This window comes from Serratia sp. J2 (assembly GCF_046269175.1).
Taxonomy (GTDB): Bacteria; Pseudomonadota; Gammaproteobacteria; order Enterobacterales; family Enterobacteriaceae; genus Chania; species Chania fonticola_C.
Map to the genome: position 1 here is coordinate 286,881 of NZ_JBKABN010000004.1, position 57,025 is coordinate 343,905.

General features: G+C 52.9%; 52 protein-coding genes, 2 tRNA genes and 4 pseudogenes (1 of these 58 running past the window's edge). 19 read left to right on the plus strand and 39 right to left on the minus strand.

Translation table 11 applies throughout. From position 1 onward, the window contains the following. On the minus strand, nt 1–223 hold the 5' end (the start) of the coding sequence (locus tag ACKWMY_RS06595; RefSeq protein ID WP_409486057.1) for a glycosyltransferase family 2 protein. Its footprint begins 944 nt before the window's first position; 223 of the gene's 1,167 nt are visible here — the first part of the coding sequence; its start codon is at nt 221–223; the stop codon falls past the left edge of the window. A 548-nt stretch (nt 224–771) separates the two neighbouring features. Here ACKWMY_RS06595 and ACKWMY_RS06600 point away from each other — a divergent pair. After that, a pseudogene (locus ACKWMY_RS06600) lies at nt 772–1,504 on the plus strand (transposase); the annotation flags it as partial. 235 nt (nt 1,505–1,739) lie between these two features. Here the strand turns inward: ACKWMY_RS06600 and murJ are convergent. From murJ to rimJ, 4 genes are all read right to left on the minus strand, one after another. Then, a complete protein-coding gene (gene murJ / locus ACKWMY_RS06605) occupies nt 1,740–3,275 on the minus strand; it encodes a murein biosynthesis integral membrane protein MurJ (protein ID WP_074028779.1) in 1,536 nt (511 codons plus the stop codon). A gap of 119 nt (nt 3,276–3,394) precedes the next feature. Next, nucleotides 3,395–4,312 carry a Gfo/Idh/MocA family protein gene (locus ACKWMY_RS06610; RefSeq protein WP_261160091.1) on the minus strand — a complete coding sequence of 306 codons (918 nt, stop codon included), beginning with the start codon at nt 4,310–4,312 and terminating at the stop codon, nt 3,395–3,397. Further along, complete coding sequence (locus tag ACKWMY_RS06615; protein ID WP_074028705.1) at nt 4,305–4,949, minus strand: YceH family protein; 645 nt, start codon at nt 4,947–4,949, stop codon at nt 4,305–4,307. Before ACKWMY_RS06615 ends, ACKWMY_RS06610 begins: the two co-directional genes overlap by 8 nt. Before the next feature lie 10 nt (nt 4,950–4,959). Continuing rightward, a complete protein-coding gene (rimJ, locus tag ACKWMY_RS06620) occupies nt 4,960–5,544 on the minus strand; it encodes a ribosomal protein S5-alanine N-acetyltransferase (protein ID WP_021181129.1) in 585 nt (194 codons plus the stop codon). A gap of 334 nt (nt 5,545–5,878) precedes the next feature. Between rimJ and mdtH the strand changes: the two genes are divergently transcribed. From mdtH to ACKWMY_RS06640, 4 genes are all read left to right on the plus strand, one after another. Then, entirely contained in the window at nt 5,879–7,084 is a 1,206-nt protein-coding gene (gene mdtH, locus ACKWMY_RS06625; protein ID WP_409486058.1) for a multidrug efflux MFS transporter MdtH, read from the plus strand. A 169-nt stretch (nt 7,085–7,253) separates the two neighbouring features. Further along, nucleotides 7,254–7,901 carry a glutaredoxin 2 gene (grxB, locus tag ACKWMY_RS06630; RefSeq protein WP_024530480.1) on the plus strand — a complete coding sequence of 216 codons (648 nt, stop codon included), beginning with the start codon at nt 7,254–7,256 and terminating at the stop codon, nt 7,899–7,901. Nucleotides 7,902–7,932: 31 nt separating this feature from the next. Next, on the plus strand, nt 7,933–9,573 hold the full coding sequence (locus ACKWMY_RS06635; RefSeq protein WP_409486059.1) for an ABC1 kinase family protein: 1,641 nt from the start codon (nt 7,933–7,935) through the stop codon (nt 9,571–9,573). A gap of 144 nt (nt 9,574–9,717) precedes the next feature. After that, entirely contained in the window at nt 9,718–10,281 is a 564-nt protein-coding gene (locus ACKWMY_RS06640) for a lipoprotein (protein WP_024530478.1), read from the plus strand. Between the two features lie 37 nt (nt 10,282–10,318). Here ACKWMY_RS06640 and ACKWMY_RS06645 read toward each other — a convergent pair whose 3' ends face one another. From ACKWMY_RS06645 to ghrA, 3 genes are all read right to left on the minus strand, one after another. Continuing rightward, nucleotides 10,319–10,897 (minus strand): molecular chaperone, encoded by a 579-nt coding sequence (locus tag ACKWMY_RS06645; protein WP_024530477.1) that lies wholly within the window; start codon nt 10,895–10,897, stop codon nt 10,319–10,321. 38 nt (nt 10,898–10,935) lie between these two features. Beyond that, nucleotides 10,936–11,673, minus strand: a complete 738-nt coding sequence (locus ACKWMY_RS06650; RefSeq protein ID WP_409486060.1) for a phosphatase — start codon at nt 11,671–11,673, stop codon at nt 10,936–10,938. Nucleotides 11,674–11,778: 105 nt separating this feature from the next. Continuing rightward, nucleotides 11,779–12,720 (minus strand): glyoxylate/hydroxypyruvate reductase GhrA, encoded by a 942-nt coding sequence (gene ghrA / locus ACKWMY_RS06655; protein WP_199063660.1) that lies wholly within the window; start codon nt 12,718–12,720, stop codon nt 11,779–11,781. A 225-nt stretch (nt 12,721–12,945) separates the two neighbouring features. Here ghrA and ACKWMY_RS06660 point away from each other — a divergent pair. Next, nucleotides 12,946–13,035, plus strand: a tRNA-Ser gene (locus tag ACKWMY_RS06660). A gap of 457 nt (nt 13,036–13,492) precedes the next feature. On the opposite strand, the gene ACKWMY_RS06665 is transcribed toward ACKWMY_RS06660, so the two are convergent. The 4 genes from ACKWMY_RS06665 to lsrR form a co-directional block, all read right to left on the minus strand. Next, nucleotides 13,493–14,503: an AI-2E family transporter gene (locus ACKWMY_RS06665; protein ID WP_024528863.1), complete on the minus strand. Its 1,011-nt coding sequence runs from the start codon at nt 14,501–14,503 to the stop codon at nt 13,493–13,495. A gap of 131 nt (nt 14,504–14,634) precedes the next feature. Then, the gene (locus tag ACKWMY_RS06670) at nt 14,635–14,985 is read right to left on the minus strand and encodes a cupin domain-containing protein (protein WP_074028683.1); all 351 of its coding nucleotides are present in this window, start codon (nt 14,983–14,985) and stop codon (nt 14,635–14,637) included. Between the two features lie 11 nt (nt 14,986–14,996). After that, nucleotides 14,997–16,589, minus strand: a complete 1,593-nt coding sequence (lsrK, locus tag ACKWMY_RS06675; RefSeq protein ID WP_024528861.1) for an autoinducer-2 kinase — start codon at nt 16,587–16,589, stop codon at nt 14,997–14,999. Nucleotides 16,590–16,641: 52 nt separating this feature from the next. Continuing rightward, the gene (gene lsrR / locus ACKWMY_RS06680; protein ID WP_161629484.1) at nt 16,642–17,607 is read right to left on the minus strand and encodes a transcriptional regulator LsrR; all 966 of its coding nucleotides are present in this window, start codon (nt 17,605–17,607) and stop codon (nt 16,642–16,644) included. Between the two features lie 249 nt (nt 17,608–17,856). Between lsrR and lsrA the strand changes: the two genes are divergently transcribed. From lsrA to ACKWMY_RS06715, 7 genes are all read left to right on the plus strand, one after another. Then, the gene (lsrA, locus tag ACKWMY_RS06685; RefSeq protein ID WP_409486061.1) at nt 17,857–19,425 is read left to right on the plus strand and encodes an autoinducer 2 ABC transporter ATP-binding protein LsrA; all 1,569 of its coding nucleotides are present in this window, start codon (nt 17,857–17,859) and stop codon (nt 19,423–19,425) included. Then, nucleotides 19,419–20,468: an autoinducer 2 ABC transporter permease LsrC gene (gene lsrC, locus ACKWMY_RS06690; RefSeq protein ID WP_261160784.1), complete on the plus strand. Its 1,050-nt coding sequence runs from the start codon at nt 19,419–19,421 to the stop codon at nt 20,466–20,468. Before lsrA ends, lsrC begins: the two co-directional genes overlap by 7 nt. Next, the gene (lsrD, locus tag ACKWMY_RS06695; RefSeq protein ID WP_143182195.1) at nt 20,465–21,466 is read left to right on the plus strand and encodes an autoinducer 2 ABC transporter permease LsrD; all 1,002 of its coding nucleotides are present in this window, start codon (nt 20,465–20,467) and stop codon (nt 21,464–21,466) included. Before lsrC ends, lsrD begins: the two co-directional genes overlap by 4 nt. A gap of 42 nt (nt 21,467–21,508) precedes the next feature. Further along, complete coding sequence (gene lsrB / locus ACKWMY_RS06700; RefSeq protein WP_024528856.1) at nt 21,509–22,531, plus strand: autoinducer 2 ABC transporter substrate-binding protein LsrB; 1,023 nt, start codon at nt 21,509–21,511, stop codon at nt 22,529–22,531. A 34-nt stretch (nt 22,532–22,565) separates the two neighbouring features. Next, nucleotides 22,566–23,441 (plus strand): 3-hydroxy-5-phosphonooxypentane-2,4-dione thiolase, encoded by an 876-nt coding sequence (gene lsrF / locus ACKWMY_RS06705; protein WP_024528855.1) that lies wholly within the window; start codon nt 22,566–22,568, stop codon nt 23,439–23,441. 55 nt (nt 23,442–23,496) lie between these two features. Continuing rightward, nucleotides 23,497–23,787 (plus strand): (4S)-4-hydroxy-5-phosphonooxypentane-2,3-dione isomerase, encoded by a 291-nt coding sequence (gene lsrG / locus ACKWMY_RS06710; RefSeq protein ID WP_024528854.1) that lies wholly within the window; start codon nt 23,497–23,499, stop codon nt 23,785–23,787. A gap of 220 nt (nt 23,788–24,007) precedes the next feature. Further along, a tRNA-Ser gene (locus ACKWMY_RS06715) sits at nt 24,008–24,097 on the plus strand. A 267-nt stretch (nt 24,098–24,364) separates the two neighbouring features. Here ACKWMY_RS06715 and ACKWMY_RS06720 read toward each other — a convergent pair. The 14 genes from ACKWMY_RS06720 to ACKWMY_RS06785 all read right to left on the minus strand — a co-directional run bounded on the left by ACKWMY_RS06720 (nt 24,365) and on the right by ACKWMY_RS06785 (nt 32,035). Beyond that, nucleotides 24,365–25,222: a DUF4942 domain-containing protein gene (locus tag ACKWMY_RS06720; protein WP_409486062.1), complete on the minus strand. Its 858-nt coding sequence runs from the start codon at nt 25,220–25,222 to the stop codon at nt 24,365–24,367. A gap of 76 nt (nt 25,223–25,298) precedes the next feature. Continuing rightward, a complete protein-coding gene (locus tag ACKWMY_RS06725; RefSeq protein ID WP_409486063.1) occupies nt 25,299–25,685 on the minus strand; it encodes a type IV toxin-antitoxin system YeeU family antitoxin in 387 nt (128 codons plus the stop codon). Between the two features lie 83 nt (nt 25,686–25,768). Continuing rightward, nucleotides 25,769–26,104 (minus strand): TA system toxin CbtA family protein, encoded by a 336-nt coding sequence (locus ACKWMY_RS06730; RefSeq protein ID WP_409486064.1) that lies wholly within the window; start codon nt 26,102–26,104, stop codon nt 25,769–25,771. A 12-nt stretch (nt 26,105–26,116) separates the two neighbouring features. After that, nucleotides 26,117–26,599, minus strand: a complete 483-nt coding sequence (locus tag ACKWMY_RS06735; RefSeq protein ID WP_409486065.1) for a hypothetical protein — start codon at nt 26,597–26,599, stop codon at nt 26,117–26,119. 56 nt (nt 26,600–26,655) lie between these two features. After that, the gene (locus tag ACKWMY_RS06740; RefSeq protein ID WP_409486066.1) at nt 26,656–26,976 is read right to left on the minus strand and encodes a DUF5983 family protein; all 321 of its coding nucleotides are present in this window, start codon (nt 26,974–26,976) and stop codon (nt 26,656–26,658) included. A 13-nt stretch (nt 26,977–26,989) separates the two neighbouring features. Beyond that, the gene (locus tag ACKWMY_RS06745) at nt 26,990–27,787 is read right to left on the minus strand and encodes a hypothetical protein (RefSeq protein WP_409486067.1); all 798 of its coding nucleotides are present in this window, start codon (nt 27,785–27,787) and stop codon (nt 26,990–26,992) included. Between the two features lie 23 nt (nt 27,788–27,810). Next, on the minus strand, nt 27,811–28,299 hold the full coding sequence (radC, locus tag ACKWMY_RS06750) for a RadC family protein (protein WP_409486068.1): 489 nt from the start codon (nt 28,297–28,299) through the stop codon (nt 27,811–27,813). Nucleotides 28,300–28,313: 14 nt separating this feature from the next. After that, the gene (locus ACKWMY_RS06755) at nt 28,314–28,766 is read right to left on the minus strand and encodes an antirestriction protein (protein WP_409486069.1); all 453 of its coding nucleotides are present in this window, start codon (nt 28,764–28,766) and stop codon (nt 28,314–28,316) included. A 115-nt stretch (nt 28,767–28,881) separates the two neighbouring features. Continuing rightward, a complete protein-coding gene (locus ACKWMY_RS06760; RefSeq protein ID WP_409486070.1) occupies nt 28,882–29,130 on the minus strand; it encodes a hypothetical protein in 249 nt (82 codons plus the stop codon). Beyond that, nucleotides 29,130–29,951, minus strand: coding sequence for a DUF932 domain-containing protein (locus ACKWMY_RS06765; protein WP_409486071.1), 822 nt, complete (start codon nt 29,949–29,951; stop codon nt 29,130–29,132). The genes ACKWMY_RS06760 and ACKWMY_RS06765 overlap by 1 nt, the downstream gene beginning before the upstream one ends. A gap of 168 nt (nt 29,952–30,119) precedes the next feature. Next, nucleotides 30,120–30,359: a hypothetical protein gene (locus tag ACKWMY_RS06770; protein ID WP_409486072.1), complete on the minus strand. Its 240-nt coding sequence runs from the start codon at nt 30,357–30,359 to the stop codon at nt 30,120–30,122. Between the two features lie 2 nt (nt 30,360–30,361). After that, nucleotides 30,362–30,580, minus strand: a complete 219-nt coding sequence (locus ACKWMY_RS06775) for a hypothetical protein (RefSeq protein WP_409486073.1) — start codon at nt 30,578–30,580, stop codon at nt 30,362–30,364. Between the two features lie 89 nt (nt 30,581–30,669). Beyond that, the gene (locus tag ACKWMY_RS06780) at nt 30,670–31,557 is read right to left on the minus strand and encodes a GTPase family protein (RefSeq protein WP_409486074.1); all 888 of its coding nucleotides are present in this window, start codon (nt 31,555–31,557) and stop codon (nt 30,670–30,672) included. 85 nt (nt 31,558–31,642) lie between these two features. Continuing rightward, on the minus strand, nt 31,643–32,035 hold the full coding sequence (locus ACKWMY_RS06785; RefSeq protein WP_409486075.1) for a hypothetical protein: 393 nt from the start codon (nt 32,033–32,035) through the stop codon (nt 31,643–31,645). A 1,173-nt stretch (nt 32,036–33,208) separates the two neighbouring features. Between ACKWMY_RS06785 and ACKWMY_RS06790 the strand changes: the two genes are divergently transcribed. Further along, nucleotides 33,209–33,664 (plus strand): hypothetical protein, encoded by a 456-nt coding sequence (locus ACKWMY_RS06790; RefSeq protein ID WP_409486076.1) that lies wholly within the window; start codon nt 33,209–33,211, stop codon nt 33,662–33,664. Nucleotides 33,665–33,796: 132 nt separating this feature from the next. Continuing rightward, nucleotides 33,797–34,741: a hypothetical protein gene (locus ACKWMY_RS06795; protein WP_409486077.1), complete on the plus strand. Its 945-nt coding sequence runs from the start codon at nt 33,797–33,799 to the stop codon at nt 34,739–34,741. A 703-nt stretch (nt 34,742–35,444) separates the two neighbouring features. On the opposite strand, the gene ACKWMY_RS06800 is transcribed toward ACKWMY_RS06795, so the two are convergent. Both ACKWMY_RS06800 and ACKWMY_RS06805 read right to left on the minus strand, forming a co-directional pair. Continuing rightward, nucleotides 35,445–36,029, minus strand: coding sequence for an inovirus Gp2 family protein (locus ACKWMY_RS06800; protein WP_409486078.1), 585 nt, complete (start codon nt 36,027–36,029; stop codon nt 35,445–35,447). 510 nt (nt 36,030–36,539) lie between these two features. Continuing rightward, entirely contained in the window at nt 36,540–37,976 is a 1,437-nt protein-coding gene (locus ACKWMY_RS06805; protein ID WP_409486079.1) for a YfjI family protein, read from the minus strand. 291 nt (nt 37,977–38,267) lie between these two features. On the opposite strand from ACKWMY_RS06805, the pseudogene ACKWMY_RS06810 reads away from it, so the two are divergent. Beyond that, nucleotides 38,268–38,603, plus strand: a pseudogene (locus ACKWMY_RS06810) (transposase); the annotation flags it as partial. 1 nt (nt 38,604) lies between these two features. Here ACKWMY_RS06810 and ACKWMY_RS06815 read toward each other — a convergent pair. Then, nucleotides 38,605–38,769, minus strand: a pseudogene (locus tag ACKWMY_RS06815) (group II intron reverse transcriptase/maturase); the annotation flags it as partial. A gap of 691 nt (nt 38,770–39,460) precedes the next feature. Here ACKWMY_RS06815 and ACKWMY_RS06820 point away from each other — a divergent pair. Then, nucleotides 39,461–40,417: a ComEC/Rec2 family competence protein gene (locus ACKWMY_RS06820; protein ID WP_409486080.1), complete on the plus strand. Its 957-nt coding sequence runs from the start codon at nt 39,461–39,463 to the stop codon at nt 40,415–40,417. A 14-nt stretch (nt 40,418–40,431) separates the two neighbouring features. On the opposite strand, the gene ACKWMY_RS06825 is transcribed toward ACKWMY_RS06820, so the two are convergent. Further along, a complete protein-coding gene (locus ACKWMY_RS06825; protein WP_409486081.1) occupies nt 40,432–40,923 on the minus strand; it encodes a hypothetical protein in 492 nt (163 codons plus the stop codon). 139 nt (nt 40,924–41,062) lie between these two features. Here ACKWMY_RS06825 and ACKWMY_RS06830 point away from each other — a divergent pair. Beyond that, nucleotides 41,063–41,272: pseudogene (locus tag ACKWMY_RS06830) on the plus strand (AAA family ATPase); the annotation flags it as partial. Between the two features lie 59 nt (nt 41,273–41,331). Then, a complete protein-coding gene (locus tag ACKWMY_RS06835; RefSeq protein ID WP_409486082.1) occupies nt 41,332–41,766 on the plus strand; it encodes a hypothetical protein in 435 nt (144 codons plus the stop codon). A 392-nt stretch (nt 41,767–42,158) separates the two neighbouring features. Here the strand turns inward: ACKWMY_RS06835 and ACKWMY_RS06840 are convergent, their stop codons facing one another. From ACKWMY_RS06840 to ACKWMY_RS06880, 9 genes are all read right to left on the minus strand, one after another. After that, nucleotides 42,159–42,539: a hypothetical protein gene (locus ACKWMY_RS06840; protein ID WP_409486083.1), complete on the minus strand. Its 381-nt coding sequence runs from the start codon at nt 42,537–42,539 to the stop codon at nt 42,159–42,161. 17 nt (nt 42,540–42,556) lie between these two features. Then, nucleotides 42,557–47,449: an RHS repeat-associated core domain-containing protein gene (locus ACKWMY_RS06845; RefSeq protein WP_409486084.1), complete on the minus strand. Its 4,893-nt coding sequence runs from the start codon at nt 47,447–47,449 to the stop codon at nt 42,557–42,559. Between the two features lie 10 nt (nt 47,450–47,459). Then, on the minus strand, nt 47,460–48,248 hold the full coding sequence (locus ACKWMY_RS06850) for a DUF4123 domain-containing protein (RefSeq protein WP_409486085.1): 789 nt from the start codon (nt 48,246–48,248) through the stop codon (nt 47,460–47,462). After that, nucleotides 48,245–50,539: a type VI secretion system tip protein TssI/VgrG gene (tssI, locus tag ACKWMY_RS06855; RefSeq protein ID WP_409486086.1), complete on the minus strand. Its 2,295-nt coding sequence runs from the start codon at nt 50,537–50,539 to the stop codon at nt 48,245–48,247. Before tssI ends, ACKWMY_RS06850 begins: the two co-directional genes overlap by 4 nt. 20 nt (nt 50,540–50,559) lie before the next feature. Continuing rightward, the gene (locus ACKWMY_RS06860) at nt 50,560–52,305 is read right to left on the minus strand and encodes a type VI secretion system baseplate subunit TssF (RefSeq protein ID WP_409486087.1); all 1,746 of its coding nucleotides are present in this window, start codon (nt 52,303–52,305) and stop codon (nt 50,560–50,562) included. An 18-nt stretch (nt 52,306–52,323) separates the two neighbouring features. After that, nucleotides 52,324–53,352: a type VI secretion system baseplate subunit TssG gene (gene tssG / locus ACKWMY_RS06865; RefSeq protein ID WP_409486088.1), complete on the minus strand. Its 1,029-nt coding sequence runs from the start codon at nt 53,350–53,352 to the stop codon at nt 52,324–52,326. After that, on the minus strand, nt 53,349–55,091 hold the full coding sequence (gene tssF / locus ACKWMY_RS06870; RefSeq protein WP_409486089.1) for a type VI secretion system baseplate subunit TssF: 1,743 nt from the start codon (nt 55,089–55,091) through the stop codon (nt 53,349–53,351). The genes tssG and tssF overlap by 4 nt, the downstream gene beginning before the upstream one ends. Nucleotides 55,092–55,115: 24 nt before the next feature. Next, the gene (gene tssC, locus ACKWMY_RS06875; RefSeq protein WP_409486090.1) at nt 55,116–56,576 is read right to left on the minus strand and encodes a type VI secretion system contractile sheath large subunit; all 1,461 of its coding nucleotides are present in this window, start codon (nt 56,574–56,576) and stop codon (nt 55,116–55,118) included. A 64-nt stretch (nt 56,577–56,640) separates the two neighbouring features. After that, nucleotides 56,641–56,904, minus strand: a complete 264-nt coding sequence (locus ACKWMY_RS06880) for a PAAR domain-containing protein (protein WP_409486091.1) — start codon at nt 56,902–56,904, stop codon at nt 56,641–56,643. Between the last annotated feature and the right edge of the window lie 121 nt (nt 56,905–57,025).

The following is a 57,025-nucleotide window of genomic DNA, read 5'->3' on the forward strand; positions in this document are numbered from 1 at the left end:
TTGGTTTTGAAAAACTATCTTCCCATTCAGTATGAAATATTTTAACTCCATCAGCTAAATATCCATTTAATATTTTAAGCGTATTATCTGTTGATCCTGTATCAACAACGATTATTTCTTGAAAAAGTGGAAGTAAGCTGTCGATGCAGCGAGCAATACAGCGCTCTTCATTTTTGACAATAATCGCCGCTGCTACTGTCACGTTGCTTTCAAAGTCATTCATTCAAGCCTCCCTTTATTGATTCCTATCGCCTTCCGTAGATGATATCTATTATCATTATCAATAACGCTGTGTGAAATACACATAAAAGCGCATTTTAAGGTCAAAAACGTGATGCGCTTCATGTTATTACGTTTTTTTTCTAACAATGAACACATCATTAACAGCTATTCTGACTTATAAAACTACTATCCTCCTAACGTCGAGCTCGCTATCCTTCATAAGCACATACCCAATTGAATATTGGTCAAAATACGCTATTTTAAGCAAAGCGATTTAGATCCCGACGTGAGTAATATTCGCAGTTATTAGCTTATTTAACCCCCTGTTCTCCATTGAAAATTTAATGGTATTCAAAAGTCTGGTTTCTACATGATCAACATAGTGTATGTGAAAGGATAATCCGTGCGTATTAACTAGGTATAAATAGGGTTACCGCCAACATTTTTTCAGCAATGGCAAGTGACATTAGTAACAATTTACATAAGCCTCAGGTCGCGTTAGCGCCCTCAGATTGCTGACAAAGTCAGTGAAAAAACGGACTGACTGCCATGCTTAAAGAACCCTCTCCCCAGCAATACCAGATTAAAACCATCCCCCATGATCAACTGGTTCTCGAAGACCATCTGGTGCGCAAAATTGATGCCGCCATCGATTTTGAATTTATCCGCGATGCCGTTGCTCACCTCTATTGCCCCTATAATGGCAGGCCCGCTATCGACCCCGTCGTCTGATTAAAATGATGCTGTTGGGCTACCTCTTCGGTGTTCCTTCCGAACGCCGTCTGGTCAAGGAAATCCAGACCATAGGGCAGGCTCTCAATGGCAGCATGGCAAACGGACGTGTGCTTTACACCGACAGTACTCATCTGAAAGCCGATGCCAACCCGTGCAAGGCCGTGAATGAACTGCGCCCTGAAGGTGTCAGTGAATACTTCACACAGTTGAATGATGCCGTGGAGGCCGACAGGAAGCAACGCGAAAAAAATCGCTGCCCGCCGTAAGAAAAGTCCCCAAAAATGACACGGTTAAAAACACCAAAATCAGCACCACCGCCCCGAAAAGCAGCTTCATGCACCGGGACAACAAGCCGAAGGGCTTCTTCAATCTGGACCATTCACGGTGGACGACAAGCACGGCATCATCTTGGATACAGGGCAACGTGCATGGCAGCCAGCCGTTCATCGGCAGGCTGGCGCGGCAGGTGGAGCGGTTCAGTCGTGATACGGTCACCGTGGGTGTGGATGCGGGTTATTTTACCTCGGTGGTGTGCCATCTGACGGAAGATGGCGCTGTTGGAGCTTCTTTATCGTCTTTATATGTGGCTGAACGAGGTTCAGGAGGAGCAGAAGGCTTCTATAGACGGGAAGCCAGGTCAACTGATGTGGTTATGGAAAAATATTGCGATCGCGACCTGCGGTCGCTAAAAAAGAAGAACCCCACCTGAAAAAGTGGGGTTAGTCAGCAGTCTGAGGTCGCATTAGCGACCTTTTTGTTATCTAGTGATTAGCGGTTGGAAGTCAATCTACCCGCCGAGCAAAGTCTCTAGGGCGGAAACCAAGGATCCCCAACACCGCGAAGTAGGCCACAATCCCCGCAGCCACCACGACCGACAGACGCAGTAAACGAGCCAGCATATTGCCCTGATCCCATTCTGGCATCAGCCACATCACGCCAAGCAGTACCGCCGCCATCACCAGCACGGCAACCACCAGCTTGAACAGGAACATCGCCCAGCCGGGTTGCGGTTGGAAAATATCCTGCTTGCGCAGTTGCCAATACAGCAGAGAAGCATTCAGACAGGCTCCCAGACCAATCGATAACGAAAGCCCGGCATGCTTCAGTGGACCAATAAATATCAGGTTCATCACCTGAGTCAGGATCAGCGTAATGATGGCAATCTTGACCGGCGTTTTGATGTCCTGGCGCGAGTAGAAACCCGGTGCCAACACTTTCACCACGATCAGGCCCATCAAACCAACCGAATAGGCCACCAGCGCACGCTGGGTCATCGCCGCATCAAAGGCGGAGAACTTGCCGTACTGGAACAGCGAGACGGTTAGCGGCTTGGCCAGGATGCCTAACGCAATGGCACTCGGCAAAGCCAGCACAAAGCACAGACGCAGGCCCCAATCCATCAGGCGGTTATATTGGTCATGGTTACCGCTGGAGAAGCTCTTCGCCAAGGACGGTAGCAGGATGGTTCCCAATGCCACACCCAATACCCCAGACGGGAATTCCATCAGGCGGTCGGCATAATACATCCACGAAACCGAGCCGGAGACCAGGAACGAAGCGAAGATGGTGTTGATGATCAGCGAGATCTGGCTGACCGAAACCCCCAGTATCGCTGGCCCCATCTGGCGCATCACCCGCCATACGCCTGCGTCATTCAGCTTCAGGCGCGGCAATACCAGCATCCCAATTTTCTTGAGATGTGGCAATTGATAACCCAGTTGCAGCACGCCCCCAACAACCACCGCCCAGGCCAAAGCCAGCACCGGCGGATTGAAGTACGGTGCGGCAAACAGCGCAAAGCCGATCATGCTGACGTTCAACAGCGTTGGCGCAAAGGCCGGAATGGAGAAACGGTTCCAGGTGTTAAGGATCGCCCCCACCAGCGAGGCCAGCGAAATCAACAGGATATATGGGAAGGTGATACGTAACAGTGACGAGGTCAGGGCAAACTTATCCGGCGTATCGGCAAACCCCGGCGCCGTAATAAAAATCACCCAAGGCGCGGCCAGCATGCCAAGTACGGTCACTACCGCCAGTACCAGCGTCAACAGGCCGGAAACGTAGGCGACAAAGGTGCGCGTCGCCTCTTCCCCCTGCTGGCTTTTGTATTCCGCCAGGATCGGCACAAACGCCTGGGAGAAAGCCCCCTCAGCAAAGATGCGCCGTAAAAGGTTTGGCAGTTTGAACGCCACAAAGAAAGCATCCGTAGCCATCCCTGCCCCAAAAACGCGTGCCACAATGGCATCACGCGCAAAGCCCAGCACCCGTGAAAACATGGTCATCGAGCTAACGGCTGCCAGTGATTTAAGTAGATTCATGTGGTTATTCTGATGAGTACGACGGGTAAATATCAACGCCTGCATCGGCAGGCGTCAGTTGAGTGGCGTTAGTCTACGGCTCCGCGCCGCTAATAGCTACCGCCATATGTTACATAGGGTTAACTGGCATCACGCAGCATTTTCTCGATCAATCGCTGGGCGTAAATGGCCTGTTCTCCGGCGGTTTCCGGCACGGTCTGGTTGCTGATGGACTGAATAAAATGGTGCACCGCACCGGCAAAACCGCGTTGTTCCAGCGTGGTTTGCCAGCCTGGGGCTGGTTTCTCGAGCACGCCTTGCGGGTCTTCCCGCAGCCATTGGCGCATATCGTTCAGCTGATAGACCGCACCGTTGGTAACCGCCTGCACGCTCTCCCGCTGGCTGCCAGCACGCCGGTGCATACTGGTCGTAACGATAGTGTCACCGCAGGCAAAGTGGTGTTCCGCGTAAAGCATCTCGCCCGCTTCGTTAGCGCGTAACTGGCCACTCTGCAAGCTGGCGCTCCCGCCACCCAACCACAGCGCGGTATCCACCACGTGCAGATAATCATCCAGCAGGGTAAAACGCAGATCCTTTGGCCCTACGCTATCGGCGCGGTGTTTATCCATACGGATCGAGGCCGGTAGCTGCATTTGTTGTTTCAGCTGGCGATACAACGGCGCAAAACGGCGGTTGAAGCCCACCATCAGTGCCACCCCCTGCTTTGCGGCCAGCTCGATCAGTTGCTCCCCCTGCTCCAACGTTTCCGCCAGCGGTTTATCCACATAGACGTGTACGCCCTGCGCCAACAGTTCTCCCACTACCTGAAAATGGCTAGCCGTGCTGCTGTGCACGAACACCGCATCACACTGTTGTGCCAGGCTATCAAGACGAGAGAAATAAGGCATACGATAGCTATCGCATACCGGCTGGGCTTTTTGCTGATTCGGTGAAAAGCCGCCTATAAGCTGCCAGTCCACCGCCTGAGAAAGAATTGGCAGATAAGCCTTTTGCGCGATACCGCCTAAACCCACGACTCCGATACGAAGTTTACTCATGTGAACCCCGCGCCAACAGCAGCTGCACCTGTTGTTTCAATTCAGCGACTTCGGCCTCCAGACGCACCACGCGTTCAGTCAATTCACCCGCATTGGCCTCCTCGGCTTCAGCCGGAGCCGCATCAATCTGGCCGCTGAACAGGTGCATAAAGCGGCTCTCACGCTTGCCTGGCTCACGCGGTAAACGCACCACGAACGGCCCATCCTCACGAGTTGTCAACTGTTGCAACACTTCTTCTACTTCGCTGACGTCGCTGAATTCATGCATCCGGTTGGTACGGGTACGCAGTTCACCCGGCGTCTGTGCGCCACGTAATAGCAAGGTCGCAATCACCGCCACTTCGGCCGGTGACAGTTTCAGTTGGCCGAACTCGGAGTTGCAAAAACGCTGCTCATACTTGACTACCCGATTACCAAAACCACTTAAGGTGCGCAGGAAGTGCCTTCTTAACAGCAAATCAAGCTGCTGTTGAACTTCGCTTTCCGACAGGTCCATCACCGGCTCGCGGTTGGTTTTTTGATTACAGGCCAGCGTAATAGCATTGAGGGAAAGGGGATATTGGTCAGGCGTGGTCACCTGCTTTTCCATCATGCAACCGATCACTCGGGCTTCTTTGGCATTTAATTCATATTTCATTGTTACGGCCTCAGCGTGGCGGTTGCCACTCTTTATTGGTCAATGCGGTCAGCACATGATCCTGCCACTGTCCGTCGATCAGCAGGTAATCCTTGGCATAGCCTTCGCGTTCAAAGCCGAGCCGGGTCAGCAACGCACCGCTGCGTTGGTTATGCGGCATATAGTTGGCCATAATGCGATGCATCCGCTGTTGACGCTGCATATAGCGGATGGCCGTTTGCAACGCTTCGTACATCAGCCCCTGCCCTTGCCACTTTTCACCCAGGGAATATCCCAGGAAGCAGGCATGGAACGAGCCGCGCAGCACATTGCTGAAATTGGCGACGCCGCACACATGGAGTTCTTCCGGATCGAGCAGGATAAAATAGTAGGCACTGCCCTGCTTTTGCATTTCCGTGATCATACCCAGGCGGGCTTGCCAGCCAGAGGGGTAACAGTGACTATCATCGCGCACCGGCTCCCAGGGCTTCAGGAACGCCCGGTTTTCGGCATAGTATTCGGCCAGGCGGTAGGCATCGCGTTCGTGAACTAAACGGACAACCAGCCGGTCGGTGGTAAGGCGTATTTTCGGTGATGCAGAGCGATAGCCAAACATCATTTCCCCCGCGGTCAGAACGGTTCGATAAGAAGTATTGATTGGGTCAACATCTACAGGGTCAGGCATTATCTCACATGACTCATGGCAGACTGTCGGCGTAAAACCGCGTATTCCCCCGGTAATATAACCGTAGCCCGCCCAGCAGGTAAGCCCCTGAGCGCTCAGTAAATAGCCAGTTAGCTGTTTTGCCCATTTTTAAGTGTAGTTTTGCCACTCAGGTAACGTATTGACGATTAAAAAATATTATCTATCACCCCCCTATCAGACATTACGTATTGGGTAGAGAATAACCGGGTAGTCTTTCTCTCCTTTTAACTGCTCGTGGTGAAGCATGTCTCTGGTATCGCAAGCTCGGAGCTTGGGTAAGTATTTTTTATTGTTTGATAACCTGTTGGTGGTTTTAGGCTTTTTCGTCGTCTTCCCACTTATTTCTATTCGCTTTGTCGATCAACTTGGCTGGGCGGCCGTGGTCGTGGGGCTGGCACTGGGATTACGCCAGCTCATTCAGCAGGGATTGGGGATCTTTGGTGGAGCGATTGCCGACCGTTTTGGCGCCAAACCGATGATCGTCACCGGCATGTTGCTGCGTGCGGCAGGCTTTGCCACCATGGCGATGGCCGATCAACCTTGGATACTGTGGTTTTCCTGCGCGCTGTCGGCCATTGGCGGCACCCTGTTCGATCCGCCCCGTACCGCGCTGGTGATAAAACTGACCCGTCCACATGAACGCAGCCGTTTTTATTCGCTGCTGATGATGCAAGACAGCGCCGGTGCCGTTATCGGTGCGTTAATCGGCAGCTGGCTGCTGCAGTACGACTTCCATTTCGTCTGCTGGGTGGGCGCGAGTATTTTTGTGCTGGCCGCAGGTTGGAACGCCTGGCTGTTACCCAATTACCGGATCTCTACCATTCGGGCACCGATGAAAGAAGGCATGATGCGCGTACTGCGCGATCGCCGCTTCCTGACCTATGTGTTGACGTTGACCGGCTATTACATGTTATCGGTGCAGGTGATGTTGATGCTGCCAATCGTGGTCAACGAGATCGCCGGTTCGCCGTCGGCGGTCAAATGGATGTACGCCATCGAAGCTGCGCTATCGCTCTCATTGCTATACCCACTGGCCCGTTGGAGCGAAAAGCACTTCCGACTGGAACAACGCTTGATGGCCGGCTTGCTGCTGATGACCCTCAGCCTGCTGCCTGTCGGCTTTGCCACCAGCCTGCAAGCGGTGTTTACTCTGATCTGCTGCTTCTACCTGGGATCGATCATCGCCGAACCGGCACGTGAGACCCTGAGCGCCTCACTGGCCGATTCACGGGCACGCGGCAGCTATATGGGTTTTAGCCGCCTGGGATTGGCACTCGGTGGCGCATTGGGTTATACCGGCGGTGGCTGGATGTATGACACCGGCAATGCGATGGGTATGCCGGAGTTGCCCTGGTTCCTGCTGGGGCTGGTAGGCTTTATCACGCTGTTTGCCTTGTACTGGCAATTTAATCCGCGTACCACAGCCCCCGCGATCCTCCGTGGTGGCTGATTTTTGCCCGGAAGCATCCCTTGCGCCCAGTCTCTGGCGACCAAACCTGCCAAAGTTGCTATCCTGATAGTACAAAAAACGGCGCAGAAAGGCTTATGATGGCGCATCATCCCACGACAACCTGCGCAGCGGCCCAGACTGGCTGCCAACCCCGACAACAGGAGCATGCATGAAACTGTTTATTTACGATCACTGCCCATTCTGCGTAAAGGCCCGCATGATTTTCGGCCTCAAGGATTTGCCGGTACGTTTAGTGACCCTGTTAAGCGATGACGAAATCACCCCCATCAGTATGATCGGCAAGAAAATGGCGCCAATCCTGCAAAAAGACGACGGTAGCTATCTACCCGAAAGCATGGATATCGTGCATTACGTCGATAACCTGGACGGCAAACCGCTACTGACGGGGAAAACCAATCCAGCCATCACCGCGTGGTTGCAACACACTGCCACCTACGTCAACAAACTGCTGTTACCGCGCTTTGCCAATGCCGATTTCGAAGAGTTCGCCACTGACAACGCACGCCGCTATTTCAGCGACAAAAAACAGGCGGCCAGCGGTGATTTTGCCGTGTTACTGGCCGACAGCGCCGATCTGATCGCCCAGTTGGAACAGGATCTGGCCACGCTTTCCCCGCTGATCCAGTCATCGGAAGCGGTCAACGGCACTCTCAGTGAAGATGATATCCATCTGTTCCCGCTGTTACGCTCGCTATCGATCGTGGCCGGTGTCGCCCTGCCGGACAACGTGGAGGCTTACCGCAACCGCATGGCGCAGCGCGTTGATATTCCGTTGCTGTTCGATATGGAGCAATGATCCACAACGGCGATAAGGGAGTCACGCGCAGATGCTAAAAATGTTTTTTGTCACCGCTCGTGACCGCGCCAGGCTGCAAGAAATCTCATCCGTACTGATCCGCTACGGTTTGCAGGATGTCATCAGGCTGCTGGGGTTAGGCAAAATGCTTGGCGGCCTGAGCAGCGGCGGCGTGGAGGCCGATAATCAGACATTGCCAGAACGCCTGCGCGCGGCCCTGGAAGCCCTGGGGCCAACCTTCGTTAAATTCGGCCAGATCCTGGCCACCCGCACCGACCTGCTGGAGCAGCGCTGGACCGACGAGTTGGAGCGCCTGCATAGCCAGGCGACAACCCTACCTTGGGAAAAGCTGGCCGCGCAGATCACCGCCGATCTGGGCGGTGACCCTCAGCAGGTATTTGCCCAATTCGATCCGATCCCGCTAGCCGCTGCCTCTATGGCACAAATCTACCGCGCCCGCCTGCACAGTGGCGAGCAGGTGGTGGTGAAAGTGTTGCGCCCTGGATTAGCCAAAACCATTCATGCCGATCTACGCCTGTTGGCCTATCTGGCCGAAACCGTGGAACAACAAAGCCCGGCGCTCGCGCGTTATCGCCCACACCAGATGGTGCAAACGCTGGCCACCGCGCTCAATCACGAGCTGGATCTGACGCATGAAGGTAATAATTGCGATCGGGTTGCGGAAAACTTTGCCAAACAGCCCGAAGTGGTGATCCCGAAAATTTATTGGCAGCACTCGTCAAAACGCTTGCTGGTACAACAATATCTGCCCGGCATCGCCCCCGAAAATCCGCAGCAATTAGCCGCTGCCGGATTCGACGGCCCGTTGCTGGCACAGCGTGGTGCGCAGGCCTTTATGGCCATGGTGCTGGAGCATCGGCTGTATCACGCCGATCCTCATCCCGGTAACGTGATGGCTTTGGGCGACAACCACGTAGGGTTTATCGATTTTGGCATGGTTGGCCAACTGTCGGAACGGCGGCGTAACCAGCTTCTGCTGTTGCTACAGGCCATTGCGGAGCGCCAGAGCGACGGCATCGTCAATACGCTGATCGCCTGGTCTGACAGCCAGGAACTGGATCTGACCGATCTGGAACAGGCTGCGCAAAACTTTCTCGATAAGCAGGCTTCGAGCACTCTGACGCTAGGCAAGGCACTCACCGACCTGTTAGTGATGGCCCGTGAGCATCAACTGCCATTGCCACCCGATCTGGTGCTGTTATTCAAGGCGCTGATCACCGCAGATGGCGTGTTACACCGCCTGGATCCCGCCTTTGATATTGTTGCCACCCTGAAACCGATGCTGCGCCAGGTGATGCTCCAGCGCTATACACCCGAAGCGCTGCGCCGTCGTGCTTTATTGCTGGGTGGTGAGGCGCTGGATGCCGGAGAGGAACTGCCGCAGGCCATTCGCTTGCTGATGCGCCGGTTAAAGCAAGGCAAGATCGATGCTGAAATCAACGTCAAGAACCTTAACCAACTGAGCAAAGCTCTGGAACGCGCAGCGGTCACGCTGGCCATTGCTATCGTCACGGCGGCATTCGCACTGGGCCTGGCTCCTTATCTCATGCGCTCCACCAGCCAGCTTTGGGGCATTCCTCTGTTCCCCGCGCTCGGCGGGCTAACCTGTCTGGGAGGCGTGGTGCTGTTGGTATGGCGGCTGCGGCGATAGGTAATTTCAGCCTTATCCGACTAGGTAAAAAACCCTTTGCGCCGTGTCATCTGTTATCCTGCAAGCTGAAATTTTTCTTTGCTGGCAGTCGCCTTTGGTTTGCAACAGTCAAAGTCTGCCACATTTTTGTTTTACGAGGTTTGAATGAAGAAGATCCTGATGGGCGTGGCCGCCCTGGTCGTTGCCGGTACGCTTATCGGCTGTAACCAGCTTACCCAATACAGCGTCAGCGAGCAGGAAGTGAATAATTACCTGCAAAAACATAACGACTACCAAAAGCAGATCGGCGTTCCGGGGTTGGTTGATGCCAATATCGTGCTAACCCAGTTGCAGAGCCAGATTGGTCGTACAGAACCTAATAAGGTAACGCTTTCCGGCAATGCCAAGGTCAACATCACCTCGATCCTCGGCCCACAGGCCGCCGATTTGCAGCTAACGTTGAAGGCGCAACCGGTCTACGACCGCGAAAAGGGAGCGATCTTCCTCAAGGACATGGAGTTGGTCGATTACCAGGTGCAGCCGGAGAAGATGGATACGGTGATGAAAGCTCTATCGCCTTACCTGAATCAGTCGTTGAAATCGTATTTCGATCAGAAACCAGTATATGTTCTCGACGCGGATAAGAGCAAAACGGAAGCCATGGCACTCAAGCTGGCTAAAGGGTTGGAAGTGAAGCCCGGTCAGTTGGTGATCCCGTTCACCGATTAATTCTTTTGGGCGCAGTCTAGGCTGCGCCCTCTCACATTTACTCTTCTTCGTCCTTCCCTTCTTCATCCTGCTCATACTCTGCTAGCTCATCACACATGGCGGCGATGGCATGGCGAGCGATCTCTGCCAGAGTACGGTAAAAACCGCTGGTTGCGTGTGCTTCAACCTTCCCCAGGAAGCGGCCACACCAAGGCAGCAAGAACTCGTTAAACAGCGTGATTTGTGCCTGGACTTCATCTTCCTGCGACTGATCCTCCAACCAGGAGGCGGCCAGCAGCAGCGAACCGAAATGATCGGCTGGCGCTTCGCCTAATGGCATCCCACGCTGTTGGAGAAATACCCGCACGTCCGCTTCGCTGGCACCTTCAACGTAGGACGAGCGCAGTGGTGAGACGCTGCACTCGCTGCCGACAAACAGGGCGTTAAAATCGGCGGCCAACTGCGGATCGGTACAATGCTGTTGCAAACGAGTCAGCAGTTCGTCCTGCTCGAGCGGCCAGTGCTGTTGCAGTTTACCCTCTTTGATCAAGGTAAACAGCGGCTCCAATAACGGATCCTGCGGCTGGCGGTAAAACAGCGTACCTAACACCCGGCAGACAACGGAAAACTCATTCATGATAACACCTTATAAAACTAAAATTTGCCGTGACGATGTCACAGATCGGCTAATTCCGCAATTGCCGGTCTGCCACGCTGCTCAAGAAAGTTCAGGATCCGGCGCGGTGACACATTTAAAATGCGCTCCTGCGGGAAATTCACTTCCTCAATGATACGCTCGCAATGTTCAAAACCACCGAGAGCAAAAGCCACGTGCGAGTCAGAGCCTAATGCCAGCCAGCCGCCAGAGTCACGCACTGCGGCAGCTATTGCACGGCAATTTGATTCACTGCCCTTACGGGAATGAATAAACGAAGAGTTATTCAGCTCCAGCGCTACCTGATATTTGGCTGCCGCTGCGGCAATCGCCGGGATATCGACCGGATATTTGGGGTTGCCCGGATGGCTGATGATATGGACATCACCCTGAGCCATGGCGGCAATCATCGCCTCGGTGTTGGCGGCCCGATCCTGAGGTGCAAATACCGGCTCATGGAACCCGGCAATGATCAGATCGATTTCGTTGAGCATGGGACCGGTGCAGTCAATATCACCGGCCAGGTTTTTGATATTGGCCTCAATGCCGCGCAAAATGCCAATGCCATCCACCAGGCGTGGCCACACACGCATGTTCATAAAGTGCCAGTAGTGTGGCGCATCGGCCATATCCGGCCCGTGGTCGGTAATGGCGAACAGTTTTATACCTTTGTGTTTCGCTTCGGCGATATAGTCGTGCAGGGTGCTATAGGCATGGGTACTGGCTACGGTATGCATATGTAAATCAACGGGGTACATTCTTTCTCCTTCTTAGGCGCTCGCCAGAGTCAGCGGATGGCGGCCAATCCTTGTTCATGATAGCAGTTAACGCGGCTATCGACATGTTAGCGGGTTGTGAAAGCATCAATAGCCACGCTGAATATCAACCAGGCCTGAAGGCTGTTCACCCGCCTCGAGCCGCAGGAGATTGGCGCTAACCTGATCTATGGCCTGTTCCGGCAAGGTAACTGCAGCAATATGCGGGGTAATAGTGACACGAGGATGACGCCAGAAAGCATGAGCGGACGGCAAAGGTTCATTGACGAATACGTCAAGCATGGCGGCCGCCAGTTGCCCTTGTGCCAACATCGCCAGCAGATCGTCTTCCACCAGATGGGCACCGCGAGCAATGTTGATCAGGTAAGCGCCCGGTACCAAACGGCTAAACAGCTGGCGGTTGAGGATACCCGCCGTTTCAGGCGTATTAGGCAACAGGTTGATCAGCAACCGCGTGCCATCAAGAAACGCCGCTAACTGAGGTTGCCCAGCAAAACTCTGTACTTGCTCAATCTGCTTGGGGCTGCGGCTCCAGCAACGGACGTTAAAACCGAACGCCACCAGCTTTTGCGCCACGCTTTTCCCCAACACCCCGGCGCCCAGGATGCCGATGGTAAAATCACTCTGTTGATGAGGCTCAAGCGGCAACCAGTTCTGCTGTTGTTGCTGCAACTGATATTCATCAAAACGACGGAAATAGCGTAACACACCGGCCAACGCGTATTCATCCATCTGCTGCGCCATACCGGTATCTTCCAGCCGGATTAGCGGCACTCCCGCCGGTAGGACTCCTGGATGCTGGCGTTCCTGCTCAAGAATGGCGTCTACTCCAGCCCCAAGAGCAAAGATACCTTTCAGATCGCGGCGGTTGGCCAGCATTTCATAAGGTGGCCGCCATACTAGCGCGTAGTCCGCCGGGCGATCGTCCCCCGGCTGCCATGCCCGGATATTCGCCTGTGGTAAGCGCTTCGCCATTCCTGCCAGCCAATCTTGCGCATCAAAAAACGGGTGATAGAAAATAATATTCACTGCCGGTTCCCTTCTTGGGTGGATTTTTAGCTATCCTTTCGCGCTTTGCCACACGATGCAAGAATAAACTGGCAGGGAGAAGGCGGAATTATCGTGCGACAAATCAGCAGATTGCTGGAAGTTTGGCTAAACGCACGCGGTTATGGCACAAGGCTATTGACGCTGGGATCAGATTCTCCTACATTAGCGCCCGTCGACAGCGTAAACCGTTGCCGATGACAAAACGGTGAGGTGTCTGAGTGGCTGAAGGAGCACGCCTGGAAAGTGTGTATACGCGTAAGTGTATCGAGGGTTCGAACCCCTCCCTCACCGCCATATTTAAAGAAGAAGTCTGAACTCACGTTCAGACTTTTTTTTTGCATATTCCCCGCACTGGGAGGGGTGAGAATCCTCGACAGGGTTCGACAAAATGGCTCGCAGCGCAGAGACATTTTGGACGGCCGACGGGCCGCCCGTGGGGTGAGCTTGCGAATCAAGCCCGACCTTACCGCCATATTTAAAGAAGAAGCCTGAACTCACGTTCAGACTGTTTTTGCATCTTCCCCGCACTGGGAGGGGTGAGAATCCTCGACAGGGTTCGACAAAATGGCTCGCAGCGCAGAGACATTTTGGACGGCCGACGGGCCGCCCGTAGGGTGAGCTTGCGAATCAAGCCCGACCTCACCGCCATATTTAAAGAAGAAGTCTGAACCCACGTTCAGACTTCTTTTTGCATATATCCCGCACTGGGAGGAGTGAGAAACCTCGACTGGTTCGAAAAAATGGCACGTCCTCAAATCAGCTTAGCTTCTCTAAGTTCACTTTTCAGGTAAGCATAATAGATAGGAGCGGCAACCACACCAGCCAGACCGAATGCCGCCTCAAAGACCAACATCGCCAGCAAGATCTCCCAAGAGTTAGCCCTGATTTTAGTGCCAACAATACGGGCATTGAGGAAATACTCAAACTTGTGGATGACGATCAGGTAGAGCAGCGCAATCAGCGCAACTCCGAGTGAAACCGACAGGCCAGAGATGAAAACAATGGTGTTGGAGATCAGATTGCCGATCACCGGCAACAAGCCAAAGATAAAGGTAAACACCACCAGCGTTTTCGCCAACGGGATATGGATCCCACATAGCGGTAGCACACCAAGGATAAAGATAGCCGAGAAGAAGGTATTGATTGCCGATATTTTAACTTGCGCAAACACAATATTGCGGAACGCCTGTGATAGCAGCGAAATCCTTTTCATCAACTCACTTTTCAGTAATGGCCGCTCCTCGCTGCTATCAATGTTATACAGTGAGACTATGGCACCGAGCACCATCCCAATCAGCATGGTCACCAGGCCATGCAGTACGCTCTTGCCCATCGTCTGTAACAAAGCGATGTGCTGTTGCAGTCGGCTCAGGATCTCGTTCTTCAGCTCTTCTACACTCAACGGCAGATAGCCCGGCAGATATTTTGCCACCTCTTGCTGGACATCCTGCAGGATGAACGCAATACGGGTGTTGATGCCAGAGATATTCTTCATATCCTGCATCAGATAGCCGACGAGACTCCCCACAATGGTGATCAACAGGCCGACCACCAAGGTACTGATCACCGCGACAACCAGCCATCTGGCCCGATGGCCGCCAATCACCTTCTGAAAATGTGGCGTAAGGATATTCACGATCTCGTAAACCAGAAAACCCGCCATAAAGCAGGTAAGAAGATGCAACGGCAACAGCAGCAGGATCCCCCCCATCACAAAGATGAAACTGATTATCCTGGCCTGTTTAACATTCATTATCTGCATTGTTACTCGCTTGTCCTTGAGAGGATAGGATTTTTAAGTACCTGTTTTAGTATTATGTTTTATTTAACATGCCAAACAGAACACGACAACTTAAATCACCTAGCTTCAAGGCGGGAGCTCAGGCTTGCTCCCTAATAGCTCTCAGGCTCTGCGGGATGGCTATCCCCTAAAATATGCGGCGATTTCACGAATACCCCTTTCCACGGTACCGAGCCAGTATTGACCAGAAAATGTGCCTCGCCCGGATCACACTGCAACACATCTCCTTCACGCAGTATGTGCATCTCGCCTTCCAGATACAGACACACCTCTCCACTGAGAGTATAAAAGACTTCGCAAACCTCCTTGTGGCGGTGATTTCTGAATGACTGGCCTGGCTGCAACACCACGACGCCCATATCGCACATCGGCCCACGGATCAGATATTTTGGGCCATTGTCGCCGAAGCGATAGTCATGCGCCATTTCATTGGTCTTGATCATGATACCCTCCTTTAAAGGCCAGGAGCCTTCCACATTGACGTCGTTAATCCGTGATCAACCAAACCAAGTTGATCCAGATACACCTCCAGCCATTTTTGACGTGCCTGTTGATAAACTTCACTGTTTTCTGGATTCGGGATATGTTCCCTATCCCAACGCACCAAGCTCTCCCCCGCATCCGCCAACGACGAATAGACCCCTACCCCCACGCCAGCCGCAATAGCACATCCCAGCGCGGTCGCTTCCTTAACCACCGGGACTCGTACGGTCAGTCCTGTGACATCGGCCAGGATCTGGCTCCAGAGCGTGCCTTTTGAACCACCGCCGGCAAACACCAGCGAATCGGCTTTGACACCTGAAAACTCGGCGATTTGTTGTAGATTACAGGCCGACACTATGGCCGCGTTCTCTTCAAGGGCGCGGAACAACGTAGCTTTATTGCACTTTTCCGGATCGATCGACAGGTTGATAAATGAGGGAGCGGCGTGATACCAGTTCTTAAAGCGCATGACATCGGAGAAGATGGGCATAACGCCATGAGCACCTGATGGGACCCGCCTGGCCATATCTTCCAGCAAGGCATAGGTATCCACGCCCAGACGTTCACCAATCAGCTTTTCCTCGGCGCAGAAGGCATCACGGAACCAGCGCATCGTCAGCCCGGTAAAGAAGCTGATGGATTCAGCCTGAACCATGCCCGGGATCACATGCGGGTTAATGCGCACATTCATATTGGGATCGGTGACAGGCTCAGGGAGGTTCACCACCTGCTGCCAGAACGTTCCCCCTAATACGGCGGTCTGCGCTGGTCTGACGATACCTAGACCCACGCATCCCAATTGAACATCACCGCCCCCGACAATCACCGGTGTACCAGCCCGCAAACCTGACAGTGCGGCAGCGTTGTCCGTCACCGCCCCCAGTGGTGTTCCCGTCTCTTTTACCGGTGAAAGAATGTCCGAACGCAGGCCCGCCATTTCCAACAGGCCTTTTCTCCAGTCTCGCGTGACCAGGTCAAGCAACCCGGTAGTCCCGGCATTTGATGGGTCAACCGCAAGTTCACCGCTGAGCATATAAGCCAGCCAGTCACTGATCATGGTGACCGCGGCGGCCTGGCGATAGATGTCAGGACGGTAGTGCGCCAACCACAGCAGCCGGGGCATGGCGCTCAGCGCCAGCGTCTGCCCTGAACAACGGTATACCTCATCTTCAAAAGTATGGTGGTGGATCTCTTTTAACTCGCTGACCTCACGCGTTGCGCGTGCATCTACGTTGGCGCAGGCCCAGATCGGCTGTCCCTCCGCATCATAGATCACAATCCCTTCACGCATTGAACACGCAGCCACGGACGCAATCGCCTCCGGCGCAATGGCCGCCATCTTTAACGCCTGATGGATGCATTGGCAGGTGAGGTGCCAGTTTTTGGCAAGATCGAATTCCATGGAGCCCGGTACATCAGGGACCGCCAAATGTTGCCATTCGGCTTGCCCTACTGAGACTTGATTGCCTTCCAAATCAAAAATTACCGCTCTGATGCTGCCGGTACCGGCATCCAGAGCCATCAGGTATTGGCCTGATGTGGCAGGAGTACAGAGTCGAGCCATGAGTTTGTCCTCGGCTGGTGTTTGAGACAGTCTGTTACATCGCTATTAACCTTTACTTTCCAATAAGCTTGAGCATTTCTGCCGCCGTGTCCTGATCGGTAACTAACGCGTTGATATAGCCGCCCTTCAATGCCGCCACGATCGCTTCGGCTTTTGGTACTCCCCCCGCAACCCCGACAACGGTAGGTATGGTGGCAAGCGCGCTCAAGCTCAGCCCTATCAATTCTTGATGAATTTGCATGTCGGGAATGATTGCGCCGCTGGCATCAAAAAAGTAACCGAGAATATCGCCAACGGCGCCTTTGCGGCCAATCATCAGTTGCTCGCCTTCGGTGATATAGCCAGCGCGTAAAATGGTGGCGGCATCTTTTTGATTCACCGCCCCGATCCCTACTACGGCGACATCGGCAGCCTGGGCTGCCAGCAGCACGTCCCTGACACTATTTTCATCCCGCAGGGTACGGGCAATATCGGCAGAGGAAGCGCGCAACGGAGCTGGGATCATGCTGACGCTGCAGGCGGCATCCAACTGACCAATCCCGGTCATATAAGGCCCTACGCCACCGGAAAGCGTGACCAGGCGAATTTGCTGCGAAGAAATGAAGCCACTCAGTCTTTTCAGGGTGCTCATGGTCGCTTCGCCAAACCCCGCCGCCAGCAACTGTTGTGTCTCCAGGGACTCCATCAGCATGTGTGCCGCACCAATCCCCAACCTCGCGCTGTCATCAGCCTCGGCCAACGCGGGCAATACGCGAATGTTTTTCAGGTCAAAGTGTTTTTTCAATGCATCTTCATACTGTAGGCAACCTTCAAAGCGGGAGTTAATCTGCACCCGAATGATCCCAGACTGATGCCCTTTCTCCAGCAAACGCGAAACTTTAAGGCGCGTCAGCCCAAGCCGGGCGCTGATCTCGCTTTGCGTCAGCCCATCGTGATAGTAAAACCAGGCGATGCGGGCCACCTGCTCCTCCTCACACATGCCATGTTCGGTTATCAATGCACTGTCATTTATCGTCATAAATCCGCTTCTCTTTGAACATTTTTAAAACTTGAACACAATTGTTCCGCTATCGCTCAACAATAGCTGTGAGTCATGCCACAAATATACACCAAATTTGAACATCGGTTTTATTAGCACACAATTATTCAAAAAACGTGATCGCAGTGATGGTTTTATCGCCAAACCATGACTAAGGTTATGAACAATTAGTTTTCTAAAAAATATTTGTTCAACTCAGTCACTCGTCTTCGAGTGAACGGAGGCAAGATGCAAACCGGTGAATACTCAGATCCACCTCTGCTCTGTGTACAAAATATCAATAAGCACTATTCCGGTGTTGAGGTGCTGAAAGGCATCGACTTTACCCTGCATGCCGGGGAGGTACATGCCCTGCTCGGCGGTAATGGCGCAGGGAAGTCCACGCTGATGAAGATCATTGCTGGCGTAGTACCACCGGACGGCGGCACTATCGAGATCAATGGCCAGCGCTGTGCCAGCCTGACCCCGGTAAAAGCGCATCAACTGGGGATCTATCTGGTGCCGCAGGAACCGCTGTTGTTCCCCAGCCTGTCGGTTAAAGAGAATATTCTGTTTGGCCTGCCTGCCAAGCGGGCTGCGGTTGAAAAAATGCAGCAGTTACTCGAACTGTTGGGATGCAAACTTGAACCCAACAGCATGGCAGGGTCGCTGGATGTGGCTGACCGCCAAATCGTTGAGATCATGCGGGGATTAATGCGTGATTCCCAGATCCTGATCCTGGATGAACCCACGGCGTCGCTGACGCCTGCCGAGACGGACCGATTATTTGCCCGCCTGCATGAACTGCTTGGCAAAGGTGTCGGTATCGTCTTTATTTCCCATAAGCTGCCGGAAATACGCCAGATTGCTGACCGCGTTAGCGTAATGCGTGACGGCAAAATCGCCCTAACGGGGAAAACCGCCTCGCTGACCACGGATGAGATTATTCAGGCAATCACCCCTGCAGCCCGTAATGTGGATCTCTCCGCCAGCCAGAAACTGTGGCTCGAGCTGCCTGGCAATCGGCCAGCCAACCCTCAGGGCAAAGCCGTATTGCAGTTGAGGGAGCTCACTGGTGAAGGCTTCCGGCAGGTAACACTCAACGTCCACGCAGGAGAAATCCTGGGTCTGGCTGGTCTGGTCGGCTCCGGGCGTACCGAGTTGGCTGAAACGCTGTATGGATTGCGCCCAGCCAGTGCGGGCAGCATCATGCTCAATGGTGAAGAGATCGCTGAACTGAGCACTCGCCAGCGGTTGCAACGTGGGCTGATCTATTTACCAGAAGACCGGCAGTCTTCCGGGCTGTACCTGGATGCATCGTTATCTTGGAACGTCTGTGCCCTGACCCACAATACCGGCGGGTTCTGGGCCCATCCACAGCGTGATAACGCCACGCTTGAACGTTATCGCCGGGCACTGAATATCAAATTCAACCACCCTGAACAACCGGCACGCACCCTGTCCGGCGGTAATCAACAAAAAATACTGATCGCCAAATGCCTGGAAGCAGCGCCACAGCTGCTGATTGTCGATGAACCGACCCGTGGCGTCGACGTCGGTGCACGCAACGATATCTATCAGCTCATTCGGAGCATTGCCCAGCAGCATGTCGCGATCCTGTTCATCTCATCCGATCTCGAAGAGATAGCCATGATGTCCGACCGCGTCTGCATCATGCATCAGGGCGAGGTGGCAAGCAGCGCACTGTGTGGCAAAGAGATTACTGTGGATACCATTATGCATATGGCCTTTGGCGAACAACACGTTGCATCTCCCTCCTCCTATCAACCTCATACCAACGGGGAGACCTCATGCTAAAGATGATACAAAACAACCGAGAGCTGACGGCATTGCTGGCCATCATCGCTCTGTTTGCGCTACTGGGGAGTATTGATAGCAGCTATTTCAGTTTTCAGACGCTGACCATGATCTTCAGCAGTTCGCAAATCCTGATGTTGCTGGCCATCGGTGCGGCGCTGGTCATGCTGACCCGTAACATTGATGTCTCGGTCGGTTCCATCACCGGGATGTGTGCGGTGCTGCTTGGGATAACGCTCAATGCCGGATACAGCTTGCCCGTTGCCTTTAGTGTCACGCTGCTACTCGGTTTGCTGGCGGGCTTTTTTAATGGGGTGCTGGTCGCCTGGTTTAAAATTCCTGCCATAGTCGCCACCCTGGGCACCCTTGGTCTATATCGAGGCATCATGCTGCTATGGACCGGAGGTAAATGGATTGAGGGGTTGCCAAGTTCACTCAAGCAACTTTCTTCACCGGTGCTGCTGGGCATCTCACCAATTGGCTGGCTAACCTTACTGCTGGTGGCGTTAATCGCCTGGTTACTGTTGAAAACCTCATTTGGCCGCAGCTTCTATGCGACCGGTGACAACCTGCAGGGTGCTCGTCAACTAGGGATCCGCACCGAGGCTATCCGCATCATCGCTTTCTCGCTTAATGGGCTAATGGCGGCGCTCGCCGGGATCGTGTTTGCTGCACAGATTGGCTTTATTCCCAACCAGACCGGCACCGGCCTGGAAATGAAGGCCATTGCCGCCTGCGTGCTGGGAGGTATCAGCCTGCTTGGTGGTTCTGGCACGGTGGTGGGGGCCATTCTGGGTGCCTATTTCCTGACGCAGATCGACAGCGTGCTGGTACTGCTGCGCATTCCTGCCTGGTGGAACGACTTTATCGCTGGCCTGGTTTTGTTGGGGGTTCTGGTATTTGATGGCCGCCTACGCTGCGCCCTGCAAAAGAATATCCGCCGCCAGAAATATGCCCGGTTTATCGATCCCCCTCCCTCGCCCCCCACATCCCCTCACACCACCCAACTCCCTACCCAGGGAAAAAAACGGGAGATCGCATGATGGCACAATGGCGACGTTTCGGCTGGGAACTGGCGCTGGCCGCCCTGCTGCTGATTGAGATCCTGGCATTCGGGGTCGTTAATCCACGCATGCTGGATATTAATGTCCTGCTGTTCAGCACCAGCGATTTTATCTGTATTGGCATTGTGGCACTGCCGTTAACCATGGTGATCGTCAGTGGCGGCATTGATATTTCATTTGGTTCCACCATTGGTCTGTGCGCCATTGCGCTAGGGGTGATGTTCCAGGCGGGTCTGCCCTTGCCGTTGGCAATAGCGATAACGCTGGCCTTGGGTGCCCTGTGCGGTTTGATCAACGCTGGATTGATCATCTACACCGGTATCAATCCTTTAGTGATCACCCTCGGCACCATGTACCTGTTTGGCGGTAGCGCCCTGCTGCTTTCGGGCATTTCTGGTGCCACCGGCTATGAAGGCATCGGCGGATTCCCGATGGCCTTTACCGATTTCGCCAACCTGACGGTGTTCGGCCTGCCAATTCCGCTGACCTTCTTTATGGTTTGTGTCCTGCTGTGCTGGCTGCTGATGCACCGGACACACGCCGGGCGCAACATTTTCCTGATTGGCCAAAGCCAGCGCGTGGCGCAATACAGTGCGATCCCGGTTAACCGAACGCTGTGCGCCCTGTATGCGATGACTGGATTTGCTTCAGCCATTGCTGCAGTGCTGCTGGTTTCCTACTTTGGCTCGGCACGTTCCGACCTCGGCACCTCCTTCCTGATGCCAGCCATCACGGCGGTAGTACTTGGCGGGGCAAATATTTACGGCGGCTCAGGTTCCATTCTCGGTACCGCCGTAGCCGTCTTGCTGGTCGGTTATCTGCAACAAGGATTACAAATGGCTGGCGTGCCTAATCAAATCTCCAGCGCACTTTCCGGGGCGCTACTGATTATTGTCGTCGTGGGCCGCTCCATCAGCCTGCATCGGCATCAAATCCGAGAGTGGCTCCAACGACAACGCAGCACACATCAGGTTTGAGCCAGGACACATCTTCTGACAACGCGATATACGGAGAACAACATGACCCTACAACGTATCAAAAAAATCGCACTTTTAAGCGTACTCGGCATGGCTTCGCTAAGCATTGGCGTACAGGCGGCAGAGCGCATTGCCTTTATTCCCAAACTGGTGGGCGTCGGCTTTTTCACCAGCGGAGGTAATGGAGCATTAGAAGCGGGGAAAGAGCTGGGCGTTGACGTAACCTACGATGGCCCAACCGAACCCAGTGTTTCCGGTCAGGTGCAGTTGATCAACAACTTCGTTAACCAGGGCTATAACGCCATTATCGTCTCTGCCGTCTCCCCGGAAGGGCTGTGCCCGGCATTAAAACGTGCCATGCAGCGTGGCGTGAAGGTCTTGACCTGGGACTCAGACACCAAGCCCGAATGCCGCTCTTATTACATCAATCAGGGTACGCCAGCCCAACTCGGAGGCATGTTGGTCGATATGGCAGCCAATCAGGTGAAGAAAGAAAAGGCCAAGGTCGCCTTTTTCTATTCCAGCCCGACGGTTACCGACCAAAACCAATGGGTGAATGAAGCCAAGCGTAAAATCGAAAAAGACCATCCGGGCTGGGAGGTGGTCACCACGCAGTTTGGTTACAACGATGCCACCAAGTCACTGCAAACCGCCGAAGGGATCCTGAAAGCCTATGGCGATCTGGACGCCATCATCGCCCCGGATGCCAATGCCCTGCCCGCAGCGGCCCAGGCGGCAGAAAACCTCAAGCGTGACAATGTGGCGATTGTGGGGTTCAGCACCCCAAACGTCATGCGCCCTTATATTCAGCGCGGCACGGTTAAAGAGTTCGGCCTGTGGGACGTGGTAGAACAGGGGAAAATTTCGGTTTACGTGGCCAACGCCCTACTGAAAAACGGTGAATTGAAGGTTGGCGACAAGCTCGACATCCCTGGTGTGGGCCAGGTAGAGGTTTCACCAAACAGCGTACAAGGCTACGACTACCAGGCAAAAGGCAATGGCATCGTGCTTCTACCTGAGCGCGTGGTGTTCAATAAAGACAATATCGACAAATACAACTTCTAACCTATCGCCCCGACTGTTTGAAGGGAGTAATACAATGGCTGATTTAGATGACATCAAAGATGGTAAAGACTTCCATATTGACCAACCGCAGCAAAATGCCCTGTTTAGTTTAAAAGGGTGCGGTGCGTTGGATTGGGGCATGCAGTCCCGCCTGGCACGCATTTTTAACCCCCGCACTAACCGAACCGTGATGCTGGCCTTCGACCACGGGTATTTCCAAGGACCGACGACCGGGTTGGAGCGGATTGATATCAACATTGCGCCGCTGTTTGCGCATGCAGACGTGTTGATGTGCACTCGGGGTATTCTGCGCAGCGTGATCCCGCCAGCCACCAACAAACCCATCGTCCTGCGCGCTTCCGGAGCGAACTCCATTCTGACCGAATTAAGCAATGAGGCGGTGGCTGTCGCCATGGACGACGCGGTGCGTCTGAATAGCTGTGCCGTCGCCGCACAGGTTTATATCGGTACGGAACATGAACACCAGTCGATTAAAAACATCATCCAACTGATCGATGCGGGTCTGAAAGTCGGCATGCCCACTATGGCGGTGACTGGCGTCGGGAAAGATATGGCGCGCGATCAGCGTTATTTTTCACTGGCCACGCGTATCGCCGCCGAGATGGGGGCGCAAATCATCAAGACTTACTACGTGGATAAAGGATTCGAACGCATTGTGGCTGGCTGCCCAGTTCCCATCGTCATCGCCGGTGGGAAGAAACTGCCAGAACGGGAAGCGCTGGAGATGTGCTTCCAGGCCATCGATCAAGGGGCGTCCGGGGTAGATATGGGGCGGAACATTTTCCAGTCTGAAAGCCCGGTTGCCATGATCAAGGCGGTGCACGCCATCGTTCATCAGAACGAAACTGTAGAACACGCCTACGAACTTTTCCTCAGCGAAAAAGGCTGATACGGCTGAAATGCGGGCCGGTTTTCCAGGCCCGCCCCAATCAAGGAGGCTGATTATGCACGTTACCCTGGTCGAAATTAACGTTCATGATGACAAGGTTGAACGGTTTATCGAGGTGTTTCGGCAAAACCATCTGGGCGCGATCCAGGAAAAGGGCAACCTGCGCTTCGATGTGTTACAGGACCCGGACATCCCCACGCGCTTTTATATCTATGAGGCCTACGCCGATGAACAAGCGGTTGCCTTCCACAAAACGACCCCGCACTACCAAGCCTGTGTCGAAGAGTTGGAGTCGCTGATGACGGGTCCACGTAAAAAGACGGTCTTTGTTGGTTTGATGCCCTGAAGGCTTGCCCCACCTTGCCGCTGGGGCAAGCAATGAAGTTCGTTTTTGAACAGCATCTGTCAACAGGTGCTGGGCTAAACAAACGCGGTATTCCGGCCTTGATTTACGGCAAAGCGGCGACGGCTTAACCACCTGAGCTAAAACCGTAAAAATATTCTTGACCGGTTAACCGACTCTCCCTATAGTAGCGCCCCGTTGCACTGAGTAACGCGCAACGTACGGTGAGGTGTCTGAGTGGCTGAAGGAGCACGCCTGGAAAGTGTGTATACGCGTAAGTGTATCGAGGGTTCGAACCCCTCTCTCACCGCCATATTTTAACCCCAAGCTTTTATTAAGCTTGGGGTTTTTGCTTTTTACAGTTCTCGCGTATGCCATTCAGTATGCCATTCGCTTTTGCCTTCAGTTGCTTTACCTTGTCCTATGTTGGACTCATGCCGAATGAATACGTGTGTTCATACAGCCAACACCTCCCCCTACCGTGCTAACCTGTTTCTTCAACCTACCCTGATATTTCCAGTATGCGAGCCCCCATTCTGCACAGAGATTGGTTCATCAGGTTTGCAAACCCCACATAGGTTTATACCCGTTCTGGTAGTACGCTAGGGTAATGTTTGGCAATGATATCGTTCATCTTGCCCATCAGCTCCGGCTTTCGGAATGTCAGGTGTGCCGAACCCTTCATGAAGTATTTGATTGAAAAATACTCATCTTCGTAAACCTTCGCGGCCTGCGGATTGGCACGGATATGCTCATACAGCCGAGCGGTGACATCCTGCCGATTATCCGGTATCGCTTTCCCCTCCAACAAGAACAACATCCGTTCCAGATCCGCCAGTTGGTCACGCCGATAACTGTGGTTCAGTGTAAATCCCCATTGGTTGTAACTTACCAGATTGGCCACGATGATCTTTTTGTCAAATCGACATGGATGATTCGACTTGTAATTCCATGAAAGCGACTTGAAGACATTGATCACTCCGCGTTCAAACACTTCCCCCTTGTCTCGGTGCAACTGCTCGAACGTGCTGTAAATGCTCTCCCCGCTGATCGCCGGAATAGTGTCGCTCTCCAGATTTCTGTACCACTGGTCACGGGCTTGAGCATCCATCAAGCTCAGCATGCCAGAACGTTTCATCAGATCTCGCCATATATCGCGATCAAGATTGCGGGTGATCACGGGCATGGCCGTTTCTGCTTTTTCCATCAACCAGCAACCGCAGCGGAAGTCTTGACGCATCCCCCAGTCTCTTGCCACTCCACCGCCAATGCTGAGGGTGATGGACGAGATATCTTCAAGCTGGTGGATCAGGGCTTCAATCTGCGCCAGTGTGGCATTACGCCCGGCGATGATACGTTCAATATTGGTTGAGCAGATGACTTCGGTGTGGTCGGTCAGAACATCGGGGTCGATAGCGGTGCTTACTGCATAATTCATTGTCAATACTCCATAAAAATAAAATGCCCACGACAGGGTGGGCAGAGAAAGGATGGGGGATCCCAGGTGCAGTGAATCATCCGTGACTGAGAACCGGTGTCGCTTGATAAATCGCGATATAGACATGGCCAAAGCTGCCCAAGGTGTCTGCTTCACAGGTAAAACCGGCGTGCTGGACAGTGACTTGGTGCTGACGGCGCTGATCGAGCTCACCGGAGCGCAGACAGGCTTCCAACTGTTTAATCAACACCGGAAACGCGTTATCCAGCGCCTTGAGGTCATCGGGTGTGAACGTGCCGGCCAGACCGGCGCGGTCAGCCAGAAAATGCAGGCGATTGCCTTGTTGTACCAGCCGGGCGCCCAGACGGGGCGTGATGGCACAGTGCAAGCCCCAGGTGGATGACGTTGTGCTGTCTTCGTCGGTGTGTAAGGTTGCGTGGTTATTGGTATCGGTGTCTTTCATTGTCGGAGTTCCTTAAAAGGCACAACGCCAGCGGGCGAGGCTGGCGTAGGGAGAAAATGGTGAGGTGAGTGGGTGTGGTCAGATCAGGTGAAGCGACGGTTTACCGGGCTGCGTAATCCCAGCGCACTGCGGGCACGTAACATATCACCGCCGCTCAAGGTCGGGTCTTGTGCCATCAGGCTGAATCCAGGCCGGTCAATACGTATCAGGTCAAATTTCTCCACCAGTTCGTTGACGGTTTCGCGTACCGTGATGCCATGCTCAATCTGTTGGGTAATTGCCTGGTCGTCGTGATAGGGCGTGTCGTTGAGCTCCAGGCCATAACAGTGGCCCAGCAACCAGGTGAGCAGTTGCTGGTATTCGAGAAAGGCGGGATTGGCATTGGTCGGGGTGTGGGTGAGTTTGTTGATGGTCTTCATAAACGGGGGTCCTTAACAGAGCGGAGAAACCGGTAACTTGCAGTGATAGCTCAGCCAGTGGGCGACTTTCCGCCATTGTTTTAGTGGTACGTCAGATTCAATCGTCCAGGTATTGGGGCACTGTGTGTTCGCCAGGAGCAGCGTAGCCATCACCAGCCACTGGTAGGGATAGCCTCGCGTATCGCAGCGGATCAAGGCATACGGTGTTTTACGTTGGTAGAGAATGAACGGATCACCGGCCAGGTGGCTGGCCCTTTCCCCGTTAAAACCGATCATCCCTGGCCCAATCAGGCTGGCGTTGAATGGGTACAGACGGTTGCCGGTGTGTTCACAGATAATCGGCGCGGTGGTTAACCCCAATGTTTCAGGCTGCCCACACATCTTCAGGTAAGCTTGCGTTGTGGCCTGGTATAGCCTTTGCCAGTCGTGTGATGAGACGGTGTTATGCTGCAGAAAATGGAATACGCCAGGCACAGGTGATGCGCTCGTGTTCATGAGGAAGAGTCCTTTAAGAATGATGGGATAACGCGAGAGTTGAATCTAGGCGGGCATTACCAGTCGAAGGTCGCAAAATCAGGCAACACGTCACCCAGAGCATCAATATGCAGGTAGGTCAGTTGATGGCGTTTCATCAGGGTAGTCACCAGACGGCGGCAGGCTTTGGAGAGCCCCAGCCGTTTAAGCCGCAATACCGGGTGCGTCCACGCCTCCAGCCTGAGCAGATACCCGGTGCCGGTGTAGCACAGCCACTCGTCGTCGCTGAAGTCATCCTGACAGTGGGAAAGCTGATAGAGCCGTTGATTGTCGTCTTCGGTGATGTGTGCCGTACTGCATTGCAGACCAAGCCGTAAGGGAGAGATTGGGATCGTCATGATGGACCTTCCTTTATGCCGCAGAACGAATAGCTTGGTAGGCCAGTCGCGTCTGTTCAATGGCGTGACGGGCGGCCTGCACCAGTTCGGGCAGAACCTCACGGTTGAACCACTGGCGTACCGGCTGGTTGGCGCTGATCAATACCTCGGATTGCCAGTCCCGTGCCAGGCAGTCACCGGTAGTCAGACAGACCAGTTCCAGCCGCAGCGTCAATAAACGGGCACCGTGCGCCAACAACAGGTCCAATGTCTCGTCCCAAAACGCTGGATCTTCAGCGGAGTCCCGCCCGTCATCGTGGGCTTCGGCGATGGCCCGCAAGGCAAAGTGCCGTGTCCGTCGTTCAAACAGCACGTCACTGTCGTAGGGGGGCGAGGTGGCGTCCAACAGTTGATATCCCTGCCGTTCGGCAACCGCACACAAGATGTCGATATCCTGACGCAGGGCGTGGTAAAGAGCTTGATACAGCGCCTCTTCAGCGTCGGGAAAATCGAGGATTTCAATCTGAATACACCCGGCATGGGTTGCACGTCCTCCACGGCGACTCAGAGTCAACGACACCGTCACCGGAGACAGCGACAGCGACAGCACGGACGCCAAGGCCTGTTGGGTTCCGATACTCAGTGACTTGCGTTTCGCCAATACGGGTAAGAGTTGTCGGAGTGCGGCGTTATCGAGAGTGCCGACGCAGGCACAGCCATCGCCCTGGCAATAGCCGAGAGACCAGTGCCATTCCAGGTCATCGGGGTAACGATACTGTTGCAGCAGTCGTTGCCCCGTGCGGATCATCAACGTGTTGAATAAGGTGGTCATCGAATACTCCTTTTTTGATGGATTCAGCAAGGTAACCAGCCGCGTTCCGCCAGCGAGAGGGGTTCACCGTCGCCAATGATCAGGTGATCCAGCACGCGGATCCCCACCAGATCCAGCGCATTGACCAGACGATCCGTCAGGGTACGGTCGGCATTGCTGGGTTCTGCTTCCCCGGCGGGATGATTATGGCTGAGGATCACCGCAGCAGCCTGGTGGTGTAATGCGCGGATCACCACTTCGCGGGGATAGACGACGGTGGCATTAAAGGTGCCGACCGAGAGCGTTTCACTGGCGATCAGCCGGTGGCGATTATCTAAAAACAGCACCATAAAACATTCGCGGCTTTGAGGTTGCAGGTGGAGTTTGAGCCAGGTTTTCACCGCCTCTGGGGCGTTGAACGTATAAGGGCGGTGTTTAAGCTGGGTTTCGAGTATCGCCAGTGCCTGGCTGACAATCTGCTGCTGATTGGCGGTGAAGGGGGGCGGTGGCGAAAGCCATTGGGTTTGTTGCATGAGCGAACCTCGTTTCAGTCAATCAGAAAGAATATGGCGCGGCTGTCGGGATGGTGCAGCGCATATTCTCGTAGGCGGTAGAAATGGTCGGTCATCGCCTCGCTCTCGGTGCGGCAGGCGTGGTGGCTGTAAGCCATCAGGCAGGCAGTTATACCCGCCGCCTCCGCACTCATTTCAGCACCGTTGCCGTTCAGGGTGTTGAACAGTGACCATTTTTTATCGTCATCAGCCTCGGGGGCGATAAAGGCCCCGCCGTTACCGAGCGTGTAGAAGCCCCAGGAGCCGCCGTGGTAATCCGCACAGAGGCGATCCAGCCAGTTGAATACGTGGGTCTCCAGCAGGAACCATTGGGGTACGCTGCCGAAGTGCTGATACCAGAAACGAGCGCGTTGGTGGTCTGGCACCCGCGTAGCGATCAGTTCGCTGGCCTGAGGGATTGCTGTAGAGAGAGCAGAAGGCGTATTCATGGATATCCTTATTGATGAGGTAAATAACAAAAAGGCCCCCGCCGGAAAACAGGGGAACCAGTCTGGACGGGGTGTGGTAACGGTCAGTGAGTGCTTACGGGGGACGGTGGTCGGGTTATTGCGGCAGAGTGAAGATCAACCGCAGTTCGGCGCAGGATTGGGCATAGCCATCAGGATCGAAGCAGGCAGGCCAGTGGCCTTCTTCCTCAGCCAACCGGCACAGGCTGCGCTCACCGGGGCGGTAGCAAAGATGGTTGCACCAGGCGCACAGATCGTCATCTGATATCGAACGGCTACCGGGGTGATTGTCCAGCGGCAACGGGTGCCACTCTGCCTGCCGTGCGTCAGTGGGAACGTGTTGCATCAGGCCACTGCCTGCTTGAGCTGCTCCGCCATAACCCACAATGCGCGGTTTAGCTTGATGTCGCCATCAATCCCGTTGACCGCGCGGGTCTGTGCCCGTTTGCCGGTGGCGCTGCGACCGGATAATCCGCCTTTGCTGAGATTTTCTTGCAGCCTTTGGAATGTTGTCCACAAATCATCTTTCTTATCCTCCCAACGCCGGGGCATCAGGATTTGGTTTTCGGTAACGGGGTGATGTTCTTCGCCGTAACGGTAGGTCAATGCGGCGTGCGCCAGGGTGTGCTGATGCTCGGGGGTCAACGTTAACGCCAGCATCCCTTCGCGGCTCTCTTCTATCCGGTCAAATATTCCCAGTACCTCGTAGGCTCCTTCAATCACTTTATCTACAATCTCGGTCCCTTTGTGCGGCACACGAATTTCGCCAAAACTCTGACCACAAATCAAACCATTCGAACAGATTTGACGAAACCAGCCTGGGATCATCTGGTAACTGCTGGAGCCATCGTGGCTGTTGAGCAACACGATTTCCTGCACCTCTTTTTGAGTGATTTGACCCGAACGACGCAGGCGCACAAGATGCTTGGTGTGTTCACGTTTGCCCGGATCGCGAACACGGGTCTGGCAGGCAAAGAACGGCTCAAATCCTTCTTCACGCAACCGTTCCAGTAAGGTGATGGTCGGAATATAACGATATTTCTCGCTGCGGGAAGCGTGTTTGTCGTCACCCAATACGCTGGGGACGTAATGGGCCAGTTCATCAACGGTTAACGGGCGGTCGCGGCGAACGGAATTCACCCGACCAAAACGGGAAGCGAGTCTCATGGTTGGTTTCCTCAATAAAGTGCATAAAGCAAACAGGCCCCACCGGAAAAACCGGGGGGCCTGTCTGGACGGTGTGGGGAAAATTTCCCGGGTGTTAACGCAACGTGGATCAATGGTGCAGTGGTGTCACGTGGGGCGATGACACCGGCCTCGGTCTAACGCCGGGGCTTATTCTGACGTGCATTCGACGGCAGTCTGGAGCAGATAGTCAGCAAAGCCCGGTCTCTGGATGACGCGCACGTCACGCCCCCATCCCTCACCGTATCTGGCGGTGATTTTGTTGTAGGCACAGTCGCACATCGCCGTATTGCCCTGCGCTTTGCATTCTTGCATGAATTCGCGTTTTTCAGGGGCATCGCAGCCCGCTAGCGTGCCGAGCACGAGCAGAAGAGGCCATGTCGTTTTCATGGCTATCGTCTCCCGTAATACGCCCACAGCAGCCCTGCAATGACGCAGAACCAGATAATCCCGCCGAGAATATCACCCAGGGCAGGAAACCAGGCCACGGGCCAAATGAGCCCCTGGCCGATGGCGTAGCCCAGACCACGTGATGCCTGTTCCCCCCAGAATGCTTTATAGACGGAGGTGACAAAACCCAGGAAGAAATAGAGTCCCAAAAAACCTTTCATCGCTGTTTCCTTGTTAAGTGTAATCAAAATTAAGCGTAATCAACCCCGGAACAGGCCGGGATATCGTCGATAACCCTCACCGTGGTGCATTACCCGAAAAACCAGCCCCAGACGGATTTAGCCACCTGTCGGACGGTATTCTTGACCGACTTGACCAGTATTTTGACGGGTGTGGGCAGCGGCACGGTGTCGATAACCCAGTCGATGAGTTCGCTGACGGTGTCGCCAAAATCGTCGCGGGCTTTGTCGAGTACGGTGTCGGTGCGGTAGGTTTCGCGCAGTTGGACGGTCACCGCACTGCTGGCCTCCTTTGGGAGCGCGGTTACCAGGGCCTCCACCAGGTCAGGCAACTGATACCCCGTGGCAGCACTGACGACCTGGATGTGTGCGGGCGGGACCTGAAAGTGTTGGGCAATCGCCTGGACCTTGCGTTCAAGCGTGCCCCACTGGCAGGCCGAGGGTTGCTGTTTCACCCGGTCCCACTGGGCCACCGGCTCGACCTTGTCGGCCTGATTGACCACAAACAACACCGGTACACTGGGATTTGCGGCGCTCAGGAGTTGGTGGTAGACGTGCTCATCCACCGACAGGGCACGGTCATCGGCCTTGATGACCCAGAGTATCAGGTCAAGTTCGGGCAATAACTGCTGGTATAGCGCCTGGTATTCGGTGTCACGCGCCCGGCTTTCACCGACCCCGGGCAAATCAATCAACGTCAGAGCATGGGTCCCAAAGGTGAGTTGCAGCCGGGTGGCGGCACGGGTACAGGCATCGACATCACTGACCGCGCAGGGGTCACCCCGAAACAGGGCATTGCACAGGCTACTTTTCCCGGCACCGGTTTTGCCCATCACGCCAATCACCGGCTGATACTGCACCACCTGCTGCAGGCGTTGCATCAGTCGTTCACGCACGGCAGCGGGCAGGAGCGAAAGATGTTCATGGAGTACGGTGACCCCGGAACGTTGTGTTGTCATGGCGGGAACCTTGAATAAGAGACAGACCTACGGCGAGAGAAAGGGGGCCACCGATGGCCCCCTGAGCAGAGGACGCTACGCGGGCTTAAGGCCGCCAGACGCCCCATTCCTTATTGGTTTTAGGGTCAAGCAGGTCTGTCAACCCGGCTGGCACCGGACAACGGCCTTCACCGGCATAGCAAATTTCGGTGCCTTCATCTTTCATGTTGGTCCAGTTCTCGTCACTGGCCAGATTGCCATTGGCAGCACTGTTGATGGCCCCTGCGTCGCCTTCGGCAAAACAGCCCACGGCCTTGTTGGGCTGGTACTTTTTCGGCACCTGCAGGCAGAAGGCATTTTTGCCGTCGTACTGGAAAATGACGATACGGGGCTGGCCGTCGACCACCTGATTTTGGGCCAGCGTGGTGGTGGTCTTTGCCTGAGCAGGCGTGGAGAGAACGGTGAAGGCCAACAGGGCCAGCGGGATAATCGGTTTCATGATGAGGTGTCCTTGTGTGTTATCGAGAGGGCTTCCCGATAATCATGTTGGTAATATAGATGTTAAAAATCATAGAGTTATAAAGAGTCCCTTTGAGTTCTCCTTCCCCACATCGTCCCCAGGATAAAACGGACAGGAAGCGACCTCGACAAAGAGAGAGGGCTTGTATTATTGATCGTTAATACCGATCAATATATTAATATTGATCTGCACAAACTATCAATGGTAAGTTGTATTGCACATGAGATGACCAAAAAGTCAGTGTGTTGGCGTGTCGTCAGACTGTTACAGGACGAAGGAAAGATTGAGATTATCAATAGGAATGACCGCGCATGTTGCCAGGGTCTGGGCGATATGTTGCAGAGAGGTGTAGTGGTATCAGCACCCAAAGCGGCGTGCCTTGTTTATCGCGACAACACCAGGGAAACCGTAGATGTTTGCTTAACATCATGAAAAAGGGGGGATCATTGAAAATAAGGAAGATAGTCACCATGGGTGACTTCACGGTTGCATTGCTGACAGCCCTTTATGGGACTTTCTGAGGGAATACAGTGACCGAGGGTTTGCGGCTAATATAGCCAGAACTGGTGTGGACAGTCATTAGGTTCCGCTCGGTAGGGAAAGCGATTGGCGGTCCCCTCATTGGTCTTGGCGTTTTTTATTTGCTCTTTTTTGGTAAGCATAAAGGATGAAACGCATTATTTTTATCATCGGTGTAATATTTATCATTGTCGCCTGTGCACCTAAAGAGGAAAAATCTTTATTAACGCCAGTTCAAATGCCGTGACAACCAACGACAGTATTTTCAGTTGCCTCTATGACCAACTAGTGATTCACTATGGTAAGGCTTGGGGGTATGGCGTCAACGTACTGGAAGATAAATATTTCATCAACAATATGCAGAAAGCATTGTATTCCTGTGGAGTACGGCTTTGTTGAATAATAGGGAATCATGCTGTTTTTACATACCTTTTTTGGTCAAAGATGCTTGTCACTATTGCGAGCATCTCACAATTCTGACTTTAACCTACTGATTTTACGTTGGGGAAGACCGCCATTTTTGTAGGCCCGCAGCATAATATCTATTTATTCAACAACGCCGTGGAGTACGTCAATACACGAGTCTAACGCTCAGTCGTTATTATCTCAGTATCAAAAAACAGTGAGGGAAAAATGAAAAGAGGATTGCCATGGATAGTGATTGGATGGATGCTATTAGTATCACCGCTACTGGCTTTAGCAAGTGGTTGGCAAGTCGGAGGGAAAGGGATTGCCTTTGCAGAAGGAGAGAAAAAAACGTACAAGATTGCCATTCAGGAAATAAAAAGCGATATTGGCCTCAGTTTCATATTGATACAGAGCAATGCGAAGTGTAGGTTTTACCAGCCTGAATCATCAGGTTTTATTGATGTCAATGGACAGAGAATTAAAGTCATATTTTATTGCGATGATGCAGGTGCTGTTCCCGCTATTTTCACCGCAACATCCTCAGGATTTGACTTTATCAATCAGCAACTTTTCAAAGGAGAAGCACTGATTATCAAGTCATCAAAAGGTGATGTCCTGGATGTGTTTCCCTCAGAGAACTACATTCATGCAGCGGATAAGTTTTTAAATCCTGGAATTTGATATCCCATCATTTTTTGAAAAGGAAATACCATTCCTATTTTGAGAGTTGAGAGATAAAACATGAGGGAAGATATGCGAGTAAATACTGAAAAACCCTATATGCATCAATTTTTATTCGGATGTTTTTAAAAAATGAAAAAGACACTTTTATCCAGTATGTTAATCACTCTCTTTACTGTGACTCTCGTGAATGCTAAAACAATAGACTACACTCTGAATGAGCGAGCTATGCTTTTTGGTTTTGCTGGGAAAAACTATACTTATGAACTGACCACAGATGAAGCCGCTCATATTGACGAGATTCGTGCGACGTTGACGCGGTTAGATAAAGCGAAAAAAGAACAGGAGGAGGAATTACATTCAAAAGTGTCAGAGTTGTCACGCAAAAAATACGAGTTATATCAGAATATGAGGACACTTGAAGACGAAAAAGAAGTAATATTACATCGCCATAGAGCCCCTATGGAACTCACCCCCTCACCCAGTTCAGAATCATCCGTATCGAGTGGTGAAGTTGTAGATATGAAGAGTGAAGCAGATGTCGGTGTGATAGACAATAAGATAAATGAAGTCAAAGCACTGATAAACGCTAATGAGCACGCTAGTTCTTTATTAGAATCGGATGATGATAATACAAATGAAACCAGGCCTCAAAAAGTTTACGATAAAAAAGTTCACGATATATTAAAGGAAATTTCAGATATTGAAAAAAACGCCATGACACGAGATCTACACTTTCGCCTTGAAAGAGATGTCGGTATAAAAAAAGACAATGAGTACATTGTACCCATTTTTCCTTGTGCATTCGGATGGGGACAGTGCTTTAGCTCATCACATAAGATTTATGTGATCACGGATGTGGTTATGATCCCCGGACAAAATAGGCATGCTGCAGTTTATACGTTAAGGGGGGATGGTGAGTTAGAGGATTACTATCATGACACGAAAAATAGTACATACACTCTGAGTGGGAATGCACTTTCTGATTCCATGAATGCTTATGCTCAATCAACAAAGATATATGTATCAGGCATGAATGGCACCCCAGTAATTTTTATGGACAAGGATAAGCGATGATGCAGATGAGGATGGGTGTTATGTTTTTATCCCTGTTTTCTCTTTTAGGGTGTGAGCCTACCATTGATAAATCAACGTCTCCATTTTACACCGTAGTATTCCAATGCGACGTACAGAAATCTGAGACAGGATGGTGTTTTTCCACACCAACGAAGGTTTATTCAACAGAGTATAAATTAATTGGAAATGGCAGTGTTCAGGATTATATCTCCCGTCCAGGGAAACTCTGCATTTCCCATGTTAATGGATGTCCGGAAATATTCGTTAATATCAAGGATAGGAGATGAATCATTCACTGGCTGAAATTATGTTCTCGATTAAAGCATACTCTGTCTATTGTGAGCCTGCAATTGAAACCCGGCCATTAGGCTGCACTCTAATTAACACTGCCGCAATTGAACAGCGGCTTGTGGCACTGACCTTCCACCCGTGTTAACTGTGTACACGACTGATTTGAAATATCCCTACCAATAGAGTGCGAAGGGATACCTCTATGAGGTCTATAAAAGCCTTGCCAAAGAGGTGCAGCCCCAGGCCTCATGCAGTACTGGGGCCAGCTTCTGCCCGACATGGGGGTACCAGGATGGTGCTTATCCACTCTTTGGCACAACCAGTAAAAATTGCTGCGGAGTAATTTCCTATGCAAACGCTGTCTGGAGATAGCGAGGCAAGATCTTTGGCCAAAGCAGCAACGCCAACAATCCTATCTACGACTCGTCCCGATTGAACGATATCCGTCATCATAACATTTTGTATGGTCTTTCGCCAAATAGTCCATGCGCCCGATCAATGCAGTGACTTGCTCCATATAATTGGGCGAATTCCCATTCAAGCAGTAACACCCCTTTTCCGTCAGATTCACTAATGAGGCATATCGTCCCAAGTCTAAACTTAACGCACTGCACCACGCCTGCTGGATTAATGCTGCCAGACTGGCATCTGAATCAAACTTCCCAGCACTGTAGTAAAAGTCTTTATTCAGTAGCAATAAAACGTGATAATGCTTACGGTGGTTACGTTCACCGATTTCACGCACCCATATGTACCGTAACCGATTACACCAGTTTCGTCTCCAACGCCGATTCTTTTTTTGACAATCTACTTTTAATTTGGCTTTTAACGATTCAATAAAACGGGTAAATGCTTTGTTCGATGAGTCGTATCTGTAATCACTAGGAAAACGCAAATCAACCCGTAAGGCTAAAGTGCGTGGGAATTCTTTCACTGCCTGATTAATGACTTCAGAAAAAGCCTGTTGATATTGAGTATTATAAGAGTATTGCATCATATTAACACCTGTGCATATCATTCACTCGTTTGGTAACGATTATTTGGATAAGCAATAACATTTAAACAAGAGTAACCGCATTCATCATAAAGACATAAATCTCTCTCATTCAAAGAAACACCTCATGAAATCTGCTCAATGCCTTCCTAGGCTGTTAACTATAGATATTGGCAACATAGGACTGGATTTGTGAAGAATACAGTTCATAGGGTTATAAATTTGATCAGTACAGTATTCATGCTCAATACGCTTACCCCATTGCAGGAATGTATTAATCACATAACAGGTTAATATTATTAGCCTATAGTGTATAGCATATACACATGTTATAAATACATATAATACTATACCGACATTAATGTCTTTACTGGTTATCTAAAGTTAAATGCTACTGCTTGGCTTGATTGCATGCTAATCATTTAATTTGCGATAATTTCACTCTGAAATTAGATTTCATTGTTTTTTTCATTATCTCCTGTAAAAACTTGCGACAGTCGCAACTGTAGCAGCTCAGTAAAATGTAAAAGCAGGATTTTCCGTAAAAACATTGTTATCAAAATATCGACATCTATACACTATTCTTGCTCCATTCGGCGAGTAGTCCACTTCTATTGCTCCTGCCTTTTCAAGGTTAGCAATCACTTTATCCAGTAATTTTCCTTTTCGTAGCACATTAGGACCATTGCGTCGTATATCATTATACCTGATACGGTCTCGCCCTGAACGTGTATACTCACGGCGCAACCATGACAATAGCAATGCTTCATAATGCCCCTCCTCATAACCAAACAGATTGATAGCCTGCTTCATATACCACTCGCATAATAACCAAGCACTCTCAACGTATTCTTTTTTTATTGAGCATTCTCCCTCTGTAAAATAACCAAACAAGGCTGATAACCGTGCGACATTATTCGCCAGTTTAGACGCAAAGTCATTCATGTTGGCATATTCTTCATCTGGGCCAATACGACCTTCTATTTCATTATAAATTTGCTCCCACGCATATTGAGCTGGGGGTGATAATGATAAGCATACCCGACGGTTGAGTTCATTATGAGAAGAACCTTTCACTATCAGTTCATCTACGCGCCGATAAAAACAATCAAGAAACTTCAAATTACCTGAATGGGCACGAGCAAAACGAGTTCCCTGCGTTGTCAAATTTTCGTCAATAAACAATGGGAAGCAACGCGCAAAAAAGCCACTACCACGTGCTTTTTCACCCTGTCGTTTTAAATATGAGTTAAACGGTTTTTTTTGTACCATTACTGACAAGGTAATACGCCCATTCTCTATCGTAAAGCTCTGTGTCGTTTTACGATCAACGTGAAAGCTGACACCATCCCACATTGAATTAATAAAGTTCAAATCATTCATCACTTGTCTGTCCAAGATATTGGCACCTTCATCAGCAATCAGTCCAACATGTGGGGAGTGGCTATACATCGCAAGCTGTAAAGCCTCAGGTGTGACATTATTATAAATATGTCTTCTGATTTTCGGCGGAATGGGTTTATCAACCTGAAACTCCCGTAAACGCTGCGACAATGCCTCGGTATCCTGACCTTTGGTGACATTTTTCCTGATTAGGTTTAAAATCGCTTTTTCTTTTTCACGCCAGATTTTATGTTCAAGACCATAATATTTTTCTTTCTCTTCAGATTCATTTAATAAATTGGTATCGTGCTGATAGAAAGGTTTGAGCACCATTCTGTCCACCGTCGTCTTTCGTTCCCCAGAATCAGCTATCACCAATAAAAATAATGATACTGGTGATGTTACTGCATCATTAATTTTTATATCAATCAGACTCTGGCATGACAATGACAGTGCGCTTATCACTGATGAGGCGATTAATGGGAGCGGTGCCTGCGTGTACTCCTCAACATCGAAAATAGCTTCACGTAGTAGTTGTGGAAAAGCATTTATTGGAAAATATGACATGGCGTCACCTATTGATTACTTGATTTAAGAGACTGACAATAAATCGCATTTGCGATCGCAAGTCAACATGAAAAAATCAAGATTTAAATAGATGCGACAGCGTTGAATTAAATTGGTTCTCTTCAGACTAATCATTTTTTTAGGGGCGGTACGAATATGTCTCTGATGTGAGGTCATCTATTCCCATTGGGTTCAGGGATGAGAAACAGTATGACCAGGCTTTGTGAATAAATCGAACTGTCAGAAGATTGGCGGATCTAAGCACTACAGTCGTTTCAGCATCAGGTCCCCATGGCAAAGCAAAAGTTTAAGATTACCAACTAGTCAGCCTACAACAAGGCACTCAGGCAGCGCGATTCACTGACGGTCTGGCTTGATGAGTCTACCATTGCCGCATGGACTGACAGTACAGAGCCTGAAGGTCGTGGCCGACCGCTTCACTACACCGATATGGCTATCACGACGGTTCTGATGATGAAGTGCGTGTTCAACCTGCCGCTCCGGGCATTACAGGGCTTCGCTGACTCGATTTTTAAGTTGATGGACCTGTCGCTGCGCTGCCCGGACTACTCTCTGGTCAGCAGGCGAGCAAAGACAGTCAGCATCAGCATAAAGACGCCAAACCAACGTTCACCAAATGCCCCGGATTACTGAACATCTCGTATTTATTGGCTGCTGATTTCTCACCTATACGCTCAAGCTTCGTTAACCATGATTTCCCGTCGTTGCTGTGTACGGTCATTGTTTCTCTCTCACGTTCGATCTGTCTGCCAGCTCTTCGCTCCAGAATCATTACTCGCTTCATCACTACTATGGCTGGCTCCTACTTCCCTGATACCCGTTTCTGTTGTCTTGTGTTTTAGCACTTGTACCTGAGATACTCGTTCCCTTGAGAGGTATCAGGATCTCCTGGGTTCCACACTGTTCTCTGCAAACTCGCCGACGCCTGCGGCTCCGCTGTGTGCGGTTGAATGAATGCTTGCCAGTGTGGCCATTCAACCACTGTTGCCTGCAAGCTAGACGAAATTTTCGGCACACACGATTAAAATGTATTTCGGAGCTATCACGTTCACCAGTTGGTTTCGGCTCGGATGCTTCGCTGTCTACGCTCCATCTCCTTTGTTAACGCCGGAAATGCAAGACTCGCTATGTAGAGGTTTGGCTATTCCTTTCTACAGAGGGACTTACACCCTCAAGATCAGTGCAGCTTTGCCCAGCACACCGACTATTCCATTAACAAAGCCAATATACGCCTCAAGATCATGCTTTGAGTTTAACAATACTTATAACCGTTCGCTCTGAAAAACCTAAAAACCAATAAAAACCAATACTTTAATATCAGCAACTTACCCGTAAACACATCACTTAATTCCGTAGTACAGCATGAGTTTTTTTCTGCTGCACTTGAAATTTAATGTACTAGCCCCAATCTGATATCAAACCGAAGAAAACTATCATTTACAGCTACATCAGGAGATCTCAGAATGAGTGATGAATTGAAGGGAATCAAAACAAGATTTAGAGCATATACATTACCTAATGCTGGCTCTTGTTTTTCTTATGCTACAGAGAACGAATTTGTTTTGATTGAAGCTAGAGCGCCAGAAGATGTACAAGAAAGAATAATAAAAGAAATGGAGTTATTTCAACATAAAAGCATCTCACTGTTGCATATAACAAGCTGGGATCAAGATCATTGTAGTGTAAGTGAATTAGATTGGATATTAAAATCCCTGAAACCTAAAAAAATAGAATATCCAGGATACCCTCCTGTTCCCAATTCAGGTAGTGCTGCAGCATTAAACTTAATCAAGCAGTACAAAAGTCAGCAAAATAGTGCATCAACTATTATTGCAGTAACACCAGAGTTTGTGAAAAACTTAAAACCCACCTCTGGATATAAGTATACTAATATTATTTTCCATCCTAAAGAATACTCAAAAAAAGCAAATGATAATTCTATAGTGAAATTTTTTCGTTCAGGAATGTTCAATGTGTTAAGTTTAGGAGATGTTGAGTCTGTTGAAATAGGAGCATTATTAAAAAACAGCTCACTGATAGATGAGGTTGATATAATGATTCTGCCTCATCATGGTGGTCATAGTGACGTGCTAACAAAAGATTTATTAGAAAAAATAGATCCATCAATAGCAATATGTAGTAGTAATCATGGTAATCAATATGATCATCCAAAACAACATGTCAGAGATTTACTTTATAGCATAGGCATTGAGTTATATACTACAAAATCTCAAGACGTGATAGTTGAATCCACAGGGAATGATGTTGGCAGCTATAATATATACGACTTGAAGGTCAATAAAAATAATGAGAAGGCAGCAATTATAGAAAACTTCAAACCTAAGAAGTTTATAGAACTAAGAAAACATGAAGACAATAGAAGGAAGAGTTTTAAATCAACAATATATAGACCATCTTAATAATGGTTACCGCGTCATTGATTTGACGCGGTATATTTCTTAACTCTTTTCACAATAAATCCAGTCTGTTTTTTATATGAAAAAACATAAATTAAAAATGCCAATATCAACCCCGTAGTTTGATATATATTAGAACTATCATCATGTAATTTATTTTTTAAATTTAACATATTGATAATTAAAAACATTGAATAAAATGACCTATACATGTTATTTATTTCAGTCAAAACTTCAATTTTCACATCTTGCTTTTCAGCTACAATGTAATTTACGTAATTCTCTTTCTTTATACGAAAAACAAAATCAATTAATGGTGAAGTTAGTGACCCCACTCGGCTAATTATTGACCCAAGAAAATAATAAAAAAACAAACCTATCACCGTACTATCTTGAACAAACTTAAATTTATAATCGAACAATGCATCAGTTAAAAAGGCAAAAATCACACCTGGTATTAAATAGTTAAATATATGATAACTACTTATTTTTTTAACAAGTTCATCCATAGCTTTAATCCATAAAAATACTTTATCGCATCACAATACCATTATTCCTTATTTTTTGCTAAAATTTTTTATGCTTGGGTGCATCCCTTAACTTTTTTTTGTCTAATTTATCGGTGGTTAACCGACAGGAAGACTTTGAATTTGGTTCGTTAGCGGTGAGAAAACGGGGGAGCCTGGGGTGGGGAAAACGATATTGCGCGAGCATTTGGAGCAAAGCAATAAAGAGCGCGACAGCACGGTGGTCTGCTGTTCACGCACGATGCACACCTATCGGCAGATCATCTGGCAATTGGCGGACGCCTTCCTGCTGGACAGCAAAGAGAAGAACCTGGAGGCCGACCTGATAGAGGCGGCCTCCAGGTTCGAGAGCGAAAAACGCTGTACATTCTCATTGATGACGCGCATCTGTTGGAGTGGGAGACACTGCGCAAACTGCGCCTGCTGTTCGAACGTTTTCCCAAAAGCCACAACCTGGTGCTGTTCGGCCAGCCTTCGCTGTTACACGGGCTGTCGTTGTCCATCAACAAAGACATTAAAAGCCGCATCACCTACTCCTGCACACTTAAGCCCTTGAATGATGAGGATATGGAGCGCTATATCCAGGCGGAACTCAAACAGGCGAAAATGGGCATCAATACCTTTGACGAGGGGGCATTGCAGGTCATTGTTCGCTCGGCGGAGGGGAATTTGCGGTTATGCCGCAATCTGTGCCTGGGCAGTCTGATAGAAGCGGCAAAGGAAACGCAGAAAACCGTCACCCTGTCCCATGTTAATCACGTACTTATTCAACCGCATTGGCGCACATACGAAGACGTGCTCAAGTCACCCACGGCACAGGGCTGAAATCCCTGCTTTACTGCTCGCTTACGCGAGCAGTAAAGCAAATTAATCCAGCGGGCGAAAGCCCTTTTTTTGCGCCGAAAAGTCAGTAATGTGCAGTCATCAACCACGATATGACAGCAAAGTGGGACAAAGTATGATGTCAAAGTAGGACCGGTGGGTTTGCCGTTCGATGCCAGTGTGGGAAACACACCGTTTTTGCCCTTAATCGTACGATGAATAATTTGGGACAAAGTATGATAAGAGCGCGGGACGTAACAGTGAGTTGCCCGCACTATTACTAATGAAGTGGCTGAATGGCAAAAGACCGGAACAATCAGAAGCTCCGGTCTTTTTTATCTATCCAGTGGTGAGTGATTTATAAACATCACTAATAATAAAGTAACAGACAACGCTCATCTAATGTTATTTCTTATTTCTCTTATTTTTTCAGTCAACGCAAAACAATCCTCCAACGGCTCACCATCTTGCGCCCAGTATTCAATTAACTCAGAATACCTCTGGTGATTACCTGAAAGCAAACTCAAAGCATTAATAATCACCTCATCATTAGCACTCACACCCATATTTAAACAATCATTAGTGACATCGAGTATTAACTGCATCAACAAATCCTGCTCTGATTCAGAATAATCATCGTTAGAGTAAGCTAACGTATATTTACTTAACCATTTGTCAGTGCGAAACTCTTCAGGTAGCTCATATGCCCAATCCTGGGTGAATTTATCGCCTTCAGGTATACCAAGATCTCTACATATTCGTTTTATGGAATTCATTTAAAGCTCCTTTATAATTAGTTGGGATGTGCAGAGTCATATGGGAATGATGTTCTAACTGAACCATCGGGTTTTACTACAACCCTTGCCATATCGGGCTTTAACTCTACTCCATTTGGTAAGTACCCTCTGCCTGTTACATTTTTTGGTAGTGGAACATTGTGAACTCCTGGACCTTTTCCAGCAACATCAGCAATAAAATTGGCTGCTGCATTGTCATCAACATATTGTCCTACTTGATGTCCTTTACCTCTTGCTCGATCTATTAGTTGATTTGGTTTTAATTTTTGCCCATGGTCAGCAAACGTATGACCATACGTTGGTGTGCTCTTTGGATTTCCCCATTTGAATTTCCCAGTTACAGGAATTTCAGGTTCACCCGTCTTCACGCCAGCTTGTAAATCTGAGTTTGGAGGACATCCTCCCGGCACACTAGTCAACCCCAACGGATCCACCCATCCAGTCGGGTTAGGCACATACTGCGTCTGGTTCAGCCCACCGGCTAGTCCAATCGGGTCCGGCGTGATAAACCGGGCCGTTTCCGGCGAGTAATAACGATACCGGTTATAGTGTAGCCCGCTTTCCGCGTCGAAATACTGTCCCTGGAATCGCAATGGCTGCGCCACTGCGCCAACGAACGCTACCGCCAGATTGCCGTAGGCGCGGTACGCCGCGCTCCAGGCAATCTGTCCTTTGCCATTGACCAGTTCCTGAGGGGTACCCAGGTGATCAGTCAGGTAGTAATAAATCTCCGACTTACGCCCTTTACCCAACAACTGTGCCAGTGGCACAAAGCTGCCGGGGGTGTACAGGTAGCTTTTATAGGTTGCCTGGTGCGCTGGTTTAGGGTCGTCCGCTGTGAAGATATTATCATCGTCGGCGCATTCTGCCACCATCCGCTCACCCTGCCAGAAGAACCGGGTAAGCGCATCGGGCTGTTGTGAGAGCAGGTCCTGCTTCTTAATGCGTCGACCAAAGGCATCATAGGTATAGGCAAAGTGGGTTTTCTGCCCCTGTCGTTGTTCAATGAACTCCACCAGCTGGTGCTGGCAGTCATAACGGAACTCCCGCACCCATAATGGCTTGGTGCTGCGCACCTCACGTGTCAGGTTGCCAAATTCGTCATACTCGAACCGTACATCGCCTTTCTGCTTCAGCAGGTTGCCACGCACTTGTGTTCCACGGGAGGCAGCATCGTTCCCCAATACGTTACCCGCTGCATCGTGCGTAAACTGTTCACTGATACCCCGCCAGCGCAGCGCTTGCGGCAAGGCTTCGGGGTAGGCTATCGGGTGGTGCAGGGCTTCGGTCAGGCGATGCTGTTTATCGTAGCGGTATTCCCGGTTGCCTTTATGCGGATCGAGGATCTGTGTCAGGTTGCCTGTCGGATCATACTCATAGCGGCGTTGCATTATCGGTGCCACGCCCGGAGCATCACCTTCCATTTCTGCCTGCACGACGGCGATGGCCCGTTGATGGCGCAAGCGCTGCTGGCCGTCATAATCAAACTCGCTTACCACTTCGCCGGTGATACGTCGGATTTCCTGCTCACCGCGATACTGGTGCTCACTCAGCACCTGACCATTAAGCGCAATACGCGAGACCTGCCCCTGTTGGTACTGGTAGGCCAGAATGTTGCCGTCGGGCAGGCATTGGCGTGTCAGGTTACCTGCGCTGTCGTAGCCGTAAAACAGGCTGGCGAAGCCCTGATACTCTTCCGTCAGCCGCCCGACTTCATCGTAACCGTAAGCCAGCGGCCACTGCCCGTCGTCCACCAGTCGCAGGCGGTTAAAGCTGTCGTAGCCGTAGCTGACTTCCTTACCGTCTGGCAACACTTTGCGAACTAGCCTCCCGGCAGCATCCCGCTCGTAGCGGGTCACCAGCGCGGTCTGTTCACTCTGGCTGGTGCCGTACTCGGTGCGCTGGGTCAGGTGCCCGTTCAAGTCGTAGTCATAGAGGAAGTGGCGTCCGTCAACGGTGTGTTCTTCACTCACCAACCCGTTGGGGTGATAAGCCAACCGATGGTGTTCACCGTTCTGGTTGATGATGTCGCTGACTAAACTCTTCGGACTGTCATAACGGTATTCCACCTGGCTGAGGTCGGGATATATCACCCGGCTCACCAAACGGGAATTTGGATAGTATTCGTATTGGGTGGTCAGTCCCTTTTCATCACGCTCACTGGTGACCTTGCCGTAGGCGTTGTACCTATAGTGGCGCACTGTGCCGTCAGGCGCGTGAATAGCCTCCAGCCGGTTGGCGGCATTCCAGGTATAACGGGTGCCGTTGACCCCGGCCTCGTCCAGTGGGCTGTCGCTGTGCCGGATCACCCGCCCCAGCAGGTTGTAACGAGTGTAGTGGGTCAGCCCGTTGCGCTGATGGTGTTCCAGCACCAGGCCAAACGCATCGCGGACAAAGCGCTCGCGGCTGCCATCCGGGTATTGCACCTCGTTGAGTGCCCCTTGTGCAGACCACAGGTAGTGGCAGGTATTGCCCAACGCATCGGTTTCTTCCGTCAGGTTGCCCTGCGTATCGTAGCGATACCGTTCACGGATCTTGTCCTCCTGATCGAGGCTCCAGGTGGTTTTCTCTACTACTCGGCCACGCGAATAACGGTATTGGGTCTCCTGTCCGTCAGGCGTTCGCACCCAAGTGCACTGAAGTTCACTGTTATAGCCATATTCGGTGCGATTGCCCAACGGATCGGTTTCACTCAGCAGCTCACCGCGTTCACCGTATTCATTGAGGTGGGTCGCGCCGTCCGGGTCGACTTTCTTGATCAGACGGCGGAAGCGGGTGTCATGTTGCCAGGTCTCCCGTGAACCGTCCTGATGGACGAGGGTGACGGCCCCGGGTTGTTCATCCCACAGAAAACGTTGGTCAAGGTTCGGCAGGTTGCTCCAATGGCGCACAGCACGGGCCTGTTTGCCTTCCCCTTGCCATTCCCAATAAAACTCAGCCCCGCCGGCCAACTGCCGCAGGCTGAATACATAATCATCACGATACTGATAGCGCTCGGCTTCCCCGGCCGCATTGATAGCGGCACTCAGTTGCCCCCGCTCATCGTACTCATAGGTCATGAGCGGGTGGAGAGCCTCTTCCCGACCCGACTCAGGGGTCAGGCTCAGTTGCGTCAGGCGCCAGCCTTGAGGCAGCTCCTGATAGCTAAACTGCAAGGCCGCACCAGCCGGATGTTCCAGCCGAACAGGTAAGCCCTCATGATAATGCAGGGTCAATCGCAACTGGCGGTGTGAAAGGCCGGTGATGCGCCCGGTCGTTTGCCCCGTAACCCGATGCACATGCAACACCCAGCCTTCCAGGCTACCGGCCATCAGGCAGTAGCTATCAGGTTCCTCGTCCAGATAGACGGCGGCCCCAGCTACATAGTTAAGCCCGCTTGGGGAAACTTCGGTAGGTAATGGCAGAATGGTGGTGAGGGTTTGATGATCGGTCCAGTGCAGTTCATCACCGATAAACTCCACGTTATGCTGCAAGCTGTGGCTCCAGCCAAAACCAAATACAGACGTGCGTTCGACAGCGGTGGTGCGGTACTGACGCTGGAAGATAAAGGGCGTCAGGCCAATCAGTTGCCCATCGTCCAAGGTGAGCAGTTCTTCGCCGTTGATCAGCGAGACCGGACAGCCGCTGCCGGGGGTGCACTGCGAGTTCACCGTGGACTGGTCAGCCGCATTTGTCGCGGGGTTGTTTTTCACCGTGCCTGAATTATCCACCAGACCAGTATGGTTTGACGAACCCAGCTGGTTTTTCCGATCCTGTTTCAACTTGGCATTGGCCTGGCGCTTGAGGTTCAGTTGGCGAGTCTTCTCAAAGAACCGTTTGACCAGTTCCAGGGTGGCAAACAGAATCGTCTTCAGCCCCTGCCAGACAGACTGCAATGCGCTGCCCAGTTTCTTGAGCAAGCTGCCTACCTTATAGATCAGGAACGCCACGCCCAACCCGGCGGTCACCAGGGTCAGCAGCGCCCCAAAGACAATGCCGACCAATGCATCGCTGATAATGGAACCCCCTATTTTTACCATCGGTTCCAGTAGTGCACCCCAGGGGTACATACGCACTTGCAGTTCCACCGAACGCATAAACAGGTACAACGCAGCTTCATCATTGAACAGCGCCAACAGCTCGCGGGCCATCTGCTTGCTGCCTTCCAGCAGGGACTTCAGTTTCTGTTCATCCAACTGGGTGATCAGATCTTTATACTTACCCGCTTCCGCATAGATTTTCTGCCCGTACTTGGCGGGGTCGGTGATCACGTCGTAGGCCAGTTTTACGTCGTCCCACAGCCCGAACATGCCGTCGTACAGCCCAGCGCCCAGCGCGGTCAACAGGCCTGCATTGATTGGGCTCAGCTGCCACTGAGGCCTGTAGGTCTGCCATTGCGTTGACAAGGTGTCGTACATCTCTAGCATCAGGCCGTCATAGGCTTGCAGCATCTGGTCATTGTGCTGCTCAAGCTGGGGATCGGTGGCTTTAACGTAATATTTCTTGCCCGCAGTCAGACCAGGGAAACGCGCTATGCCTTGCTCATCGGTCTGCTGGGTAGCCACCTTCGAGTCAAAACCAAAACTGACATCCTCATAGATCTCAATGGTCACATCGGGGATGGGCAGTTCAAGTGTGGACTCATAGGCGAGGGCCACCTTGATCTCGCCACTCTTCGGGCAGGTCACTACGCTACTCTCAAAGCTGCGATCGTTTTCCGAGACCACGGTCTTGCTGTCGTTGAGCCGCAGGGTTTTTTCCATCTCCAGCGTCGGCCCACCTAATCGCCCGGAAATGCTGCTGGCCGTGGCCCACTCCTTGACGATCTGCCGATACTCTTGGGTGATCAGGGTCTTGTTTTTGAAGCCCAGCAAGGCATTGTCAATACTCGCAATATATTCGGTCGTCATAGTCCATTACTCACGGTCGAAAAGAGGAAACGTTGAAGGTGATCACCTCAAACGGATGGGTACGGCGGCTCAGCGCATCTACCAGGGCCTGGGATAGCCGTGCGGTTCGCTTCTTCGGATCTGGTGTCTGTTGCCAGACCTGTGGGTAAAGCCGCAACGCAATCTGGCGCAACACCGGTTCCGGCACGGCTTGATAGAGTTCAAACTCATTCTCGCGCAGCCAGGTCAGCTGGTTGGCGATCAGCGGTTCTGGATCTTCATCCAGCAGGGAATCCACCATCCCTTGGGGCACCAGCCACCAGGGGCTAATCTGGGCCTGCGCAGAAGGATCCACTGGGCAGGTAAATACCTCGCCGTTCACCCAGTAATCGGAGAATACCGGCAGGATAGTGCGCCACTCATCGCCAAAGTAGCGCAGGTAAGCTGGCAGATAACGCCCATCCCAATAGCGGAAAAACACCGCTTTGCCGCTGGGCATGATCACCTGCGTCAAACCGGCAAGGTGGGTCGCCAGGGCAGCCTGCGGCAACGGCGAACGTGCCAGCCAGCCCCAGTTGCGCAAAGGGGTTTCTGCCACCCAGCGCAGGAATGGGCTACCTTCATTGAGCTGCACCATCACCGGCATCACCTCGAACCAGTTGGCATAGGGGGTGTTGGCATAGAGCCCATAAGGCGTGCGGCTGCCATCCTCCCGGTAATAAGCTTTGATACCTTGTGCACCGTGGGTATTGGCCAGGATGGCATACAGCGGTGTTCCGGCCGTTTCTCTTATCCAGTCCTGTATGCGGTTTTTGTTCATGACTTTTTGCCCATGTTTTTGAATAGCTCTTCTACATCAGAAGATTGCGAACTTTTGAGCCGATCGCCGAGCATATTCAAATAGTCTTTACCTGTGGCACCAGACAGGTTGCCTGCGTTAACCATTGAGGTCAGCCCACTGATAGGCAGCGAGCCAACGTTAGGCAACGCTTGAGAAACACCGCCTGTCGAGGCCCAGCCACTGCCGGGCATCCCTTGAGAGACACTGGCCGTTGCTGGCATCGCTCCACCGGATTGCGGTACAAAGCCGCTGCTTGCACCTTGGGCACTCGGCTTGGCAGGGGCCTCATCTATCGGGCAACCTCCGGCTTTACATTTCTCACACTCTTCACAGTACGGAGCATCACTACTAAGCACCCCCTGCTGGATCAACGTGGGGGCGGCCAGCAACGGCACCACACCCGGCATCTTCAGGTTGACGCCCTGTCCGCTGCCCGCAGAGCCACTGCCCACCTGCAACGATGACGACGTGAAAATGGCCCCCGGTGCCAATTTGATAAAGCTGCCCCCGGCCTTGAGCGTCAGCTCACTGCCCGCCGAGAGGGTGATTTTGGCTCCGGCTTCTACCGACACTTCCTGCCCAGCCTTCACCACATAGGCGCTGCCGACCTGCAAATGGGATCCGCCGTCGGCCAGTTCGGACTTTTTGCCGCTGGTGTGGAGCGTGAGTTCGCCCTTGATGCGGCTTTCCCGGTTGCCCTCGATTTCGCTCAGGCTGTTGCCGCCAATCTTGCTGCTCTGGTTGGCGCGGATGTCCCAGTGCGCATCGTTGTTGACCAGGGCCTTGAGGTCTTTCTGCGCGTGCAGGTAAATCTCCTCGCTGCCCGCCTCATCCTCAAACGACAGTTCGTTAAAGCCCTCGGCCTTGTGCGATTTGGTGCGCCAGACCGATTTGGTCTTGTTGGCCGGTAACGGATACGGCGGTTTGTTCAGGCCGTTGTAGTAACGCCCGCTCACCACCGGGCGATCGATATCGCCGTTGAGGTAGCTGATCAGCACTTCCTGGCCAATCCTTGGCAGCGTCACCGAGCCAAAACCGTCCCCCGCCCACTGGTTGGAGACCGGCACCCAGCAGGAGGCTTTTTCATCCGCCGGGTCATAACGGTTCCAGTGGAAATGCACCCGCACCCAGCCCAGCTCGTTGACGTACAGCTCTTCGCCCTTTGGCCCGACGATCGTGGCCACCTCGTCCCCGTCGGCCAACGGTTTGTAACGGTAGCTTGGCCGCCAGTCGATATTCCCCGGCGCAAAGGTCAGCGAGTTGGTGAAGGTGGTACCGCTGCCGTTGCTCTCCTCCTCCAGCGCGGCAGGCTGCTCCCCACGGTGGCTGACGGTGATCACCTGCCAGCGATCGTTGCGCGCCTGCACCGGATGGCCCTGCAAGGTAAAAATCGTGCCCGGCATCAGCCGGATGCTGTTGGTTTCTGCTGCGCCCTGTTGTGTGCCTGCTTGCATGGCCTCCAGCCGCACGGTGCTGAGCTGCGGCCCGGTCTGGTCATCCTGATAACGGCCATAGCTTTCAAATACCGAGTATTGGGTGGCTTCACCGCCCAATGCGGGATCGCTCTGTTTAAACTGCAGAGGATGGTCTGGTCGCCGGTGTTCGCGGTCCTTGAGCACGCTTTCCCGTGACTGCATGAACGCCCCCAGAGTCAACCGATGGGCAATATCCCCCTGCGTCGGCGACTGGATATGCGGGTTGAAGGTCAGCGGGATACCTTCTGTCATGCTCAGGTGCGAATCGCCATACACCAGTTCGTTATCTTCAAACCAGAAGTTGATCCCCACCTCGGCCATCAGCCGCAGAATGAAGTCCAGGTCGCTTTCGCGCTTCTGGGTCACGTACTCACGCGGTGGATAGGTCTGCTGGAGTTGGCTCTGGTAAGGGATGCGGTGTTCGTCCAATACCTGATTGACGATGTCCGGCACCGACAGGAAATGGAAGATCCGGCTGTCCTGTTTCAGGCTCAGTACCCAGACATCCGGGCGGATCACCGCCTGATAGTAGGTGCGGCGAAAACCGCTTTCTCCCTGCGTCAGGCTGGCAATCAGCCCTGGGATCGTGCGCTGTTCCTTGCCACTGACGGTGACGGTCAACGCCCCCGGCTGCAGCAACTGTGCGTCCAGTTCGATGTCTGACCGGGTACTGACCAGGTTCACCGTCAGGGTAAACAGGGTCGACAACCCTTCTTCCAGGGTAAAACCGGCCACGTCAAAGGTGTCCAGAGGCAGTTCACCGAGCTGGCTGCTGAAAAATAATCCGCTGTCCATCGTTCACTCCTTGTGGTGTCTCACATCATGGCGCGTTGGCCGCGCGCCAGGGGCAATGCCCAGCGCCGCTGTGAAGGTTCGGTTATCACATCCAGCAGCAGGAAGCTGTTGGTGGTCAGACAATGGGTAAAGAAGACGCTCAACGCCGCCGCGAAGGTGTAACCTTCGCCCGGGCTGTCGAACGCCGGGTCATCGAGCGTCAGGGTCATCTGCAAACCGCGCCGCAGCCGTTCCCCCATCAGGGTATTCACCGGTTCGGTCTTGACGGCGGTGATACCCTCCACCGCCCGGCGAATGTGCCGGACCTGCGGCAGGTTATGTCGGGCGTGCAGGCAAAAATCGTCGATCGCCCGCTGCACCGTTTCCCGGTGGTTGAGCAGTGCGGGGCTGAACGACAGGCAGGCCATCAGCCGCCAATGGTGATGGCTGTCCACCACCGCCGGGTACGGGGTCGAAAATCGGGTGACGGTAGTGACGTCCAAGGTGTCGGTCACCGCCATGCCAAGCAGGAAAGGGGAGCCAAGCGGTAACGTGGGCGCTTGCGCCGAGGTGGTGAGCAGATCGCAGACCACCGCCCGGCAAGGGGGCTCGGTCAGCGGCTCCCCGGCACTGTTGCACAGCACCAGCTCATGCTGCATCCGCCCCAGGACATCACCGCTGACCCGGACGGTGTAAAACAGCGCCAACCCGGCGTCGGGTGCATAACGCGACTCCGGTGTCAGTTCGCTGTCGGGCAGAAAATGCACCTTCCGCCCCCGTTTGAGGGTATCCGGCTCCTCCAGCATGCTGACGCCGGTAATGGCATACACCCAGCGATCGTCGACATACGGCAACGGGTAAACGCTCTGCCCGGGGTGCAGCCGTAGGGGGGCGCTTTTCTGTGCCGCCAGGCTGATCACCGGGACGCAGTGCAGCATAAAGGCCGACGCCAGTTGGGCCTGGGTGAGCGGGATCTCCCCGTTGAACGTGAGGATGACGGTAAAGGTGCGGCTGTGCCCCAACGTCAGCCCTGAGTGCATCGGGCCAAAATCCAGCGTCAGGAAATCATTCACATGGGGCAGGTACAGGTATTCGGCCAGGCTCTGCAGCGCCCAGGTGGTTTCCCCCTCGTGGGGCAGAATACGGTTATCCGCAGTGGGCCGTGGGGAAGACAACACCGTCTCCAACACCCATTGTCGTCCTTCCACCTGTAGCACGGGGCGGTCCTGATGCTGTTCACACCACAGGGTCAGCGTCGCCGCCACCTGTGGGTCGTCACCCAGAAACAGCGACAGCGGCTGGGTTGGCCAGGTATCACCCGGCCCCTGGTAGTGAAACGTCAGGCGGATCTCGCTGTGGGAGTGGGTGACCAGCAACTGCCGGTCAATCAGGGCCAGCGGCTGTAGCGTCAAGGCATGGCAGGTCTGGAACACCTGCGTACGTCCGTCGGCTAACAGGGAGAGCGACTCGCCCGCAGGCAAGGTTAACGGCGCATCCAGCGTGCTGGCTTTGGCGCTGACGTTCACCACGCCACAGGCCGGAATAGGCCGCAGGGGGAAGGGCCAGGTACGCGCAAGATGCCCCTGCGTGACTTCGGGGAAGCCGTCCTCCAGGCGTTGACGCAGCCCGGCATTCAGCATTGCCGCCCCCTGGATCAGGCATTCCACATCCGGATCGCCCGCATGGCGGCCCAGTTGTGCGGCCAGTGCGGGTTTTTCCTGCCCTACTTTGTCTGCCAGCGCACGCAGGTAGGCATGTTCCTCTCTGAGATGATCGGTAAAGTTCATATCAATCCTTGACGTTGGCTACCTGCGCACGGGCAACAGGGTGTAGGGTTTGGCTTCGGGTTGCCCCACAAAGGTGGTCCACCCCAACTGGGTCCGCTGTGTGTCACCGAGCTTCAGCCCCCCCGCTTGATGCCGTGCCAGCGTCAGGCGCAGATCCCAGACCAGCGGCTCGCGCAGGATGTACTCGACAAAATTGACCAGCAGGCGATGCTGCTTACCGTCAGGCAAAAACGACAGGTACTGTTCCTGCGTGAGTTCATTGATCGACAGCTGAAATTTGACGCTGCGATCGCGCATCCGGCTGCCGATCACAAAGTTACCCCCCAGCAGCGAACGGGGTTGATGGCGTTGCCCGCGTACGGCGGTGACCTGCCCCAGGCGATTTTGCTGCTCGTCACTCAACGTCATGACGTGGGGCATACAAGACTGCACCGTCACGTCGGGGAGTGAAAAGAAGTGGCCGACCAAGCGAGCGATCACTTCTGGCGAGCGGCCCGGTGAGGCCAGCAGACCGGCGTAGGCCAGCATGGCTTCGGCGTTGATACCCAACTGCTCTCGCGTCTGCGGGTGGCCCAGGCCTATCAGGGCAAAAATACGCCCCGAGGTGGCATCGCGGCCCCCCGGTTTAAAGGTGATCTCATAGCGGTATTTGCGCCAAATCTGGTGCGCCAACGACAGGGGCCGATGGTTGAACACCGCCAGAAAATCGTTGAGCCGCGTCTCTCCCTGCGCCGTGCTCCCGGCAATGTCATCCAGATAGTAATAGGGCAAGGGCGACTGGCTGCCTTGCAGGCCCAGAAAGCTCACCTCCAGGCGCAGCGGCCCACCCGGCTCATGTTGCAACGCCACCACATCACTGGCGGCAAAGCCCAATCCGGCCGCAGCGGTAAAGCGCAACGCTTCCCGGTTCGGTGGCAGGCCGAGCGTGCGGGCCGGATCGATGCCTGCCAGCCGGTTCAGCCCTTCCACCAGGCGGTAGAAGTCATACTGGCTAACGTTATCGGCGATAACCTGGAGCTGCTGCTCCTGCTCTGCACTGGGGATCATAGAAAGCGGTAAGACTCCTGATTATCGTGGTTAACCACGGTGAGGGTATGGAAATGGTTGACGCTGGCACGCTGGGCCAGGAACCGTGCCAGTACCCGGCCAGTCAGATAGAGCTCGCCTTCCGAGTCAAACGCCCCTTGGAGCCGCACCGTAAGCACTGAGGCCAGGCCATCGATCGGCACACCGTCGATATGGCGTTCAGCCGGGCACACGGTCAGGCTGAGTAACCCCGCCCTGCGCCGCCGGGAGATCCCTGCCGCCAGTTCACTGTGCCAGGCGGGCAGATCGCAGGCGCTCAGCACCTGCCGCAGCGCCGTCAGCGTCAGCAGTGAGCGGCTGTTCAACGAGAGATTACGCAGCAGGGCCGCCTGCAAGGTAGCATCCAACCTTGGGCTCAGGGGGACTGACGGGCGGGTGATATTGTGCACGCGGACCCCAGGCGGGCAGCCGGTGGCCGGTTGGCGGAGTTCTCCTACTTTCAGGTGCAACGGCAAGCGGCGGTGGCTGCACGTGAGCCGGACGGACACCGATTCCGGCGGCAGGTTGTCCAGGTTTTCACCGTGGCGGATCAACGCCAGGTGATGGTTCAGGCCCCCCACGGGCGACGAGGTGACCCGCACATGGTAATACCCCGCGTCTTGTTGCTGGCTGAAACGCTCAAACGGCGCATAGTGGCGGGGGCTATCACTCAGGGCTGATACACCGGTCACTTCATCCACCGAGAACACGTCGTAGTCCTCAGGATGGCGCACGCTGGGGAATAACGGCAACTCTGACTGCGTACCATCGAGGCTGACCCCGTCAGCGTAGTGGCTGAACAGGTTGATGGCGGGCGTGCAATGCAGGCGCACCGTCTGGCGGTTGATAACCAGAGCGGACGGTAAGGGCCGGGAGAAGGTGAACCTCAGGGTAAAGCCGTGAGAGGCAGGCAGTGAAGGCAGGCTGGGGAACCCCGTCACGTCCATAAATAAAAAGGCGTTGGGGAAGCAGGCGTGTTCCTGCAGCAGGCGATAGCCGGGATCGGCATTCTGTGGCCAGGGCAGCAGGGCCTCTTCGTCGTTGAAACCAACCGGGGTGAGTGCGAGCTCAGGCAGCGGCCACGTCTTTCCCCCCACTTCCAGCGTGGCGTGGCTCAGGTATTCACTCAGCCACAAATGCAGCTGTTGCCCGGTGTGCAGGTCTTCCCCCAGATACAGCCGCAGGCCGTTCAGGGTAGTGAGGTCCAGTGGCCGGTCCGCCGTGGTGACCAGTTGCAGGCACAGGCTGTCATGGCCGTGCCGCTGCTCGCGGCTTACCGCCTGCACCTGTAACGGCCACAGCCGGGTATCACGGCAGGTGCGAAAATGGCACCGCAGCGTTTCCTTACCTGTCGTTACCGGCAGCGGGATACTGACCACCGTGGCCCCCTTGGCAATCTGGGGGCAAGCCTGCGCGGGATCCGACAGGTAATCCTGCTGCCATTCCAGCACGGTCATGCTCGGGGTGGGCCGCAGAAAATAGGGCCACAACAGGGCCAGCATATGGTGGGTGAGGACTGGTAGCTGGTCAGCCAGTTGTCCCTCCAACTGCCCGGTCATCCAGGCCATCCCCTCCAGTTGCCGCTCCACATCGGGGTCGTGGCCAGAGGCTGTCAGAAAGGAGACCAGTGGCGCATGGGTCTGCTGCAGAGCTTTGGCTGCCTGGTGTAACGCGTTGCGCCGACGCGCCTGAGAGGATTGCCGATTTTTATCCCGGTTCATGGTGAAGACGTCCTGTCTGTAAGATTATTTATCCAGACGCCCGGTCAGGGCGAGGACGAAGTTGGAGCCCATGTGCTTGAAATGCGGCTGCACATGCAGTTGTGTCAGATACCAGCCAGGATCGTGCTCCACTTCCTGCACCTCAATGCGGGCAGCGCGCAGTGGGCGGCGGCTGCGCACACTGGCAGGCGGGTTCTCCTGATCGGAGACAAAGCGTTTTAACCAGTTGTTGAGCTGATGCTGCAGGTCTCCCCGATTGCGCCAGCTACCCAGCCGCTCACGCTGCAGCACTTTGATGGTGTGCGCCAGCCGGGTGATGATAAACAGGTAAGGCAGTTGCGCTCCCAACTGGTCATTGACCCGGGCGTTCATCCCTTCAGGCGTAAGGTCGGTATAGTGCGGCGACTGGATTGAGTTGGCCGAATAAAACACCACGTCCTGCCCTTGCTTGCGCACCCCAAGCGGAATAAACCCGGCCATCGACAAGCGGTATTGCCACTGGTCCGACAGCAGCGTCTCGGTGGGGATCTTTTCTTGCCAACGCCCCAGCGCCGGGTAGTATTGAGCAGGCAGGTTGCGGAACGCCCCGCCGCTGTCTGCCCCGATAATGTTCGGACACCAGCGATAACGGGCAAAGCTGCCCGCCAGGCAGAGCGCCAGTAAAAAGGCGCTGTTGCCCCACAGCAGGTGTTGATGTGTTGCAATCTGTTCCTGATAGACAAACTGCCGGACCTGCTGTGACGCCGGGGTATAAGGCTCGCGCTGCAAGAATCGGCACACGGTCAGCCCCAGATAGCGGGCATCCGGGGTAGCCCGGAGCGCCTGCCAGCGGATATGTGTCGGTGCAGCCATCACCGCGTCCAAATCAAGAATGGCGGGCAGGTCGGCCAATGAATCAACGCCGAAGAAGGTGGCGTCTGCCGCCGACAGAAACGGCGCGTGCGCCATGGCGCTGACCACGCTGAGGTAGTGCAGCAGTTTGATATCGGCGGCACCGGGGGTGAAATCATAGCAGCCAATTACCGCCGCCACCGGTACCCCACCAAACTGGCCGTAGCCTGCCGAATAGACATGCTGGTAATAGCCCGAGGAAGTAATGTCTGGGGAGAATTCGAAATCCGCCTGCAGTTCTTCCTGAGTGGCATGGAGCAGCGTCAACTGAATGTTTTCATGAAACGGGATGTTATCGACCAGCAGACTCAGCCCACGCCAGGTCGACTCAAGCCGCAGAAATTCGGGGGCATGCAGGATGGCATCCATCTGGGCGCTCAGACGCTTGTCCAACTCTCGCAGCAGACGGTCAATCAGCAGGATATTGAGGGCGACGCCACGGCCTTGCTGCGGCAAGGTGCCCAGTAACAGCGCAATATCCGCGTAGCTGACCACATATTCACTGCCATTAAGCGGTGAGAGTAGCCAGGCAACCCGTGGGGTGTGCGGTTGAAAAACGGCGGGTTCGGTCTCTAACGTGTCTAGCGTTGCCACGGCATCCTTGCTCCCAGTGCTCCTGCCGTTCTGGCGGAGTGATTAGCGCTGAACGAAATCCCCGTCAGGCGTTACATTCATGTTGTGAAGCGATCAACTCGGCGCCACAGGCGGTTTTCATGCCTTCCAACGCCACCGGCACCCCACCGACCTGTGCAGTTGAGGCCCCCATCACAATGGGGAAGACGCCTTTGCATTGCGGGCAGGACACCAAATGCACCACCAGTGCTACGTGGGTACCGCAGAACTGCATCACTGACGATCCCTGTAACACGACCCCACCATGAGAGGTTTTGTCGCCTTGTAAAATCACGGCCTTCCTTGCCATACGCCCACCATAGTTAGTATTTTCTTATCAGATTACAGGATATTTTGAGTGAAAAGAAACTTAAATATAATAGTACCTAATGAATCTGTGAACAGCATAAGGATAAAGTGGGTCTTTTAGC

Bases quoted from the DNA above. Each gene is read 5' to 3' on its own strand.
- ACKWMY_RS06800 (WP_409486078.1), bottom strand. From the start codon at position 36,029: ATGATGCAATACTCTTATAATACTCAATATCAACAGGCTTTTTCTGAA.
- ACKWMY_RS06670 (WP_074028683.1), bottom strand. From the start codon at position 14,985: ATGATCAAGACCAATGAAATGGCGCATGACTATCGCTTCGGCGACAAT.
- ACKWMY_RS06795 (WP_409486077.1), top strand. From the start codon at position 33,797: ATGAAAAAGACACTTTTATCCAGTATGTTAATCACTCTCTTTACTGTG.
- ACKWMY_RS06745 (WP_409486067.1), bottom strand. From the start codon at position 27,787: ATGACCACCTTATTCAACACGTTGATGATCCGCACGGGGCAACGACTG.
- lsrF (WP_024528855.1), top strand. From the start codon at position 22,566: ATGGCTGATTTAGATGACATCAAAGATGGTAAAGACTTCCATATTGAC.
- ACKWMY_RS06640 (WP_024530478.1), top strand. From the start codon at position 9,718: ATGAAGAAGATCCTGATGGGCGTGGCCGCCCTGGTCGTTGCCGGTACG.
- ACKWMY_RS06840 (WP_409486083.1), bottom strand. From the start codon at position 42,539: ATGAATTCCATAAAACGAATATGTAGAGATCTTGGTATACCTGAAGGC.
- ACKWMY_RS06615 (WP_074028705.1), bottom strand. From the start codon at position 4,949: ATGAAATATGAATTAAATGCCAAAGAAGCCCGAGTGATCGGTTGCATG.
- lsrA (WP_409486061.1), top strand. From the start codon at position 17,857: ATGCAAACCGGTGAATACTCAGATCCACCTCTGCTCTGTGTACAAAAT.
- lsrC (WP_261160784.1), top strand. From the start codon at position 19,419: ATGCTAAAGATGATACAAAACAACCGAGAGCTGACGGCATTGCTGGCC.
- ACKWMY_RS06665 (WP_024528863.1), bottom strand. From the start codon at position 14,503: ATGCAGATAATGAATGTTAAACAGGCCAGGATAATCAGTTTCATCTTT.
- ACKWMY_RS06845 (WP_409486084.1), bottom strand. From the start codon at position 47,449: ATGACGACCGAATATATTGCGAGTATTGACAATGCCTTGCTGGGCTTC.
- ACKWMY_RS06735 (WP_409486065.1), bottom strand. From the start codon at position 26,599: ATGAACACGAGCGCATCACCTGTGCCTGGCGTATTCCATTTTCTGCAG.
- ACKWMY_RS06760 (WP_409486070.1), bottom strand. From the start codon at position 29,130: ATGCAACACGTTCCCACTGACGCACGGCAGGCAGAGTGGCACCCGTTG.
- ACKWMY_RS06610 (WP_261160091.1), bottom strand. From the start codon at position 4,312: ATGAGTAAACTTCGTATCGGAGTCGTGGGTTTAGGCGGTATCGCGCAA.
- tssI (WP_409486086.1), bottom strand. From the start codon at position 50,539: ATGGACAGCGGATTATTTTTCAGCAGCCAGCTCGGTGAACTGCCTCTG.
- lsrD (WP_143182195.1), top strand. From the start codon at position 20,465: ATGATGGCACAATGGCGACGTTTCGGCTGGGAACTGGCGCTGGCCGCC.
- ACKWMY_RS06635 (WP_409486059.1), top strand. From the start codon at position 7,933: ATGCTAAAAATGTTTTTTGTCACCGCTCGTGACCGCGCCAGGCTGCAA.
- mdtH (WP_409486058.1), top strand. From the start codon at position 5,879: ATGTCTCTGGTATCGCAAGCTCGGAGCTTGGGTAAGTATTTTTTATTG.
- ACKWMY_RS06720 (WP_409486062.1), bottom strand. From the start codon at position 25,222: ATGAATTATGCAGTAAGCACCGCTATCGACCCCGATGTTCTGACCGAC.
- ACKWMY_RS06790 (WP_409486076.1), top strand. From the start codon at position 33,209: ATGAAAAGAGGATTGCCATGGATAGTGATTGGATGGATGCTATTAGTA.
- lsrR (WP_161629484.1), bottom strand. From the start codon at position 17,607: ATGACGATAAATGACAGTGCATTGATAACCGAACATGGCATGTGTGAG.
- ACKWMY_RS06780 (WP_409486074.1), bottom strand. From the start codon at position 31,557: ATGACAACACAACGTTCCGGGGTCACCGTACTCCATGAACATCTTTCG.
- ACKWMY_RS06765 (WP_409486071.1), bottom strand. From the start codon at position 29,951: ATGAGACTCGCTTCCCGTTTTGGTCGGGTGAATTCCGTTCGCCGCGAC.
- ACKWMY_RS06725 (WP_409486063.1), bottom strand. From the start codon at position 25,685: ATGAAAGACACCGATACCAATAACCACGCAACCTTACACACCGACGAA.
- tssG (WP_409486088.1), bottom strand. From the start codon at position 53,352: ATGATCCCCAGTGCAGAGCAGGAGCAGCAGCTCCAGGTTATCGCCGAT.
- ACKWMY_RS06825 (WP_409486081.1), bottom strand. From the start codon at position 40,923: ATGGATGAACTTGTTAAAAAAATAAGTAGTTATCATATATTTAACTAT.
- lsrG (WP_024528854.1), top strand. From the start codon at position 23,497: ATGCACGTTACCCTGGTCGAAATTAACGTTCATGATGACAAGGTTGAA.
- ACKWMY_RS06880 (WP_409486091.1), bottom strand. From the start codon at position 56,904: ATGGCAAGGAAGGCCGTGATTTTACAAGGCGACAAAACCTCTCATGGT.
- ACKWMY_RS06740 (WP_409486066.1), bottom strand. From the start codon at position 26,976: ATGACGATCCCAATCTCTCCCTTACGGCTTGGTCTGCAATGCAGTACG.
- radC (WP_409486068.1), bottom strand. From the start codon at position 28,299: ATGCAACAAACCCAATGGCTTTCGCCACCGCCCCCCTTCACCGCCAAT.
- ACKWMY_RS06820 (WP_409486080.1), top strand. From the start codon at position 39,461: ATGAGTGATGAATTGAAGGGAATCAAAACAAGATTTAGAGCATATACA.
- grxB (WP_024530480.1), top strand. From the start codon at position 7,254: ATGAAACTGTTTATTTACGATCACTGCCCATTCTGCGTAAAGGCCCGC.
- ACKWMY_RS06770 (WP_409486072.1), bottom strand. From the start codon at position 30,359: ATGAAAACGACATGGCCTCTTCTGCTCGTGCTCGGCACGCTAGCGGGC.
- ACKWMY_RS06860 (WP_409486087.1), bottom strand. From the start codon at position 52,305: ATGAACTTTACCGATCATCTCAGAGAGGAACATGCCTACCTGCGTGCG.
- ACKWMY_RS06775 (WP_409486073.1), bottom strand. From the start codon at position 30,580: ATGAAAGGTTTTTTGGGACTCTATTTCTTCCTGGGTTTTGTCACCTCC.
- ACKWMY_RS06645 (WP_024530477.1), bottom strand. From the start codon at position 10,897: ATGAATGAGTTTTCCGTTGTCTGCCGGGTGTTAGGTACGCTGTTTTAC.
- murJ (WP_074028779.1), bottom strand. From the start codon at position 3,275: ATGAATCTACTTAAATCACTGGCAGCCGTTAGCTCGATGACCATGTTT.
- lsrK (WP_024528861.1), bottom strand. From the start codon at position 16,589: ATGGCTCGACTCTGTACTCCTGCCACATCAGGCCAATACCTGATGGCT.
- ACKWMY_RS06850 (WP_409486085.1), bottom strand. From the start codon at position 48,248: ATGAACAAAAACCGCATACAGGACTGGATAAGAGAAACGGCCGGAACA.
- lsrB (WP_024528856.1), top strand. From the start codon at position 21,509: ATGACCCTACAACGTATCAAAAAAATCGCACTTTTAAGCGTACTCGGC.
- ACKWMY_RS06650 (WP_409486060.1), bottom strand. From the start codon at position 11,673: ATGTACCCCGTTGATTTACATATGCATACCGTAGCCAGTACCCATGCC.
- tssF (WP_409486089.1), bottom strand. From the start codon at position 55,091: ATGAACCGGGATAAAAATCGGCAATCCTCTCAGGCGCGTCGGCGCAAC.
- rimJ (WP_021181129.1), bottom strand. From the start codon at position 5,544: ATGTTTGGCTATCGCTCTGCATCACCGAAAATACGCCTTACCACCGAC.
- ACKWMY_RS06785 (WP_409486075.1), bottom strand. From the start codon at position 32,035: ATGAAACCGATTATCCCGCTGGCCCTGTTGGCCTTCACCGTTCTCTCC.
- ACKWMY_RS06805 (WP_409486079.1), bottom strand. From the start codon at position 37,976: ATGTCATATTTTCCAATAAATGCTTTTCCACAACTACTACGTGAAGCT.
- ACKWMY_RS06755 (WP_409486069.1), bottom strand. From the start codon at position 28,766: ATGAATACGCCTTCTGCTCTCTCTACAGCAATCCCTCAGGCCAGCGAA.
- ACKWMY_RS06730 (WP_409486064.1), bottom strand. From the start codon at position 26,104: ATGAAGACCATCAACAAACTCACCCACACCCCGACCAATGCCAATCCC.